Origin of the sequence: Vibrio proteolyticus NBRC 13287 (assembly GCF_000467125.1) — a bacterium.
GTDB classification, from domain to species: domain Bacteria; phylum Pseudomonadota; class Gammaproteobacteria; order Enterobacterales; family Vibrionaceae; genus Vibrio; species Vibrio proteolyticus.
Window position 1 is genome coordinate 1 of sequence record NZ_BATJ01000025.1, and the last position, 55,937, is coordinate 55,937.

General features: G+C 50.9%; 58 protein-coding genes and 2 pseudogenes (1 of these 60 running past the window's edge). 42 read left to right on the forward strand and 18 right to left on the reverse strand.

Annotated elements, in window-relative coordinates:
• Positions 1-466: 466 nt before the first annotated feature.
• From VPR01S_RS19645 to hemC, 4 genes are read right to left on the reverse strand one after another with little or no spacing between them, the layout of a single operon-like run.
• Positions 467-1,648: a heme biosynthesis protein HemY gene (locus VPR01S_RS19645; RefSeq protein WP_021707126.1), complete on the reverse strand. Its 1,182-nt coding sequence runs from the start codon at positions 1,646-1,648 to the stop codon at positions 467-469.
• Positions 1,648-2,874 carry a uroporphyrinogen-III C-methyltransferase gene (locus VPR01S_RS19650; RefSeq protein WP_021707127.1) on the reverse strand — a complete coding sequence of 409 codons (1,227 nt, stop codon included), beginning with the start codon at positions 2,872-2,874 and terminating at the stop codon, positions 1,648-1,650. The genes VPR01S_RS19645 and VPR01S_RS19650 overlap by 1 nt, the downstream gene beginning before the upstream one ends.
• 13 nt (positions 2,875-2,887) lie before the next feature.
• Complete coding sequence (locus tag VPR01S_RS19655; RefSeq protein WP_021707128.1) at positions 2,888-3,619, reverse strand: uroporphyrinogen-III synthase; 732 nt, start codon at positions 3,617-3,619, stop codon at positions 2,888-2,890.
• Between the two features lie 3 nt (positions 3,620-3,622).
• A complete protein-coding gene (hemC, locus tag VPR01S_RS19660; RefSeq protein ID WP_021707129.1) occupies positions 3,623-4,561 on the reverse strand; it encodes a hydroxymethylbilane synthase in 939 nt (312 codons plus the stop codon).
• A 348-nt stretch (positions 4,562-4,909) separates the two neighbouring features.
• Here hemC and VPR01S_RS19665 point away from each other — a divergent pair, with 348 nt between their 5' ends.
• Positions 4,910-7,438, forward strand: a complete 2,529-nt coding sequence (locus VPR01S_RS19665) for a class I adenylate cyclase (RefSeq protein WP_040903184.1) — start codon at positions 4,910-4,912, stop codon at positions 7,436-7,438.
• Positions 7,439-7,482: 44 nt separating this feature from the next.
• On the opposite strand, the gene cyaY is transcribed toward VPR01S_RS19665, so the two are convergent.
• Complete coding sequence (gene cyaY, locus VPR01S_RS19670; RefSeq protein WP_021707131.1) at positions 7,483-7,794, reverse strand: iron donor protein CyaY; 312 nt, start codon at positions 7,792-7,794, stop codon at positions 7,483-7,485.
• Positions 7,795-7,869: 75 nt separating this feature from the next.
• On the opposite strand from cyaY, the gene lptM reads away from it, so the two are divergent.
• From lptM to yigB, 6 genes are read left to right on the forward strand one after another with little or no spacing between them, the layout of a single operon-like run.
• Complete coding sequence (lptM, locus tag VPR01S_RS23255; protein ID WP_040903185.1) at positions 7,870-7,998, forward strand: LPS translocon maturation chaperone LptM; 129 nt, start codon at positions 7,870-7,872, stop codon at positions 7,996-7,998.
• Between the two features lie 34 nt (positions 7,999-8,032).
• Positions 8,033-9,286, forward strand: a complete 1,254-nt coding sequence (lysA, locus tag VPR01S_RS19680) for a diaminopimelate decarboxylase (protein WP_021707133.1) — start codon at positions 8,033-8,035, stop codon at positions 9,284-9,286.
• 10 nt (positions 9,287-9,296) lie between these two features.
• A complete protein-coding gene (gene dapF, locus VPR01S_RS19685; protein WP_021707134.1) occupies positions 9,297-10,127 on the forward strand; it encodes a diaminopimelate epimerase in 831 nt (276 codons plus the stop codon).
• 9 nt (positions 10,128-10,136) lie between these two features.
• Entirely contained in the window at positions 10,137-10,838 is a 702-nt protein-coding gene (locus tag VPR01S_RS19690; RefSeq protein WP_021707135.1) for a DUF484 family protein, read from the forward strand.
• On the forward strand, positions 10,810-11,739 hold the full coding sequence (gene xerC / locus VPR01S_RS19695; protein WP_021707136.1) for a tyrosine recombinase XerC: 930 nt from the start codon (positions 10,810-10,812) through the stop codon (positions 11,737-11,739). The genes VPR01S_RS19690 and xerC overlap by 29 nt, the downstream gene beginning before the upstream one ends.
• On the forward strand, positions 11,739-12,452 hold the full coding sequence (yigB, locus tag VPR01S_RS19700; protein WP_021707137.1) for a 5-amino-6-(5-phospho-D-ribitylamino)uracil phosphatase YigB: 714 nt from the start codon (positions 11,739-11,741) through the stop codon (positions 12,450-12,452). Before xerC ends, yigB begins: the two co-directional genes overlap by 1 nt.
• Here the strand turns inward: yigB and VPR01S_RS19705 are convergent.
• Positions 12,438-13,034 (reverse strand): tRNA-uridine aminocarboxypropyltransferase, encoded by a 597-nt coding sequence (locus VPR01S_RS19705; protein WP_021707138.1) that lies wholly within the window; start codon positions 13,032-13,034, stop codon positions 12,438-12,440. The two genes, yigB and VPR01S_RS19705, sit on opposite strands and share 15 nt — an antisense overlap.
• On the reverse strand, positions 13,034-14,536 hold the full coding sequence (locus VPR01S_RS19710) for a COG3650 family protein (RefSeq protein ID WP_021707139.1): 1,503 nt from the start codon (positions 14,534-14,536) through the stop codon (positions 13,034-13,036). The genes VPR01S_RS19705 and VPR01S_RS19710 overlap by 1 nt, the downstream gene beginning before the upstream one ends.
• A gap of 40 nt (positions 14,537-14,576) precedes the next feature.
• Here VPR01S_RS19710 and VPR01S_RS19715 point away from each other — a divergent pair, with 40 nt between their 5' ends.
• The gene (locus VPR01S_RS19715) at positions 14,577-15,041 is read left to right on the forward strand and encodes an EVE domain-containing protein (protein WP_021707140.1); all 465 of its coding nucleotides are present in this window, start codon (positions 14,577-14,579) and stop codon (positions 15,039-15,041) included.
• 44 nt (positions 15,042-15,085) lie between these two features.
• Here the strand turns inward: VPR01S_RS19715 and VPR01S_RS19720 are convergent, their stop codons facing one another.
• Positions 15,086-15,916, reverse strand: coding sequence for a Cof-type HAD-IIB family hydrolase (locus tag VPR01S_RS19720; RefSeq protein WP_021707141.1), 831 nt, complete (start codon positions 15,914-15,916; stop codon positions 15,086-15,088).
• A gap of 118 nt (positions 15,917-16,034) precedes the next feature.
• Positions 16,035-17,042 carry an alpha/beta fold hydrolase gene (locus tag VPR01S_RS19725; RefSeq protein WP_021707142.1) on the reverse strand — a complete coding sequence of 336 codons (1,008 nt, stop codon included), beginning with the start codon at positions 17,040-17,042 and terminating at the stop codon, positions 16,035-16,037.
• Between the two features lie 75 nt (positions 17,043-17,117).
• Here VPR01S_RS19725 and rhtB point away from each other — a divergent pair, with 75 nt between their 5' ends.
• The 6 genes from rhtB (at position 17,118) to arsJ (ending at position 22,245) form a co-directional block, all read left to right on the forward strand.
• Positions 17,118-17,735: a homoserine/homoserine lactone efflux protein gene (gene rhtB, locus VPR01S_RS19730; protein ID WP_021707143.1), complete on the forward strand. Its 618-nt coding sequence runs from the start codon at positions 17,118-17,120 to the stop codon at positions 17,733-17,735.
• Between the two features lie 15 nt (positions 17,736-17,750).
• Complete coding sequence (locus VPR01S_RS19735) at positions 17,751-18,977, forward strand: EAL and HDOD domain-containing protein (protein WP_021707144.1); 1,227 nt, start codon at positions 17,751-17,753, stop codon at positions 18,975-18,977.
• 98 nt (positions 18,978-19,075) lie between these two features.
• Positions 19,076-19,417 (forward strand): metalloregulator ArsR/SmtB family transcription factor, encoded by a 342-nt coding sequence (locus tag VPR01S_RS19740; protein ID WP_021707145.1) that lies wholly within the window; start codon positions 19,076-19,078, stop codon positions 19,415-19,417.
• Between the two features lie 24 nt (positions 19,418-19,441).
• A complete protein-coding gene (locus tag VPR01S_RS19745; RefSeq protein ID WP_021707146.1) occupies positions 19,442-20,458 on the forward strand; it encodes an ArsJ-associated glyceraldehyde-3-phosphate dehydrogenase in 1,017 nt (338 codons plus the stop codon).
• The gene (locus VPR01S_RS19750) at positions 20,455-20,946 is read left to right on the forward strand and encodes a cyclin-dependent kinase inhibitor 3 family protein (protein ID WP_021707147.1); all 492 of its coding nucleotides are present in this window, start codon (positions 20,455-20,457) and stop codon (positions 20,944-20,946) included. The genes VPR01S_RS19745 and VPR01S_RS19750 overlap by 4 nt, the downstream gene beginning before the upstream one ends.
• 78 nt (positions 20,947-21,024) lie before the next feature.
• The gene (arsJ, locus tag VPR01S_RS19755) at positions 21,025-22,245 is read left to right on the forward strand and encodes an organoarsenical effux MFS transporter ArsJ (protein WP_021707148.1); all 1,221 of its coding nucleotides are present in this window, start codon (positions 21,025-21,027) and stop codon (positions 22,243-22,245) included.
• Between the two features lie 93 nt (positions 22,246-22,338).
• Here the strand turns inward: arsJ and VPR01S_RS19760 are convergent, their stop codons facing one another.
• Positions 22,339-22,716 carry a cystatin domain-containing protein gene (locus tag VPR01S_RS19760; protein WP_021707149.1) on the reverse strand — a complete coding sequence of 126 codons (378 nt, stop codon included), beginning with the start codon at positions 22,714-22,716 and terminating at the stop codon, positions 22,339-22,341.
• Between the two features lie 232 nt (positions 22,717-22,948).
• Between VPR01S_RS19760 and VPR01S_RS19765 the strand changes: the two genes are divergently transcribed.
• Positions 22,949-23,962, forward strand: coding sequence for an acyltransferase (locus VPR01S_RS19765; protein ID WP_021707150.1), 1,014 nt, complete (start codon positions 22,949-22,951; stop codon positions 23,960-23,962).
• Here VPR01S_RS19765 and VPR01S_RS19770 read toward each other — a convergent pair.
• Positions 23,959-24,288, reverse strand: coding sequence for a DUF2500 domain-containing protein (locus VPR01S_RS19770; RefSeq protein WP_021707151.1), 330 nt, complete (start codon positions 24,286-24,288; stop codon positions 23,959-23,961). The genes VPR01S_RS19765 and VPR01S_RS19770 overlap by 4 nt on opposite strands.
• A gap of 282 nt (positions 24,289-24,570) precedes the next feature.
• Between VPR01S_RS19770 and VPR01S_RS19775 the strand changes: the two genes are divergently transcribed.
• The 3 genes from VPR01S_RS19775 (at position 24,571) to VPR01S_RS19785 (ending at position 27,205) form a co-directional block, all read left to right on the forward strand.
• Positions 24,571-24,939, forward strand: coding sequence for a hypothetical protein (locus VPR01S_RS19775; protein ID WP_021707152.1), 369 nt, complete (start codon positions 24,571-24,573; stop codon positions 24,937-24,939).
• An 895-nt stretch (positions 24,940-25,834) separates the two neighbouring features.
• Positions 25,835-26,458, forward strand: coding sequence for a lysoplasmalogenase (locus tag VPR01S_RS19780; RefSeq protein ID WP_021707153.1), 624 nt, complete (start codon positions 25,835-25,837; stop codon positions 26,456-26,458).
• Between the two features lie 162 nt (positions 26,459-26,620).
• Entirely contained in the window at positions 26,621-27,205 is a 585-nt protein-coding gene (locus tag VPR01S_RS19785; protein WP_021707154.1) for a YhgN family NAAT transporter, read from the forward strand.
• A gap of 65 nt (positions 27,206-27,270) precedes the next feature.
• On the opposite strand, the gene VPR01S_RS19790 is transcribed toward VPR01S_RS19785, so the two are convergent.
• Both VPR01S_RS19790 and rsmD read right to left on the reverse strand, forming a co-directional pair.
• Positions 27,271-27,537 (reverse strand): DUF1145 domain-containing protein, encoded by a 267-nt coding sequence (locus tag VPR01S_RS19790; RefSeq protein ID WP_021707155.1) that lies wholly within the window; start codon positions 27,535-27,537, stop codon positions 27,271-27,273.
• Entirely contained in the window at positions 27,534-28,133 is a 600-nt protein-coding gene (rsmD, locus tag VPR01S_RS19795; RefSeq protein WP_021707156.1) for a 16S rRNA (guanine(966)-N(2))-methyltransferase RsmD, read from the reverse strand. Before rsmD ends, VPR01S_RS19790 begins: the two co-directional genes overlap by 4 nt.
• A 216-nt stretch (positions 28,134-28,349) precedes the next feature.
• On the opposite strand from rsmD, the gene ftsY reads away from it, so the two are divergent.
• From ftsY to glpG, 6 genes are all read left to right on the forward strand, one after another.
• Positions 28,350-29,510 carry a signal recognition particle-docking protein FtsY gene (gene ftsY, locus VPR01S_RS19800; RefSeq protein WP_021707157.1) on the forward strand — a complete coding sequence of 387 codons (1,161 nt, stop codon included), beginning with the start codon at positions 28,350-28,352 and terminating at the stop codon, positions 29,508-29,510.
• Positions 29,511-29,574: 64 nt separating this feature from the next.
• On the forward strand, positions 29,575-30,249 hold the full coding sequence (ftsE, locus tag VPR01S_RS19805) for a cell division ATP-binding protein FtsE (protein ID WP_021707158.1): 675 nt from the start codon (positions 29,575-29,577) through the stop codon (positions 30,247-30,249).
• Positions 30,239-31,204, forward strand: coding sequence for a permease-like cell division protein FtsX (gene ftsX, locus VPR01S_RS19810; protein WP_021707159.1), 966 nt, complete (start codon positions 30,239-30,241; stop codon positions 31,202-31,204). Before ftsE ends, ftsX begins: the two co-directional genes overlap by 11 nt.
• Positions 31,205-31,373: 169 nt before the next feature.
• The gene (gene rpoH, locus VPR01S_RS19815; RefSeq protein ID WP_021707160.1) at positions 31,374-32,231 is read left to right on the forward strand and encodes an RNA polymerase sigma factor RpoH; all 858 of its coding nucleotides are present in this window, start codon (positions 31,374-31,376) and stop codon (positions 32,229-32,231) included.
• Between the two features lie 403 nt (positions 32,232-32,634).
• Positions 32,635-32,955 carry a thiosulfate sulfurtransferase GlpE gene (gene glpE, locus VPR01S_RS19820; RefSeq protein WP_021707161.1) on the forward strand — a complete coding sequence of 107 codons (321 nt, stop codon included), beginning with the start codon at positions 32,635-32,637 and terminating at the stop codon, positions 32,953-32,955.
• Between the two features lie 8 nt (positions 32,956-32,963).
• The gene (gene glpG, locus VPR01S_RS19825) at positions 32,964-33,797 is read left to right on the forward strand and encodes a rhomboid family intramembrane serine protease GlpG (protein WP_021707162.1); all 834 of its coding nucleotides are present in this window, start codon (positions 32,964-32,966) and stop codon (positions 33,795-33,797) included.
• Positions 33,798-33,833: 36 nt separating this feature from the next.
• Here the strand turns inward: glpG and VPR01S_RS19830 are convergent, their stop codons facing one another.
• Positions 33,834-34,241 carry a flagellar basal body-associated protein FliL gene (locus VPR01S_RS19830; protein WP_021707163.1) on the reverse strand — a complete coding sequence of 136 codons (408 nt, stop codon included), beginning with the start codon at positions 34,239-34,241 and terminating at the stop codon, positions 33,834-33,836.
• 157 nt (positions 34,242-34,398) lie between these two features.
• Between VPR01S_RS19830 and VPR01S_RS19835 the strand changes: the two genes are divergently transcribed.
• Both VPR01S_RS19835 and ubiA read left to right on the forward strand, forming a co-directional pair.
• Positions 34,399-34,938 (forward strand): chorismate lyase, encoded by a 540-nt coding sequence (locus tag VPR01S_RS19835; RefSeq protein WP_021707164.1) that lies wholly within the window; start codon positions 34,399-34,401, stop codon positions 34,936-34,938.
• On the forward strand, positions 34,939-35,793 hold the full coding sequence (gene ubiA / locus VPR01S_RS19840; protein WP_021707165.1) for a 4-hydroxybenzoate octaprenyltransferase: 855 nt from the start codon (positions 34,939-34,941) through the stop codon (positions 35,791-35,793).
• A 45-nt stretch (positions 35,794-35,838) separates the two neighbouring features.
• Here ubiA and plsB read toward each other — a convergent pair whose 3' ends face one another.
• A complete protein-coding gene (gene plsB, locus VPR01S_RS19845; RefSeq protein ID WP_021707166.1) occupies positions 35,839-38,262 on the reverse strand; it encodes a glycerol-3-phosphate 1-O-acyltransferase PlsB in 2,424 nt (807 codons plus the stop codon).
• A gap of 208 nt (positions 38,263-38,470) precedes the next feature.
• Here plsB and VPR01S_RS19850 point away from each other — a divergent pair, with 208 nt between their 5' ends.
• The 4 genes from VPR01S_RS19850 to dinF all read left to right on the forward strand — a co-directional run bounded on the left by VPR01S_RS19850 (position 38,471) and on the right by dinF (position 41,883).
• Positions 38,471-38,833: a diacylglycerol kinase gene (locus tag VPR01S_RS19850; protein ID WP_040903192.1), complete on the forward strand. Its 363-nt coding sequence runs from the start codon at positions 38,471-38,473 to the stop codon at positions 38,831-38,833.
• A 153-nt stretch (positions 38,834-38,986) separates the two neighbouring features.
• On the forward strand, positions 38,987-39,604 hold the full coding sequence (gene lexA, locus VPR01S_RS19855) for a transcriptional repressor LexA (protein ID WP_021707168.1): 618 nt from the start codon (positions 38,987-38,989) through the stop codon (positions 39,602-39,604).
• Between the two features lie 89 nt (positions 39,605-39,693).
• Positions 39,694-40,506, forward strand: coding sequence for a class I SAM-dependent methyltransferase (locus VPR01S_RS19860; protein ID WP_021707169.1), 813 nt, complete (start codon positions 39,694-39,696; stop codon positions 40,504-40,506).
• Between the two features lie 57 nt (positions 40,507-40,563).
• Entirely contained in the window at positions 40,564-41,883 is a 1,320-nt protein-coding gene (gene dinF / locus VPR01S_RS19865) for an MATE family efflux transporter DinF (protein ID WP_156008762.1), read from the forward strand.
• A 38-nt stretch (positions 41,884-41,921) separates the two neighbouring features.
• On the opposite strand, the gene sthA is transcribed toward dinF, so the two are convergent.
• A complete protein-coding gene (gene sthA, locus VPR01S_RS19870; protein ID WP_021707171.1) occupies positions 41,922-43,322 on the reverse strand; it encodes a Si-specific NAD(P)(+) transhydrogenase in 1,401 nt (466 codons plus the stop codon).
• A 283-nt stretch (positions 43,323-43,605) separates the two neighbouring features.
• On the opposite strand from sthA, the gene fabR reads away from it, so the two are divergent.
• The 4 genes from fabR (at position 43,606) to VPR01S_RS19895 (ending at position 47,897) form a co-directional block, all read left to right on the forward strand.
• Entirely contained in the window at positions 43,606-44,247 is a 642-nt protein-coding gene (gene fabR / locus VPR01S_RS19875) for an HTH-type transcriptional repressor FabR (RefSeq protein WP_021707172.1), read from the forward strand.
• Positions 44,247-44,618, forward strand: coding sequence for a YijD family membrane protein (locus tag VPR01S_RS19880; protein ID WP_021707173.1), 372 nt, complete (start codon positions 44,247-44,249; stop codon positions 44,616-44,618). The genes fabR and VPR01S_RS19880 overlap by 1 nt, the downstream gene beginning before the upstream one ends.
• A 283-nt stretch (positions 44,619-44,901) precedes the next feature.
• A complete protein-coding gene (locus VPR01S_RS19885; protein WP_021707174.1) occupies positions 44,902-46,161 on the forward strand; it encodes a tyrosine-type recombinase/integrase in 1,260 nt (419 codons plus the stop codon).
• Positions 46,162-46,688: 527 nt separating this feature from the next.
• On the forward strand, positions 46,689-47,897 hold the full coding sequence (locus tag VPR01S_RS19895; RefSeq protein ID WP_021707175.1) for an IS256 family transposase: 1,209 nt from the start codon (positions 46,689-46,691) through the stop codon (positions 47,895-47,897).
• Between the two features lie 121 nt (positions 47,898-48,018).
• Here the strand turns inward: VPR01S_RS19895 and VPR01S_RS19900 are convergent, their stop codons facing one another.
• Positions 48,019-48,861 (reverse strand): hypothetical protein, encoded by an 843-nt coding sequence (locus VPR01S_RS19900; RefSeq protein WP_021707176.1) that lies wholly within the window; start codon positions 48,859-48,861, stop codon positions 48,019-48,021.
• 185 nt (positions 48,862-49,046) lie between these two features.
• On the opposite strand from VPR01S_RS19900, the gene VPR01S_RS19905 reads away from it, so the two are divergent.
• From VPR01S_RS19905 to VPR01S_RS22445, 6 genes and pseudogenes are all read left to right on the forward strand, one after another.
• Positions 49,047-49,889, forward strand: coding sequence for a DNA processing protein DprA (locus tag VPR01S_RS19905; protein WP_021707177.1), 843 nt, complete (start codon positions 49,047-49,049; stop codon positions 49,887-49,889).
• A gap of 30 nt (positions 49,890-49,919) precedes the next feature.
• A complete protein-coding gene (locus VPR01S_RS19910; RefSeq protein ID WP_021707178.1) occupies positions 49,920-51,302 on the forward strand; it encodes an HAD family hydrolase in 1,383 nt (460 codons plus the stop codon).
• A gap of 473 nt (positions 51,303-51,775) precedes the next feature.
• A pseudogene (locus VPR01S_RS23260) lies at positions 51,776-51,972 on the forward strand (IS3 family transposase); the annotation flags it as partial.
• A 204-nt stretch (positions 51,973-52,176) separates the two neighbouring features.
• On the forward strand, positions 52,177-52,473 hold the full coding sequence (locus tag VPR01S_RS19915; RefSeq protein ID WP_021707179.1) for a transposase: 297 nt from the start codon (positions 52,177-52,179) through the stop codon (positions 52,471-52,473).
• Positions 52,474-52,484: 11 nt separating this feature from the next.
• A complete protein-coding gene (locus VPR01S_RS19920; RefSeq protein WP_040903191.1) occupies positions 52,485-53,321 on the forward strand; it encodes an IS3 family transposase in 837 nt (278 codons plus the stop codon).
• Between the two features lie 55 nt (positions 53,322-53,376).
• A pseudogene (locus tag VPR01S_RS22445) lies at positions 53,377-53,656 on the forward strand (DDE-type integrase/transposase/recombinase); the annotation flags it as partial.
• A 132-nt stretch (positions 53,657-53,788) separates the two neighbouring features.
• On the opposite strand, the gene VPR01S_RS19925 reads toward VPR01S_RS22445, so the two are convergent.
• Positions 53,789-54,667 (reverse strand): winged helix DNA-binding protein, encoded by an 879-nt coding sequence (locus tag VPR01S_RS19925; RefSeq protein ID WP_021707181.1) that lies wholly within the window; start codon positions 54,665-54,667, stop codon positions 53,789-53,791.
• A gap of 383 nt (positions 54,668-55,050) precedes the next feature.
• Between VPR01S_RS19925 and VPR01S_RS19930 the strand changes: the two genes are divergently transcribed.
• Positions 55,051-55,695 (forward strand): inovirus Gp2 family protein, encoded by a 645-nt coding sequence (locus VPR01S_RS19930; RefSeq protein WP_021707182.1) that lies wholly within the window; start codon positions 55,051-55,053, stop codon positions 55,693-55,695.
• A gap of 60 nt (positions 55,696-55,755) precedes the next feature.
• Positions 55,756-55,937 carry the beginning of a YagK/YfjJ domain-containing protein gene (locus tag VPR01S_RS19935; RefSeq protein WP_021707183.1) on the forward strand. It continues 502 nt past the right edge of the window, so 182 of the gene's 684 nt are visible here — the first part of the coding sequence; its start codon is at positions 55,756-55,758; the stop codon falls past the right edge of the window.

The window sequence follows — 55,937 nt, forward strand, 5'->3', positions numbered from 1 at the left end:
CCCGCTTCCTGTGATGAATGTGACGCCCGAGTCGCTCTCACGCGTTTCGAGCTGGAATCCTTCGAAACCCCCAGTGGTGAAGGTTGAGGTTGGTTGTGTATCGATAATTATTTTTTCTTTGTTAGGCCCCATTCTTGAAAGAGTTCTATTAGCCTAATCTCTGTGTTGTTTCTGTCGGCTCCGAAACCCTAGCCACTGTCATACTGGAGGGCTTGGCTCGAGTGTCCGTGACTCACTCCAAGACGAGTCAGACATAACCAGAATTTACATACGGAAGGTGTTCGGGTTCGATAAGACTTATGTTTGGCGGACCAAGTGTGTGGAGACTGGTGAGCTAGCAAAGCACCTTCTCTAATAGGAAAGAACGCTCGCTGTATACTAGGCCGTGTGAGGAAGCAGCTGTACAGGAGAATGAGTAAAGAAAAAGCCGCGACAGGGTCAGCGGCTTTTTGCGTCAGAGTACCGGTTAAGTGTGTTTCGCTAGCGTCAGTGCTTTGCGGGTGACTTCATGAGCGGCTTTGTTCAGGCTTTGCTTTTCAAGAGCATCAGCCAGATACGCATAATCCGAGACATTAGAGCGATGTGATAACGCGGCTTCCAAATGAGTCTGGGCCTCTTTCCATTTTTGATCTCGCAGATACAACTGTCCGAGCGCACTGTGCGCTTCCGCGTTGGTGGCCTCCCTACGTAAAGCATCTTGCAAGAATACTTCGACTGGGTGGCGATCGGTCAGGTTCATTTCTGGGATCAGGGCATACAGTTCAGGTATCGATTGTTTCTTCAATGCTTCTTTGACCACAGTGAATGCTTCGTAATCGGCTTTGCGTGCGATTAACTGACGGGCAAAACAATGCACTAAGTGGGTATCGTTTTTCAGTTTACGGGACAAACTGTTCCAGTGCTGAATGAGTCCCTCACTGCCTTTTTGCTCGGCGATATCACGCAACAGGCCGCATTGGGCTTTCTGACTCAATTCATCATGCTCTGATTGTGTGATCAGTTTGGCTTTGACCAGGCTAGGCAGAAGCTCAATCAACGGCTGCCATAACTTGAGTTCTAAATAGACTCCCTTTAACAGGTCGATAATCACGCTGTTGGTTGGGTACTGACCTTTGAGCGTCGACAGCGTGTCGAATGCTTCTGCATATTGCTTGGTGCGGATTTGCTGTTTCGCTTTAGTCAGTTCAACCGCCAGTTTTGCGTCTTCTTGTTGCCCGGCCAGTGCCAGATACTCATCCCGCTTTTGGGTATCGCCTTGGCCCAGAGCGGCTTCCGAGGCGACCAGGTAGCACAGCAGCGGCATGTCGTGATGATTGGCCCAGCGCGTCACTTTTTTCTCGGCGGCTTTAAAGTCCCCTTCCAGAAGTTTGATGATGCCCTCATTGGTGTAACGGCGGGAGCGACGCTGCTTACGTACATTAAACCAGTTCCAGGTGACGGAGCTGGCGTACAAGGCTTTCTTGATCGTGTACTCAAGTGCAAAAAGTGCGGCCAGTGCCGTGATGATAAAGATCACCAGTGTGGTCACGCTCATTTCTATGGTTTTGTCGGCGATGGAGATGAGGACGTATCCCTGCTGACCGGAGTATTGAGTGCCGACGAACAGGCCCGCTCCCAAAACAACAAAGAGAAATATTATCCGGAACATTATTTCTCCTCCGTGATCAATGTGGTTACTTCACGACGCAGTCGCTCTGTGATTACACGGTTCAGAATATCTTGAGTTTCCAGCTCGACTGGATACTCGACCTGGATCTCTTGTTTACCCAGCTGTTCCAGCACAGCGTTAAAATCCCGGACGCCTTTATCTTTTTGGTTCAGGTAGTTGCCGGACCACTCCAGGGCAGTGGACAAAGCGGAGGTGTACACTGGCTGTTGTTCCTGATACACCGCGCGGATCGCGGTTTCCAGTTTGGCTTTGATGTTTTCTTTGAGGTAAAAATCCTGCTCAGGCGTCAGCAACGGAACGACATTACCATCGCGGGTACGGAAAGTGATGAAGTTTTCACTGAAGTCTTTCAGCGAGGTCATCAGATTGGTCTGCCAATCATTGATGTCATCCGAAACTGGCTGTTCGTCTGCGTGGGCTTCTTTCGGCAAAAGCGCGTTCGCCAAGGGCAGGCGGTCAACTTTTTGTTGCAGTGCCGTGATGCGCAACACCAGTCCGTCACGATCGACCAGCGGAATCGATTTAAGATCCGTGATGTCGTTGGCCATGGCTTTGCGCAGCGGTACCAGGCTTGGATCGTTGAGCGCCGCAATACGTTGATCGGCACTTTCCATCAAACGAGTTGCGGTCTCCGCATCGTGCTCAAGAAACAGTTTACGACCGGCCAGTTTGACCAAGTAATTGGCTTCCGCCAGCAGCCAGTCATTCGGGCGGCGACCTTTCACATCGGCAATCGCCAGTTGCAGGCTTTCAATGCTTTTTTGTTGCTGGGTCAGTACGGTTTCCGCACGATGGGTGATTTCGGTTGCCTTTTTAACCGTTTGTTGCTCCATGCTGTCCAGATCGGATTGCATTGCTGTTTGGGCTTGAGCTAACTGGGTCTGCAGGGCTGAAATCTGTGCCTGATATGCTGCGTCTTTCTGGCTGGCGTGGTACGCCAGACCACCGCTGAGGGCAATGGAAATCACAATCGCAACAATGCCAAGTTTCACGCCGCGTTTGGCTTGTTTTTCCGCATTAGACGTTGATTTGCCCGGTTCTGATGCGGCGTCAGAGCGGGAGGATTGTGATGCTTGAGCGGGTTTGGCTGGCTGAGCATTGTCCTTATTCTCGGCTTTGCTTTCAGGCGATGTGGTGTCAGCGCCTGAAGTCGGGGATGTTTTCTCTTCAGGGTCAATGTGCTCATTGTTATTTTTGCTTGTCATTGCGTATGTCCTGTTATGTGAGCTGGAGAGCTTTCATTATTTCATTGTTTGATGCGCCACCGACATTGACGACGTGGCGAAAGCCAAGCTGATGTGCTTGTGTGCAGATCCTTGCACTCGGCACCAGCAAGCGTTGTTTCTGCACCCACGGCTGTATCGCCGCGGGAAGTTGCGCAAATAGAAAACGGAGTTGTTCGGCACTGGTCACGACCAGCGTATCTACCTGTTGCGCTTGCCAGTCGGCGACGCTGCGTTTGGCGTCGAAGACCAGGTTGTGTCGCTGGTATGCTTCCAGGTAGTGAACATGGGCCCCTCTGGCGGTGAGGGTATCGTAAATTAACTCACGTCCCCCGTTGCCGCGCAAAATCAGTATTTTCTTATCCTGCACTTGTTGCAACTGCGGCAGTTGCAATAAGTGCTCGCTGTCACTGACGTCCGGGTAGTGTACTTTTTGTTGCGTGGCTTTGCTTAAAACGTGCGCAGTTTTTTGACCAACGGCAAGGTATAGGGTGTCGGTCGGCCAGGGGTATTGGTTTTGAGACAGTGTCAGGCTGGCAAAATGCGCGGCGTGTTGGCTCACCGCAATGAGGATGTCGCTATGAGGAAGACGCGCGCACAACTCACTTAGTTCGCGTCCGGGATCAATGCTGATTAAAGGATGATAAATCGCTGGCTGGCCGACCTGAGCCAGTTGTTGGCAGAGCTGTTGCCCCGCTGGCGCGGGGCGGGTGACCAACACCGTCATGGTTTACTCGTGATCCTCATACAAGCGGGTCAGAATGACTTTCGCTCCTTGATCAAGCAACTGCTGCGCCAGTGTGATGCCGAGTTGTTCCGCCTGCTGGCGATGCCCGCGTATTTCACCGCGTATAATTTGGGAGCCGTCTGGCTCACCCACCAGAGCGCGGAGCCAGAGCTCATCGCCATCGAGCAGCGCATAGCTGCCGATCGGTACCTGACATCCGCCTTCCAGCGTCAGGTTCATGGCCCGTTCGCACTTGACCCGGTCAGCGGTGTCTGGGTGGTTGAGCGGTGCCAGAAGGGTCAGCAGACGCTCGTCATCCAGACGGCATTCGATACCAACGGCGCCCTGGCCGACGGCTGGCAAAGATTGTTCTGGTTCAATAAAGCTCCGAATGCGTGACTCCAATTCGAGACGCTTTAAACCGGCCGCGGCCAAGATGATGGCGTCGTATTCGCCTGCATCGAGTTTACCCAGCCGTGTGCCCACGTTACCACGCAGCTCTTTGATCACTAGATCGGGGCGATACTCTTTTAACTGACATTGACGGCGCAGACTGCAGGTGCCGACAACGGCGCCTTGCGGCAGATCATCGACATTGTGGTAAGTATTGGAGACAAAGGCATCACGTGGGTCTTCACGCTCACAGATGGTGACCAGTCCCAAGCCGGGTGGAAAGTCGACCGGAACGTCTTTCATCGAATGCACGGCCAGATCGGCACGCCCTTCCAGCATCGCGACCTCAAGCTCTTTAACGAACAGGCCTTTACCACCGACTTTGGCCAGTGGTGTATCCAGAATCACGTCACCTTTGGTCACCATGGTGACCAACTCCACCTCCAGGCCCGGGTGAGCGGCTTGCAGGGCGTCTTTAACAAAGTGAGCCTGCCATAAAGCGAGAGGACTTTTTCGCGTGGCGATTCGGATAGGAGTGGACTGTGTCATGGGTATCCTGTTGTTCGGTGTATAATGCTCTAATCCTACCATTCCCTGTGGGAAAGTCTCATCTCTAGATCGCGAGGCGGACAAATTGACATGTAAGCCAGGCTGCATCGGCAAAAGAATGTGATTAAAGTCTCAACTCGGCGACGTGTGATTATCAGATCGATCAGTTGCGTACCACACTATGTCGAAATCCAATATGACAGAGACGTTTCAACGTCAGACGAGCGCAAGAGTTCGTTCATTTCTTTACCAATCGAAATAAAAGTGTTAGATTGATCACGTTTTGTCGGTGCGATAGAATAAAAGTTAAACAGAGCACCTTAAAGAATTGAAACCAAGGACTTGACCTTGAAGGCGTACACCCAGACCCTGATCCAGCGTTTAGACAAACTGAACCAGCAACGCAGTGAGCGTGCGCTGGCTCTTATGGACGTGCAAAGTCAGCGTGTCTTCCACCTGATCCCGGTCCTGTTTCATTTCAATCATCCCATTCTTCCCGGTTACCATCACGATGACGTCCCACGCGGGGTGTTCGGCATGGCGTTCAATGACGTGCAGCAGCAATTCATTGAAGAAACCGAACTGACGATCGGTCAGTCTCTCAACTCCCCAGCGCAACATGACATTCTCGGTCTTTATACCATGGGCAGTACGTCTTCGATCGGACAGAGCACATCGAGTGATCTGGACATCTGGGTGTGCATTTCACCGACGATGGGCAAAGACGCGCGTGAGGTGCTGATCCGTAAATGCCTTCTGATCACGGAGTGGGCTAAAAGTCAGGGGGTGGAAGCCAACTTTTTCCTGATGGATGAGACGCGTTTTCGCACCAATCAGTCGGAAGAGATGACGGGGGATAACTGCGGCTCGTCACAACATTTGCTGTTGCTGGACGAATTCTACCGCAGCGCGGTACGTCTGGCGGGCCAGCGCCTGCTGTGGCAAATTGTGCCGCCGGAAATGGAAGAGTGCTACGACGAATACGTTGCCAACCTGTGTCGCGAAGATCACATCGACTGCAGTGAATGGATCGACTTCGGTAAACTCAACTGCATTCCGGCTGAAGAGTATTTCGGCGCGAACTTGTGGCAGTTGTACAAAAGTATCGACTCGCCCTACAAGTCGGTGTTGAAAGCGATTCTGCTTGAAGCGTATTCGTGGGAGTACCCGCACACTCAGTTATTGTGTATTGATACCAAGCGCCGTTTCTTTGCGCATGAGCCGGATCTCTATGGTATGGATGCGTACTATCTGATGCTGGAAAAAGTGACCCGCTATCTGGAACGTATTCAGGATGAAACCCGGCTGGATCTGGTGCGGCGCTGTTTTTATCTCAAAACCCACGAAAAATTGTCGCGTGAGCCGGGTGCCGGTTCTGTGCCCTGGCGCCGTGCGGCACTGAGTGACATGATCAGTCGTTGGAATTGGGATGCCAACACACTGGTGGAGCTGGATAATCGCCGCAACTGGAAAGTAGAACAGGTCAAAATAATGCATCATCAGTTGCTGGATGCACTGATGCTCAGCTATCGTAACCTGATCCAGTTTGCCCGTCGCAATGACATTACCTCGGCTATCAGTCCTCAGGACATCAGTATTCTGGCGCGTAAGCTGTACGCGGCGTTTGAGGTGCTGCCGGGCAAAGTGACGCTGCTCAATCCCCAGATCTCTCCGGATTTACATGAACCGGATCTGACGTTCATTCAGGTACCGGAAGGACGCACCAATAAATCTGGCTGGTATTTGTACAAGCAACCCCTGGTGCCGCATCGTATTCTTGGTCAGCCGAGTCTGGAGCACAATGAATACCTGAGCAAACTGGTCGCCTGGGCGTTTTTTAACGGCATGATCACCGAATCAACCCGGCTGCATTCTGTGGTGCGTGACTCGCACCTGGACATCGATAAGTTTTATCAGATGGTCAGCGATTTGCGGAATACGTTTTCACTGCGCAAACGTCGACCGAGCATGCAGGCACTGGCCAGTCCGTGTGAAATCAGTCAGTTGACCATGTTCATCAACTTTGAGAACGATCCGACGCAATCCCTGCAGGGTAAAGCGCTTAAGGTGGACATGAAAAACATCGATATCTTCAGCTTTGGCCCACAGCAGAAAAATCTGGTTGGCAGTGTTGACCTGGTGTATCGAAATTCCTGGCATGAAGTGCGCACATTGCATTTTAAAGGTGAGACGGCCATTCTGGACGCGCTGAAAACGGTATTGGGTAAGATGCATCAGGATGCGCTACCGCCGGAGTCGGTCGATGTGTTCTGCTACAGCAAGAACTTGCGTGGCGTGATGCGCAACATGGTCTACCAGTTGCTGGCTGAATGCATCGACTTGCGCCTCAAGCCCGTGGAACCGGAGAAACGTCGCCGTTTTAAAGCCTTGCGTCTTGGTGACAAGATGTACGGGTTGTTCTTCGAACGACGTGGTGTGTCGGTACAGAAGCTGGAGAACTCGGTCGATTTCTACCGCTGTATCTCCACCAATAAGCTCAATGGCTCTCCCTTGCTGGTGCTCGACCGTGAACAGGATTACCAGTTGCCGGAAGTGGTGGATGGTTTTGCCAGTGAAGGTCTGATCCAGTTCTTCTTTGAAGACACCGAGCAGGGGTTCAATATCTTTGTGTTGGACGAAGCCAACCGGATAGAGGTCTACCACCAGTACAGTGGTGAGAAAGATGAGATGATCGCCAGCGTGAACAGCTTTTATACTTCGGTGCGTGATGACGATTGTTTGTCGTCGCAGTTTATTAACTTCAACCTGCCGCAGTATTATCAGATTGTGCACCCTGAGGACGGAGAGAGCTACATCGTGCCATATCGCAACGATGGTTGCGCCTACACCAAGCCATCGCGCGCAGTGAACGCCTGATAAAAAAGAGCCTTTTGGGCTCTTTTTTCGTTGTGGTGGACAGCTTACCAGTCGATGGATTCGCCGGCGTGTTTCTCGCACTCTTGTTTCACCATGGTGATGAATTCCACGCCGGTCTTGGAGCAGATCCACTCTGCGTCTTTGAGTTGAAAGTGAAAACCGCCCGATTTGGACGCCAGCCAAATCTCGTGCATCGGCTCCTGACGGTTGATGATGATCTGGCTGCGATCGTCAAATTCCAGAGTCATGACATTGCCGCTGGTCTCGTAATCGATGTCCGCGCCTGACTCATCAATTGCTTCTTCAATGATTTGCAGCTGGGAATCGACCAGTTGATGAAATTCAGTATCGTTCATCCTTTCTATCCTATTGCTTTTCCTGAGTGTGGTGCGATTATAGGGGGCATTGAATCAATAATCACGATATGCAAAATGAAAAAATCTATTATGGCGTTGTTTCTGTTATCGGTAATGGGACTGGCAGGCTGTGGTCAGACTGGCCCGTTGTACTTCCCGGAAGACGCTCAGCAGAATCAACCAGAGCAAGACCAGGCTCAATAACGTCATTTCAGTCGAATTTATAAGGGATAACACTTTGGATTATTTCAACTATCAGGAAGATGGCCAGCTTTGGGCCGAAGAAGTTGCGCTCGCCACTCTGGCTGAGCAGTACGGCACGCCACTTTATGTCTACTCACGCGCGACGCTGGAGCGTCACTGGAACGCGTTTGATAAATCCGTTGGTGAACATCCACATCTGGTCTGTTATGCCGTTAAGGCCAACTCCAATCTCGGAGTACTCAATGCCCTGGCGCGCCTTGGCTCTGGGTTTGATATTGTTTCCGGTGGAGAGCTAGAACGCGTGGTTGCCGCAGGCGGTGATCCGGCCAAAGTGGTTTTCTCCGGTGTGGGCAAAACCGAAGCGGAGATGAAGCGGGCACTCGAGCTCAACATCAAGTGCTTTAATGTGGAGTCGGAACCGGAGCTGGAGCGTCTGAATAAGGTCGCGGGAGAGCTGGGGGTCAAAGCGCCGATCTCACTGCGTATCAATCCGGACGTGGACGCCAATACTCACCCTTATATTTCGACTGGTCTGCGCGACAACAAATTCGGCATCGCTTTTGATCGAGCGGCGGAAGTGTACCGGTTTGCTCAAAGCCTGAATAACCTTAATATCCAGGGCATCGACTGCCATATCGGCTCTCAACTGACCAATATTGCGCCGTTTATTGATGCGACGGATCGTCTGCTGGCGCTGATCGATCAACTCAAAGCTCAGGGTGTGAATATCAAGCATCTTGATGTGGGCGGTGGTCTGGGGGTGGTGTATCGTGATGAACTGCCGCCACAACCGTCGGAATACGCCAAAGCGTTGCTGGCCCGTTTGAGTAACCATCAGGATTTGGAGCTGATTTTTGAGCCTGGCCGGGCGATCGCCGCCAATGCCGGCGTGTTGCTGACCCGAGTCGAGTTTCTCAAACACACCGAACACAAGAATTTTGCCATTATTGATGCGGCGATGAACGATTTAATGCGTCCTGCCCTGTATCAGGCGTGGCAGGATATTGTGCCGGTCTCCCCGCGCCAGGGGGAAGCGGTGACCTACGACTTGGTTGGCCCGATCTGCGAAACCGGTGATTTCCTCGGCAAAGACCGCTCGCTGGTGCTGGAAGCCGGCGATCTGCTGGCGGTGCGATCTGCCGGGGCTTACGGCTTTGTGATGTCATCCAACTACAATACCCGCACCCGTGCGGCGGAAGTGATGGTCGATGGCGATCAGAGTCATCTGGTTCGTCAGCGTGAGACACTGACCAGCTTGTGGGAACTTGAACACTTGCTTCCGGAGTAATAACACCAATATGCACTTCCATTTTTCCAAAATGCATGGTCTGGGCAACGATTTTATGGTCGTTGACTGCATTACCCAGAACATCTTTTTTTCTCCTGACTTGATCCGTCGTCTGGCGGATCGTCATACCGGTGTCGGCTTCGACCAATTGCTGGTGGTTGAAGCGCCGTACGATCCGGAGACCGACTTTCACTACCGGATTTTTAATGCCGATGGCAGTGAAGTTGAACAGTGCGGCAACGGGGCACGCTGCTTTGCCCGCTTCGTCCGGATGAAAGGTTTAACCAATAAGTTCAGTATCAGTGTCAGCACCAAGAAAGGTAAGATGATCCTCAGTGTGGAAGACGATGACCAGATCACCGTCAACATGGGGGTTCCTGAATTTGAACCGGGCAAGATTCCGTTTCGAGCCAAGCAGACAGAGAAAACCTATATCCTGCGTGTTGAGGACAAAACCTTGTTCTGTGGCACGGTCAGTATGGGGAATCCGCATGTGGTGACCGTGGTCGATGACGTAGACCATGCCGATGTGGAAACACTCGGACCGTTACTGGAATCGCATGATCGCTTCCCTGAGCGGGTCAATGCTGGTTTTATGCAAGTGGTCAACCGCAATGCAGTGCGCCTGCGCGTGTATGAGCGTGGCGCTGGTGAAACGCAAGCGTGCGGCAGTGGTGCCTGCGGCGCGGTGGCCGTGGGTATCGTTCAGGGGTTACTGGATGACAATGTTACCGTGAGTTTACCGGGTGGTGAGCTGCGTATTCGCTGGCAGGGACCAGGTCAACCCTTGTTCATGACCGGTCCGGCGACTCATGTGTTCGATGGTCAACTGACGTGTTAAGGAGAGATTTTGGCTCACATTGAAGCAGATGCTCTGACCGCTGAGGTCGTGGCGGGGTATCTTCGTGATAACCCCGATTTTTTTCTTCATCGCCAAACCTTAGTTGAGAGTCTGGCACTGCCCAGCCAGGAGCAGGGTGCCGTGTCTCTGGTTCATGTTCAGCTGAGCCGTCAGCGTCAGCGAATTGAAGAGCTGGAAGAGGAGATCACCACCCTGATGTCGCTTGCCGCCAGCAATGACCGCACGTTTCATGAATTTATGCAGCTGCAGGAGCAGATTTTGCGTTGCGCCACGCTCAGTGAGGCACTCAAGGCGATCGAGAACAAAGCGCGTGAGCTGAATCTGCGAGCGTACGTGCGCCTGCTCCGTCGTGAAGAAGGGAAATACGCACTGAGTAAAGAGCAATACCAGCGTTTCGCCACCAATCACCTGAACGGCAAGCCCGCGTATCTGGGCCGGATGCGCAAAGCGGATCGTCTGGCGCTGTTTGGTGAGCATGCCGCGGCTCCGGAGATGGGATCCTACGTGGTGTTACCACTGCAAAAAGGCCAGCCTCAGGGAGTGTTGGCATTCTCCAGCGAAGAGGGCGGGCATTTTCAGCCGCACATGGATACGCTGTTTTTGCGTCATTTAGCGCTGGTGCTGGCGCACCTGATCGAGACCTTACCCTGGACAGAGACTCATGAACGAGCAACCGGCTCTTCTGCCTGAGCGGCTGCAGGCACCGCTGACAAGGTTTTACGAATACCTGCGCAGCGAAAAAGGCCTCAGCCTGCATACCCAGCGTAATTACAAGCAGCAACTGGAAACCATGGCGCACCACCTGGTTCAGATGGGGCTGCGCGATTGGCAACAGGTGGATGCGGCCTGGGTACGGCAACTGGCGAGCAAAGGCATGCGCGAAGGAATGAAAGCCAGCAGTCTGGCGACGCGGCTCTCTTCTTTACGCAGTTTTTTTGATTTTCTTATCCTACGTGGTGAGATCAGCGCCAATCCGGCCAAAGGGGTGTCTGCCCCGCGCAAGCAGCGTCCGTTGCCCAAAAACCTCGATGTGGATGAAGTGGGGCAGCTATTGGAAGTGAACGACGATGATCCGTTATCGATCCGTGATCGGGCGATGATGGAGCTGATGTACGGGGCGGGGCTGCGATTGGCCGAAATGGTCAGTGTTAATGTGCGCGACGTCAGTCTCAATTCCGGTGAGCTGCGTGTGGTTGGTAAAGGCGACAAGGAGCGCAAAGTCCCGTTTTCCGGTATGGCGCAGGAATGGGTGGCTAAGTGGCTCAAAGTACGTGCCACGCTGGCGAAAGCGGAAGAGCCGGCGCTGTTTGTTTCTAAACTTGGGGGACGTATTTCGCATCGAAATGTGCAAAAACGCATGGCGGAATGGGGACAGAAACAGTCAGTCAACAGTCACATCAGCCCGCATAAACTGCGCCATTCGTTCGCCACGCACATGCTGGAATCGAGCAATAACCTGCGAGCGGTGCAAGAGTTGCTCGGACACGAAAACATTTCCACCACGCAGATCTATACCCATCTCGATTTTCAACACCTGGCTCAGGCTTACGATCAGGCGCACCCACGCGCCAAAAAGAAAGGGAGCGACTAATGCAGTGTTACCGCCAACTGAATCCGGTCAAAGCGATGACGTTTGATCTTGATGACACTCTGTATGACAACCGGCCGGTGATCCGTCGGGTCGAAGAGCAGATGGTGGTTTGGCTGCACACGCATCATCCGCTCACCGCCAGTGAGTCACATAACTGGTGGACGGCACTCAAAATTCGTCTGGCTCAGCTTGAACCGGCATTGCGGCATGATGTTACGTTATGGCGTTTCCGGCAAATTGAGCAGGGGCTGATCGAACTCGGCTACACTCCGGCGCAGGCTGAACTTGCGGCACAGGCAGCCATTGAGGAAGTCTTGCGTTTGCGCAGTGATTTCGCCGTGCCGCAGGAAACGCACCGGGTATTGGGGCAACTGGCCCAGCGTATGCCGCTGGTGGCGATCACCAACGGCAATGTGGATGCCGAGCGAATTGGGTTAGCGGGCTATTTTCAGCGGGTACTGAAAGCCGGTCCGGATGGTCGTGCTAAACCGTACCCGGATATGTTTGACCAGGCTCGTGAACAGCTCGGTCTGGACGCCGCTGAGATCCTGCATGTCGGCGATCATCCGGTGACCGATGTGGCTGGGGCACTGGATAATGGTTTTATGGCTTGCTGGTTCAATGACCAGCCGGCGAATCTGCGCGAGAACCGCAAAGCGCGTTTGTTGCCACACTTGACGATCAGCCGCCTGGATCAGTTACTCGCGCTGTAGAGCATGGCCGCTTTTGTCGGCCTGATAAGCGTCCATTGAGACCCGCAAAAAAGCCCGCAGAGCGGTGGCACTGGCGTACTCTTCTGCGGCGGTCAATAGTTCACACCCCACTTCCAGCGTACACAGATGGCCCGTCTCCTGATTGCGCCGCAGACGATAAGCGGAATCTTCCGCCGGGCTGAGGTGCACTTGTGGCAAAGTTTGTAGCCACGGGCTTTTACGCAACATTTTGCGCGCTTCTTGCCAGGTTCCATCAAGCACGATGAACAGCGCTGCTTTTCCGAGACGCTGGCCGTTATGCCAGGCCTGTCCGGCGCTGACACTGTGCGTAGCCGGGAACACCAAATAAGGCGTTACGTCACCACAGCTCATGAGCCGCAGCAGATCGGCTGGCGGGGTAACCCGGCTCCAGCGATAACGGTGGCAATGGGGTAAGCTTTTGGCCAGCCAGTGACCGGTATTGGTGGCCCGTTCAAACTCATTGTCGTGGGTCAATAAGGCCAGTCTGACCGCACTGTCAATATGGGGCAGGGCTGGACAAATGCACTGATGGTGCAGGCCGCAGTCAGGACAGGGGGCCATTACAGCGCCAGCCCGTGCAGAGCAGGCGACAAGCCATCGGAGAACAGGGTTGTCTCGCTGATGTTGGCGGCATCGGCTTGCGGCGCGGTGCTGGGGTTGAGCGGGTAGCGCTTACCATTGTAGCGCAGCACATGATCGGCCGCTTGTGCACCGCCACCACCGACGTTCAGGATCAGATCCTGCCAGCCCTGATGTTGCTGTGTGCCGAGTGTGAGCGGCGTGCGCACCAGAGTGACCCGGCTGTTGACGTGCCACTGCTGGGCGCGTTTTTCAAAGACCAGTAAGGTACACCCCCCCGAACCGCACCAGTCGAGCTGAGTTAACAGCTCCGGCTGACCGTCGCCGTTGAGGTCATAGGTCAGCCAGCGGTAGTGCGTGCCTTCGGCCGGGTTGTTGGTTTGTTTGAGGTATTGGCGCACGGCCTGATCGACCTGAGGGTCAAACTTATTGCTCGACGGTATGGACTTTGGGTCAGTGCCGGCCTGACTGCCGGCACGATACAGTTGCAGCCCGCCGTTGGCGATCGGATACACTAGGGTACCGACTTTTTCTTTGTTGGCACTGAGGGTGTCACCGGTGCGGGTGAAAATTCGCTCTGACAGCAGATACTGGCGCTGGTGTCGGGTCATCATTACCTGAACCTGTTCCGGATTGAGCGGCTGCCAGTAACCGGTTTCTACGATACTCGGATCGCCGTTGTGGTAATCGTAACGGGTCGTGGCGGAGTGATCGGTGTTGAGTTCCAGTGTGATGCTGAAGTTACTGGTCTGCGTGGATTGAGCTTGATACTGACCAATCCAGTGCTGGCTGCCATCGGCATTGGCGAGTGTCGCACAGCCTTGATAGGTTTTGTCATTCAGTTCCAGTGTCGAGCGCCAGGCGTAGACACTGTCGCTCATGCCATCGCTGCATGCTGCTCGCTCGAGAGTCAGTTCCCCGCCTTGCAGGCGATACTGGCGGGTACCGCTCTCAATACGGCGCGATTCAATCGCGACTGGTTGATCCGCGCCACCAGGCGTGCGCACTACCAGTTGTTGCCCCTCAAAACTGGCGCTCCAAAACGGCTCGGTGCCAAACGCACGGGTCGGGCGCGGCGACTGATCGCAGCGTTGTGGATTTTCTGCGCTGACTAGGTTGAGGTGATCGACTTGAAACCGGGCAGTGAAATCGGCGTCGGGGCCGGTGCGGGTTGGAAGCAGCAATTGGCCGACCACTTCGGCGTACAGGGGCTGATAAGGGGAGTGGGACAGCGCCTTGGCCTGCTTGAGCTGTTCCGGGGACAATTCCAACCAGTATTGTTGGTTGCTGCCGCACGGCGTCAGTGTGCGTGCTTCACTCCCGATCACAGCCTGACCGCGCAATATGAACGTCTGAGGAACGATGGTGTCTGGTTGATCCAGACTGGCTTTGGTCATCGGTTCACCGACCTGCGTGCTGGTGGTGGAACAGGCCTGCAACGCTAACAGGGCGGCAATCGTGGCTGGGTTTCTCAACGCCTTCATGGTATATCTTCCTCGTGACACAAACTGACTGGACTTGATTATGGCATACTGGCTGTTTAAAACCGAACCAGACACCTTTTCTATCGATACTCTGCGGATACAACATACCTCATGCTGGGAAGGCGTGCGTAATTATCAGGCAAGAAATATGTTGCGCGATCAGGTCAAGGTTGGCGATCTGGTGCTGATCTACCACTCTTCTTGCAAACAGGTGGGGGTGGCGGGCATTGCCCGGGTGACCAAAGCGGCGTATCCGGACCACTTTGCCTTCGATCCTGAAAGTGATTATTACGATCCGAAATCCACACCGGACAATCCCCGTTGGGTGATGGTGGATGTGGAATTCGTGCGAAAAACGCAGCGCGTAATCCCGCTGTCGGTGTTAAAAGCGATGCCGGAGCTGAGTAACATGCCGCTGGTAAAACGCGGTAATCGCTTATCGGTGATGCCGGTTAGTGAGGAGGAGTGGCCGGCGATTCTGCGCAAGGAAACGGTGAATGGATAGATAAAGCAGCCAGAGTGGCTGCTTTTTTGATGCGTAGGAATGGTTCAGTCGAGTAAGTGATCCGCCAGATAGTGGGCGACCGCATCATCGGTATTGGCGCCAATCACCAGGTTGTCCGGTAGCGCCTGCTTGACCTTGATATGAGAAGTGCCCATCACCAGCCCTTTGCCCGCCATCGACAGCATTTCCACGTCGTTCATACCGTCGCCAAACGCAATGCAATTGTCCAGTGTGTGGCCGAGAGATTCCGCCACTACCTGCAGCGCATGGCCTTTGGACACGTTGGCAGCCATCACTTCCAGACACCAGGGGGTGGAAAACGCGACGTTGAGGCGCTCGCCGAACTCGGCGTTTAGCTGATCTTCGTATTGCACCAGATGCTCATGATCCTGTGCCGGGTGGGTAAAGAAGACTTTTGCCACGCCCTCGGTTGGTGCGTGGTCGATATCGAACAGAGAGTAGCTAAAACCGGAATCTTTATGGAAGTTGCGCAGCAGTTCATCTTCCTGGCTCATCAGCCACTCTTCATTGCGGTAGATGTGCACCTGAATGTCCGGATCCTGTTTCACCATGTTAATGATGGCCTGCACCAGTTCAGACGGCACGTTGTCGCTGAACATCAACTGGTCATTCTGATCGTGCACCCGGGCACCGTTGGAGGTGATCATGTAGGCCGGGATACCCGCTTGTTCTCGGATCCCGGCGACGTCGACATGGTGACGGCCGGTCGCGAAGACAAAGGTGTAGCCCTGCTTATGCAACTGTTTGAGTGTGTGTTTGGTGTAGTCACTCAATTGATGGTTTGGCGCCAGTAAGGTTCCGTCCAGGTCCGAGGCCACAATGTGGAATGGAGTCTTTGTGCTAGCCGTGGTCATATCACCCTCATCAAAACGCTAAGCCGCAGTGGCCGCATGCCACTGCGATAGAGAAACCAGTCTACGTCAAATTGAGGAAGAAAAAGAGGGTAAAATCCTCACAGAAGATTTCCTTATTTTATTTTGCTCGCGTGGATCCGTGGCGGTCGAAAAACGCGAGCAGACTGTCGAGTGCCTGATTGCGGCAGCGATCGATTTCAAACAACAGTTCATGACGGCTGCCCTGTATCACCTGCAGCTCGCAGTCCGGATTGGTTTTACGCAGTTTACGGATAAACACGTCCTGAGCTTTGTTACTGACGATCGTATCCCGCTCAGCCTGAAGCAGCAGAAACGGTAAAGTTAACTGGCGGGTCAGCAGAATGCACTGTTTCGCGGCCAGCAGTCCCTGCCAGACCCAACGCGTGGACGGTCCGCCAATTTGCAGCTGTGGCATGCGGTCATACAGCTCGCGGAACCAGCGATAACGCACTTCACTTTGCGTCAGAGGGTTGATCTCAAACGGTTTCGGATAATAAGCCTGATGACCGGGCGCGTAAGTCGGTTGGGCGTAGATGGTGGTCATTGCCATGCTGAGTGGAACCGCTATCGGAGACAAATACCATGGAACACTGACGCCGTACATTGGTGCGCTGACGGCGATCGCATCAAACGAATGTTGCGGATGGGTCTGCAGGTAGCGGGTAGCAATGGCGCCGCCCATCGAATGTGCCAACAGAAACCGTTGTTCGTAATGGGTCAGGTCGAAGTGGGTGAGCAGGCGCTCCATATCGAGAATGTAATCTTCAAAGTCGTTGACGTGTCCCATTTGCGGGTCGCCAAGCATCCGGTCTGACAGCCCTTGACCACGGTGGTCAAAGGAGTAGATGTCGTAGCCTTGCTGAAACAGGTCGTAAAACAGCTCCTGATATTTCCACGCGGCTTCGATGCGACCGTTGACCACCACAATCGCTTTGTTGTGCGAGTCACAGGTCAGACGACACCAGTAGAGTTTTGTTTTATCGAAAGATTTTATAAATCCTTCTTCTCTCCGCTGCCAGAGGTCAGCAATATTGCCATTCATGGCTTGCTCAAAGGTGCACTCTTGAGTATAAGAATGACTATCAATTGGACTCGAAGAATTCATTGTATCCTGTTGGAACCGCGATGAACTGAGTCCCAATTATGTGTGCCTGTAGTCGTTTAGTCGAGGGAAAATACCATGGATCTGCATGTTTGGTTAGCGTATGTCGCAACAGCAATCGTCTTCAGTCTGGCGCCGGGATCCGGTACGGTGAATTCGATCAGTAACGGATTGAGTTATGGGACACGCAAATCCCTGGCGGCGATTGCCGGCCTGCAGGTTGGCCTGGCATGCCACATAGTGTTGGTGGGGGCGGGGATTGGGGCTCTGGTGGCCAAGTCAGCACTGGCGTTCACGGTGATCAAATGGGTGGGAGCGGTGTATCTTATCTGGCTCGGTATCCAGAAGTGGCGCGATCACAGCAGTCTGGCGACAGTCACGGATGGCGCAGCGCTGCCGGCGCGCACCTTGTTGAGAAAAGCAGTGCTGATTAATCTGACCAACCCGAAATCGATAGTGTTTCTGGTGGCGCTGTTCCCGCAGTTCATTGATCCGGCTGGCAACCAGTTGACGCAGTTGATGATCCTCGGTGTCACTACCGTTGTGATCGATTCGTTTGTGATGCTCGGTTACACCAGCCTGGCGTCACAGATGGGGCGTTTTATCCGCTCTGAGCGGGTGATGAGCAAAATTAACAAAGTTTTCGGTTCAATGTTCATGGGATGTGGGGCATTATTGGCGGCCGCTAAAGCGTGATAAGAGCCCGGTGTAATGCGCGAAACGTTTGTTGCCCGACAACCGATTTTTAATGCCAAGCGGCACACCTTAGGGTATGAGCTGCTGTTCCGTGACGGGGAAAACAATGCCTTCCCCGCTCACGTGGAATCGAATCGCGCGACGTACCGGCTGATCGTCGAAAATTTCCTGTCACTCGGCACCAACCCGGGGATTACCCGCTCACGTTGCTTTATCAATTTTCCCTATCAGGCGTTGATCCGCCGCCTGCCTCTGGTGCTGCCTAAAGAACAGGTGGTGATCGAAATTCTGGAAACCTGTCCGCCGGACGACGCGCTGTTTGATGCTGTACGCGAGCTGTACCATAAAGGCTATCTGCTGGCGCTGGACGACTTTGTCTACAGCCCGGACTGGGAGCGCTTCCTGCCGTATGTTCAGATCATTAAGCTCGATATCATGGCCATGGGGCTGGAGCCTGCGTGTGAGTTTGTTCGCCAGCGTCTGGCGCGCGGTTCAAAACGCCGTTTTCTTGCTGAGCGCATCGAAACGGAGGCCGAGTTTGTGGCCGCGCGTGCCGCCGGGTTCTGCTTTTTCCAGGGCTATTTCTTTGCCAAACCGGAAATGATTCGCCAGCGCTATGTTAGCCCTGAGCATCTGCTGGCAATGGAGTTGTTTCGCGAGGTGTGCCGCCCGGACGTGGACTTCGAAGCGGTGGAACGGATTGTCTCTCAGGATGTGGCACTGTCGTACAAGTTGCTGCGTTTCGTCAATACGTTATCGGATCGCCTGGAAGTGGCGATCACCTCATTTCGTCAGGCGCTGGTGTATCTGGGACAGGACCGACTGAAAATTTTCGTGTCGCTGGCGGTGGCGTCGTTCGTTGCCACCCACAAACCCAAAGAAGTGTATAACCTGTCGCTGCAACGTGCGCAGTTCTGTCTGCTGATGTCTTCTCAGCCACAATTCGCCGGGCACCGTGATCAGGCCTTTTTGATTGGTCTGTTCTCGGTACTGGACGCGCTGCTGGATACGTCTTTGGAGGCGCTGGTGGAACAACTGCCTTTGTCTGACGAGATCAAAGCTGCCCTGCTGCAACGCAGCGGTCCTTACGGTACTTTGCTGTCAGTGGAAGAGTGTTTCGAACGTGCAGACTGGTCCGGATTGCGTGAGGCGTGCGTGCGTGAAGGGCTGAATGTCGAAGCCGTGGTGAGTAAACTGTCTGAAGCGCAGCGCTGGAGCCAGGACCTCAACAAGCTGATCTGATCCTCTCAATGAACCTTTTGTGACAATCGACGTGGCCGGATTGACCTGATGGTTTGGCAAGTTAATATATACGCATATCCATATATGAGTATGTATTAATGCTGCCACATCAATTTTTTAAGTTGCTGTCTGACGAAACCCGGGTGCGCTGCCTGCTGTTGATCATGCGTGCACAATGTCTGTCGGTTGGTGAACTGACCGAAGCATTGCAGGAAAGTCAGCCCAAGATTTCCCGCCATCTTGCTCAGCTGCGTGCCAGTGGGTTACTGGTGGATATCCGCCAGGGGCAATGGGTGTTTTACCGGCTGGCTAATGAGCTGCCGGGTTGGATGCGCAAACTGATTGATGATCTGGTGGCGTCTAACTGTCTGCGCAGTGAATATCAACAGGATTTGGATCGGTTACTGGCCGCAGAAAACCGCCCGGTTTGCTGCGTCTGAATTTAGGTGAAAGAGAGAATCAACATGACAATTAAAGTCGGAATTAACGGATTTGGCCGCATTGGCCGCCTGGCTTTGCGTGCCGCGTTTGACTGGCCGGAACTGGAATTTGTCCACATCAATGACGTCGCCGGCGATACGGCTACCCTGGCGCATCTGCTGGAGTTTGACTCTGTGCAGGGACGCTGGCATCACACGGTTGAAGCACAAGGTGGCCAGTTGTTGATCGATGATCAGCGCATCACGACCTCTCAGGAGCGCGAGATCGCTGCGGTAGACTGGTCTGGGTGTGATGTGGTGATTGAAGCCACGGGCGTGCATCGCAAAACGGCGTTCCTTACTCAATATCTTGAGCAGGGCGTGAAACGTGTTGTGGTGTCGGCACCAGTGAAAGAGCCAGGGGTTGCCAACATTGTCGTCGGCGTCAACGAGCACATCTTCGATCCGCAGAAACACCGTATCGTGACCGCAGCGTCTTGCACCACCAACTGTATTGCGCCAGTAGTGAAAGTCATTCACGAAGCGCTGGGTATTGAGCAGTCCTCGTTTACCACTATCCATGATCTGACCAACACCCAGACCATTCTGGATGCGCCGCATAAAGACTTGCGGCGTGCCCGCGCATGTGGGATGAGCCTGATCCCAACCACCACTGGCAGCGCCACGGCGATTGTGGAAATTTTCCCGGAACTGGCGGGCAAAATCAACGGCCATGCGGTCCGCGTGCCACTGGCGAATGCGTCACTGACCGACATCATCTTTGACGTCAAACGCGACACCACGGTCGATGAGGTGAACACCTTGCTGAAACAGGCCAGTGAAGGGGCGCTGAGCGGTATTCTGGGCTTTGAGGAACGTCCGCTGGTGTCGATCGATTACAAAGGCGACCCACGTTCCACGATTGTGGATGCGTTGTCGACCATGGTGGTGGGGACGCGCATGGTGAAAATCTACGCCTGGTATGACAATGAAATGGGCTATGCGACCCGCACCGCTGAATTGGTGCGTAAAGTGGGCCAGGCTCCGGAGGTAACGGCATGACGCATCCAAGTTGGGCGCTGCCGCTGGCCGGCAGTGCATTGGTGCTGACGCCGTGTCCGGGAACCAAAGGTGTTGCGTTGGAGGACTCACTGCAACAGCTGTATGCCCAAGGTGTACGGGCGGTGGTGACGGCCATCAGTGACGATGAGATGGCTCAGCACGGCGTCACGGCGCTGGGTACCCTGACCCGCTCACTGGGCATGGAGTGGTATCATCTGGTGATTGAAGACGATTGCGCGCCGGATGAGGCGTTTGCTCTTGGCTGGTCAGAAGTCAGTCCGGCACTGCACCAGCGTATTGAGCAGGGCGAGAAAATTGCGTTGCACTGTATGGGTGGTTCAGGTCGCACTGGTCTGCTGGCGGCGCATCTTCTGCTGGAAAAGGACTGGTCGCTGGAAGAGATCATCGACCGCGTTCAGGCACTGCGCCCTGGCGCCTTCACCAAGTCGGTACAACTAGACTATGTCCGTTCTTTGGTGCATGCCTAGGGACGTCGGGAGTATTTGGGTTGCCATGATCCAAATGCTGCTGGTGCAATCGGATGCCCTCAATCAAAAGAGACTGCGATGATTTCAAGCCTGAGTAAAAGCGTCCGTCAGTACATGCTGGTGACGTTCAACTACTGGAACTTCACACTGACCGATGGCGCGCTGCGCATGTTGGTGGTGCTGTATTTTCACGAACTGGGTTACGGCACACTGGCGATCGCCTCCTTGTTCCTGTTCTACGAATTTTTTGGTGTTGTGACCAACCTGATCGGCGGCTGGTTGGGCGCGCGGTTGGGATTGAATAAAACCATGAACGTTGGTCTGGCGATGCAAATTGTCGCTTTGTTGATGCTGGCCGTTCCGGCCGTCTGGCTCACGATCCCTTGGGTGATGGCCGCGCAGGCACTGTCTGGTATCGCCAAAGACCTGAATAAGATGAGTGCCAAAAGCGCGATCAAAACTCTGGTGCCGGATGCGCAGCAAGGGGCTTTGTATCAATGGGTTGCACTGCTAACCGGATCGAAAAATGCGCTCAAAGGCGCGGGCTTTTTTATTGGCGGTCTGCTGCTGTCGCTGTTCGGTTTTAAAGTGGCGGTACTGAGCATGGCCTCAGTTCTGCTGGTGGTGCTGTGTGGCAGCCTGATTTGGTTGGAAGGCGATATGGGGAAAGCCAGCAGTAAGCCGAAGTTTCGCCATATTTTTTCTAAATCGGAGAGTGTGAATATCCTCTCGGCGGCACGGATGTTTCTGTTCGGTGCCCGTGATGTCTGGTTTGTGGTTGCGTTACCTGTTTATCTCGGCAGTGTGTTCGGTTGGGATCACCTTGCCGTAGGTGGGTTTCTCGCCTGTTGGGTAATGGCGTATGGGGTCGTACAAGGGCTGGCGCCGCGCTTGACGGGCAAATCATCTGGCCGGGTGCCGGATGGCAGTGCAGCGCTGGGCTGGGCCGGGTTTCTGGCGGGCGTGACTGCACTGATTGCTTACGCTGTACAGATTGGCTGGCAGCCAGAGCTGGTGATTGTGGTTGGTCTGATGTTGTTCGGTGCGATATTTGCGATCAATTCGTCACTGCACTCTTATCTTATCGTCAGCTACGCCAAGGGCGATGGAGTGTCACTCGACGTCGGCTTTTATTATATGGCCAATGCGATGGGCCGCTTGATCGGCACGGTGCTGTCCGGTTGGGTGTTTCAGGTGGCGGGTCTGGCCGCGTGCTTATGGGTATCGTGCGCGTTTTTAATCATGACGACCTTGATCTCCATCCGCCTACCCAAAGCACCTCAGGTGTCTTCGGCGTAGAGAGCGCGAACAAGAAAAAGGCTGGCCCCATGGGGTCAGCCTTTTTTGTTGCTCCAAAAGTAAGGAAAAGAGCAACAATTCGTCGATATAGGGTTACGGGCAGAGCGGACCTGGCTGCGCAGCCTGAGTCATGGAGTATTCGCCTTTCAGTGAACGAAAAACGATGGTGTGCCAGATCTGGCCATCATCCATACGGAAATCAATCGCATAGTTGGTGCCGGCTACCACCTGAGTGCGCACCGTGAGAATCGTGTCGAGTTTCGCTGACGTGTTCATCTGTGTCAGGACCGTCTCAAGCGCCTGACGGGTATCGTCGTCCACTTGGGCCGCGGACCAGCCTCCGGCCAGTTGCTCAGAGCTGCACATCGGGTTGGCATCCGGCAGGGTATCCGCGCTCTCTGTCTGTTGTTGGTTATCGCAGCCGGCCAATGCGGCCAGACAAATCAATGACGTTGTTAGTGCTTTGTTCATAGCAGCCTCTGTAGGTTCTGCGGGCATTGTAGTGCAATCCGGCCTGATCCGCTGTGTCACTATTAAGACTGCCGGCAGGGAATGATGAGTTTGTCTCCACATGTTATAGCACAGCATGGGCTAAGGTGAGTGAGCGCAATCAAAGCGCTGTGAAAACAATTTGTTAATTATCTGACAGTGCAAATTTTGTACTGTGCTATAGTCACCGCGTTATGCATAGTCAGGATGCGGGATGAGAGAAAGAGTACAGTTTTTTGATTTGGCCCGCTGTGTGGCGGCGGTGGCGGTGATTGCTATTCATGTTCTGGCGCCGTACCGCAATGAATTGGGCAGCATTCCTTTTTCTGAATGGGCGACGGCGGTCAGTGTCAACAGCGTCAGTCGCTGGGCTGTGCCCGTCTTTATCCTTATCACCGGCGCTTTGATGCTCAGTGATCAGCGTCCGTTTGAACTCAAATATTATGTCCGGCGTCGGCTCGGTAAAGTGCTGATCCCGTTTGTGGTGTGGTCGCTGTTTTACGCCTATCTGTCCGGCTGGAGCGCGTCCGGGTTCGATGCCGAGACAGCTCAATCCGTGCTGGTCGGCAGCCTCAGCCATGAAACCTACTACCATCTTGGTTTCTTCTATTATTTTATTCCGCTCTACTTTGTCATTCCGTTGCTGCAGGTGGTGGTGCGAAAAAGTGGTGACAGTGGTATCTATGCCTTAACTGGGGTTTGGCTGTTGACCACTATGCTGTTTTTGTTGCGAATTGATGGCCCTTGGAGCTGGCAGATGTGGCTGTTCAGTGGTTATCTGCCACTTGGTTATCTGTTGTATAAAAAATTGCCGCTTACCCCCGTGATGGTCAGCGTGGTGACGGTACTTGGCGTTGGCGCACTGTGGCTGACCGCCGAAGCGGTGATCACGATCAGTGTTGCCAATGGGGAATACACAGTGGGACGTTGGCTGTCTTACAAGACTCTGAATGTGGTGTTGGCCGCCAGCATGGTGTTTATGCTGTGTCGTTATTTTGGTGAACGGCTATCGGGCAATGGCCGTACGATCGTGAGTTTTGTCAGTAAACACAGCTTGGGTATTTATCTGCTGCACCCTATTTTTTTGTGGCCGATGAAAGCGTATGGCTGGTATCAAGGGCACCCCGCTTGGGTTATTCCGTTGTGGATTGTGATCAGTGGAGCGGGCGCTTTGGGATTGAGCTGGCTGTTCTCTCGTTCGGCGAAAACAGCCTGGTTACTGCCTTAGCGTTTCAGGGCAAAGTGCAAAAACGTATCGCCCTGATAAGTGAGAATGCCTTTGTCCCCCGGGTTGAGGGCATGAAAGTAATGCACCCCGACCTGAAACTCCCGCTTCGGCCCTAAGCGGCCTTTTTGAACGTATATCCAGAACTCCTGAGCATCCTCGCCTGGCTGGGCATCGGCGACATCGACGGCTTGCTTATCGAGGATGGTCACCTCGACGGTGTGCTCGGAAGCTCCCTGACCTTGGATGTGCTTGCGGTAAAAACTCAGAAAAACCCAGGCGGCCAGAACCACCAACAGGCCGATAAGAGCGAAAAGAGAGACGGGCATACATGACCTCCAAATATCAGGTGCCCGGCTATTGTAATCGTGTCGGCGCAAAAGTGTGATGTTCTGTCGGAGCAATTCGTGATGCTGACGGAATGTCGGCAGAAAGTTTCGAGTGACTTCACAGCCGGGTGTGTGGCGTGGATCCCAGTGTGCATCCGGAGGTTGAGTGTGGTTGGGTTTCAATGGGTTAAACTATGCAACAACGAGCGAGAATGGTTTTTCTTCGCCGGCAAAACTCATCAATATGGAAGAATAAGACTAAACTAACAGTGGAGGGATGCCATGTCTGATATTGAAAAAGTGGTCATGCGAACCCGAAAGCTAGAAACGCTACTGCGAACCCGTTATCACGCGGAGGGGAAAGGGTTGCATCAGTTGATCACCAGCTGTGAAGAGCGCTTACCGCATGATGTGGTGGGTAAGTTGCGTTACATTGCCACCATACGCAACAAAGCGGCTCATGAACACGACTACCATCTGGAAGACCCACGTGGTTTCTTGGCAGCGTGTGATGACTGTGAAAAAGAGCTGACCCCGCGCAGCGGCCGGTTTATCTGGCGTGTGGCGATCATGCTGATGACGCTAATCACGCTAGCGGCTCTGGGCTTCTATTATATGCATTGGGACATCCTGTCTCAGCATCTCAAATAAATCGAATCTATCAACCAAAAAGGGACGCATGATGCGTCCCTTTTTGTCTTTTTTATTCGGTGCTTAGTACATCATCGGCAGTGTCATTAGACCCACGACAACTGCGATCATTACCAGTCCCTGCTTCTGTGAAGACGTTAACATAACACTGCTCCTTTGATTGATGTTCAAACTATGTATTTAGAATAGATCATGTTTTGCGGCTTTTCAACAAATGATTTTTTCAAGTCGATAAAAATCATTGTTTCATTGCCGTCTAATGGCGGTTTTTACGCATTTAAAGTTGTTATTTTGAGGTGTTTTCTTAATGTTCGATTTGTATTTAAAAACAACGAAAGATTTTTAAGTATTTGTTTTTAATTGGTGGTTTAGCGTCATTTATCACTCTGTGATTATTGTTTTTGTGTTTTTATGGCTTAGCTTGGTTAAGCATCGATTGGCTAACTAAAGTCTGACAATGTCATTGTCTTGTCATGGCTTTTGAGAGTTATTGTCATTTATGGGAGGGGGTTGAAAGTAAAATGATCGTCTAAATCCGGTTTTTATCCAGATTTTAAACTGAGACTGTATTATCGGTTTTTATTGTTGTTTTTTGTTTTATCTATATGAATTTTAATAGTTAAAATGATGTTTCTTCTTTTTTATTCATGGCGTGGCAGGCGGTTTTCTAGTGAGTAAAGTGATCAGGTGTTGGTCTGGGGAGTGTAAAAGTGGTGCTTTTGCACTAAAAGACCGCTTGCTGGATGATTTGGCGTCAGTGCGCAAGAGAGGCTGATTTTAAACGCGGCGATGCGCAGCGTTGGAAGCTCTACTCAGATCCAACTTTTTACCTGCGCTTCTGGACATCTTGCCCAACGTGCCTACACTGGCCGGCGAAACAGAGCGAGGTAGTGACATGTGGAGTTGGCTATCCGTAGCACTGTCTGGTTTTATCAGTGTTTCGGCCAATGAAAGTAATAACAAGGCTCAGGCCGTTGTGTTTAAAACGCTGAGCATGGTGTTCCTGCTGGCGATGATTTGGAACGTCCCCGGGGAAATGAGCGCAGCCATGAGCTGGATTGCCTCCGGGCTGATTGTGTCCGTACTGGCGGATACCTTCTACATACTCAAAAACCATTCTCGGCTGAGTTTTATCGCATTTTTGCTGGCGCAATTGTGTTACAGCAAAGCGTTCTGGCTGCAGATTTCGGGTGACATCGTCTGGTGGTTGCCCGCCTTGCTGGTGGCCAGCGGCATCGTGTTGTTTTTCCTTCTCTTACCTCAGTTGGACCGGCTGATTTTTCCGGTCACCATGATGGGCGTGGTGCTGGTTCAACTGGCGTGGGCGGCGGGCGAAAACTGGTTGATCCAGCAATCGCTTGCCAGCAGCCTGGGCTTTATCGGGGCGATTGTATTGATCGCATCGGCCGGGATGCTTGCGATCCACGACTACCGTAAACCGTTTCGTTATGGCCGTTATCTGATCTCTGGCAGTTACCTGCTGGCGCATTCGCTGATCACCGCATCGGTGGTTCTCTGAGCGCCAACGAGCCTTCGCTTCGATGAGTCTGGTGGTGTGATAATAACGTGCCACAGGATTATGGCGGGCGGGGAAGCGTTCAAGTGTTCAACGAACTGACATCGAAATCAACAAGGAGTGCTGATATACTGCGCAACCTGTTGTTTTGTGAGATTTGTTGATATGGATATTCTTTCCGCCGCGACCATGTTGTTTCTCATTATGGATCCGCTCGGCAATCTGCCCGTTGTGCTGTCGATACTCAAGCACCTGGACCCGAAACGGCGACGTAAGGTCCTGATCCGTGAGTTATGCTTTGCCCTTATCATTCTGCTGTTGTTCCTTTTCGCCGGCAAAAGTATTCTCAGTTTCCTGCACGTGCAACCCGAAACGCTGAGCATCTCCGGCGGGATTATTCTGTTCATTATTGCCATTAAAATGATTTTCCCCAGTGCCGGCAGTATTACCGGCCTCGCGGCGGGAGAAGAACCCTTCATCGTGCCGATGGCCATCCCGATGATTGCCGGGCCGTCAGTGATTGCCGCGCTGTTGCTGCTGTCGACGCAGCATCCGGATAAGCTGTTGCAGTTGTCTGGTGCGGTGCTCCTGGCCTGGGGGGCTACCTTCTTTATTTTGATGTTCTACAGCTTCTTCCACCGGGTGCTCGGTGAACGAGGGCTGAAGGCGGTTGAGCGTTTGATGGGACTGTTGTTGGTCATGATTTCAACCCAGATGTTCCTCGATGGCGTCAAAGGGTATCTTGCGTAGCGCCTATCGTGACAGAGAAAACCAAAACGCCGCTCAGGGAGCGGCGTTTTTTGATTGTTGGCGACTCATGACATGTGCTTGCGGCGAATGTCCAGCAGAGCAAAAATGCCAAACACCAGAATCGACCATTTTTCCCAGCGCGACATGGAGATCTTGTCACCGAAAGCGCCGACAAAGATAAGCATTTGCAGGCCATGCATCAGGAACAGAAAGGCGGTCATGATGTACAAAGCAATCGCCGCTTTGCCCGGAAACGGGGTGACAATGTTCAACAGCAGAACCAGCCACACAAACAGAATCGCCCCTTTGGCGAGATAAATCAGCGCTTTCATTGAGATGTCCTTTCGAATAATCGGTAACTGACCTGACCGGCGGTTTTTTCCCGGTGCAGGTGCCAGTGAGCCGGAATGCCTTCCAACTGCAACTCTTTTTCGGTTTCAATATAAATCACCGCGTCGTCTGCAAGCCAGCCATTTTGTTCCAGCAGCTCAATCGCTTGCGTCAGCAGCCCCTGGCGAAAGGGTGGATCAAGAAACACCACGTGGTATGGGGTGCCCGGCTGGCTCAGGTAGGCCAGTGCATCGCTGTTGATGGCTTCTAGATTGTCGGCCTTGAGCGCGGCGATATTGGTCTGCAACTGACGAAATGCGGTCGGGTTGAGCTCAATCAGCGTAACCTGTTCGGCTTGTCGGGACGCGGCTTCAAAGCCCAGTCCGCCAGAGCCGGCAAACAGATCCAGACAACGCGCTCGCGGCACTTCCTGAGCCAGCCAGTTAAACACTGTTTCCTTGACCCGGTCTGTGGTCGGGCGCAGCCCTTCGGCATCGTGCACCGGTAATTTACGTCCGCGCCATACGCCGCTGATGATGCGCACAACGCCCGCAGAAGGCTGTTTTTGTGATGGGTTTTGCTGGCGACGTCTTACCATAGATTTTTTGACCGCTAATTAAGTGATACTATATCCAGTCGCCCAAGTAAAAACTGGCTTGGATACAGTTTTGAATGTTGAAGATGACAAAGTTTACCAATCAAATCGAATGAATTGGATCGTTTTCATGACTTTGTCGGTTTTCTTTTTTCTGTCGCGGAGATCCTCGGCAGAAAAAGAGTCACAGTGAATTAGAAGAATCTAGGATAGCCCCTGATGACGGAAAAAAAGAAGCGCGGATTACTCTCCTGGCTGGGTTTTGGTGATGAGGACCAGGCCAAGCCCAACGACGAAGCTGCAAAAGAAACTCAACCTGCGGCTGAGGAGTCGGACGCGGAGCAGGAGTCGTCAACGCTTGCAGACGCGCCAGCGTCACAAGAGCATGCTGCAGAACCAGAACCAGAACCAGAACCAGAACCAGAACCGGCCCGGGTTGCGGAGCAGGAAAAGCCGACCGAAAGCTTTTTTGCCCGCCTGAAACGCAGTCTGGCTCGCACCAAAGCCAATATCGGTGCCGGTTTCTTTGGCCTGTTTAAAGGCAAACAAATCGATGACGATCTGTTCGAAGAGCTGGAAGAACAACTGCTGATGGCGGATGTTGGCATGGATACCACGCTGAAAATTATCGAGAATCTGACTGAGAAAGCGTCGCGTCAGGAACTCAAAAGTGGCGAAGCCTTGTATGGCCTGCTGAAAGAAGAGATGGCCGCCATCCTCAGCCAGGTTGAGCAGCCACTAGAGGTAGACAGCAGTAAGACGCCGTACGTGATTTTGATGGTTGGTGTTAACGGGGTGGGGAAAACCACCACCATAGGTAAGCTGGCGAAGCAATTTCAGGCGCAGGGCAAAAAAGTCATGCTGGCAGCTGGTGATACCTTCCGTGCGGCGGCGGTGGAGCAGTTGGAGGTCTGGGGTGAGCGCAACAATGTGCCTGTGATAGCCCAGCACACCGGAGCCGACAGTGCGTCGGTGATCTATGACGCGATCGAAGCGGCCAAAGCACGCGGCGTCGATGTGGTGATCGCGGATACGGCCGGTCGCCTGCAGAACAAAGCCAACTTGATGGAAGAGCTGCGTAAAATCGTGCGGGTGATGAAGAAGATTGATGACTCGGCGCCGCATGAAATTATGCTGACGCTGGATGCGGGAACCGGCCAGAACGCGATCAGTCAGGCGAAATTGTTCAGTGACGTGGCTCCGCTGACCGGGATCACGTTAACCAAGCTGGACGGTACGGCCAAAGGCGGGGTGATCTTTGCGATTGCCGACCAGTTCAGCATACCAATTCGTTACATTGGTGTCGGTGAAGGCATCGATGATTTGCGTCCGTTTGAGACACAAGAGTTTATTGACGCCCTGTTCAGCCGGGAAGAATAACGAAACCCTTTGCAGGCGCTCATTTCGATGGGCGCCTGACGTTTGTAAGTATGAGGATTGACGGGTGATTAAATTTCAACAAGTCAGTAAGGCTTATCGCGGTGGACGCCAGGCGCTTCAGAAAGTCGACTTTCATCTGCGCCGCGGCGAAATGGCGTTTCTAGGTGGTCATTCTGGCGCGGGGAAAAGTACGCTGCTGAAACTGATCTGCGCCATTGAGCGTCCTACCGATGGCAAAATCAGTTTTAACGACCATGACATTACACGGATTCCAAGCAAAGACATTCCGTTTCTACGGCGGAATATCGGCATCGTGTTTCAGGATCACCGTCTGTTGATGGACCGCTCGGTCTTTGACAATGTCGCGTTGCCAATGCGGATTGAGTCGATTTCAGAAAATGAGATCAAACGCCGCGTCTCCGCTGCGCTGGACAAAACCGGTCTGCTCGATAAAGCCCGCTGTCTGCCAAGCCAGTTGTCGGGCGGGGAACAGCAGCGGGTCGGGATCGCCCGGGCGGTGGTCAACCGACCGACCTTACTGCTGGCGGATGAGCCGACCGGCAACCTGGATCCGGAACTGTCGACCCGGGTATTGCACCTGTTTGAAGAATTTAACCGCGCGGGAGTGAGCATTTTGTTGGCCACCCACGATGTCGGGTTGGTCAATCAGCGTCCTCAGTACCGTCATTTTGAGTTAAATCAGGGTTTCTTAAGTGAGGTAGAAGGCTATGGCCAGTAAAGCGCGGCAACAGACCAAGTCGACCCGGGTACAGGTCAAGCCAAAAACGGATGGCTTTTTTGCGATTCACGTCAAACAGGCGCGCGCAGCGTTTAGCGCTTTGTGGCAGCGGCCGCTGGGGAACATTCTGACTCTGGCTGTGATCTCGATGGCATTGGCACTGCCCGCTTGTCTGTATCTGCTGGGGAAAAACGTCGCTGAGGTGGCCAGTACCGTCGCGAGTCCGGCGCAGGTGAGTGCCTACTTACAGGAAGGCACGCCGGAAGCACGTATCATGGTGCTCAAAGACGAGCTGGAAAGCGACGCGGATATCGATCATGTCGAATACATCTCCTCTCAGCAAGGTTTGGCGGATCTCAGTCAGTACTCCGGGTTTGAGAAAGCCATCAGCCTACTGGATGACTACGCCTTACCGGGGGTATTGATTGTCACGCCGAGCGTGGAAGACAAGGCTGCGATTCAAGCCATTGCGCGTAATTTGAGTGCAGAGCAGGATATCTCCGACGTGCGACTGGACGAAGACTGGCTGACTCGCCTGGACGCCATGCGCAATCTGGTGGGTGTGATAGTGATCGTGCTTTCTACACTGATGCTGATATCGGTGTTTCTGATCGTTGGAAATACACTACGCTTTAACGTGCTGGCGAATAAAGATGAGATCCAGACCATGAAACTCATCGGCGCCACCGATCGCTACATCTTGCGTCCATACCTTTACTCCGGCATGTGGTTTGGTCTGCTTGGGGCGCTCTCAGCGTGGATTCTGACGGCGTTGCTGACCATTATCCTCAACAGTCATGTCGAAGCGCTGGCCAAGTTGTATGACAGCCAGTTTCGTCTGATCGGACTGAGTTGGGACGAATCGCTGCTGCTATTGATGTTAGGCACCTTCCTTGGCTGTCTGGCGGCGCGTGTGTCGGCGAAACGTCATTTGAAAGAAATTGAACCTGTGTAAATTGCGCTGGTCATAATATTGAAAAAAGTATACGGTGGCGTATACTTTTGGTCTTGTATCCATGAGAGCTTTGTGCATAATTACTGTGCCCTGCTTGAATCCTGTTCACTTTTGGTTCAGGATTGATGGGTTATAACTTACTCCAGATCAGAGATTGATGAGGAATTGAATGGCAGAACAAGCGTATCCAATGGCTTTAGTGACACAAGACAGCCTCGACAGCTATATTCGCTCGGTGAACAGTTACCCGATGCTGACAGCCGACGAGGAGCGTGAACTGGCTGAGAGATTGCATTACAAAGGTGAGATTGAGGCGGCAAAAAGCCTGATCTTGTCACACCTGAGATTTGTTGTTCATGTTGCTCGTGGCTATTCTGGCTACGGTCTGCCAATGGCGGATCTGGTGCAGGAAGGCAATATCGGCCTGATGAAAGCCGTCAAACGCTTTAACCCGGAAGTCGGGGTGCGTCTGGTGTCCTTTGCCGTACACTGGATTAAAGCGGAGATCCACGAATATGTACTGCGCAACTGGCGTATTGTGAAAATCGCCACAACCAAGGCGCAGCGCAAACTGTTTTTCAACCTGCGTAAATCCAAGAAACGTCTCGGTTGGTTCAACAACGGTGAAATCGAAACGGTCGCTCGCGAACTGGGTGTCGAGCCGTCCGAAGTGCGTGAGATGGAATCACGACTTGCGGCACAGGATGCGACCTTCGAAATGTCGAACGATGATGACGACGGTCATTCCTCTTACACGGCGCCAATGTTGTATCTGGAAGACAAGTCGTCCGACGTGGCGGAAAATCTGGAAGCGGCGAACTGGGAAGCACACACCAATAATCGTCTTAGCCTGGCGCTGGCCAGCCTGGACGACCGCAGTCAGCACATTGTGCGCTCTCGCTGGCTGGATGATCAGAAATCCACTTTGCAGGAACTGGCCGAAGAGTACGGCGTATCGGCGGAGCGCATCCGCCAGTTGGAAAAGAACGCAATGAAAAAGCTCAAACTGGCGGTGGGTGAGTTTTAACCCCGCACGATGTGAGCACTACCAGTTAGCAAAAACCGGGATCGAAAGATCCCGGTTTTTTTGTATCTGAATACATAACAGGATCCAAAAGTGACATCGATGCCTGTGTATAACTCTGTGAGGAATTTATTTGCCAGTTGTCAGCAAGCAGGGTGAATAAAGGCCTGATAGGGTAAATTATGATGGGGATAGTTTCTGTTTTACCCACATCTAAATCAGGATCATCACTATATGTTGTGGATCAATTTCTTTCCAGATACTTTATCAACGTAATTCACAGTGTTATCCACATCTGGTGGTAAAGTGCTCAGAGGTGGATAACCTTATTCCGACTCGGTACTTGTGCTCCACTGAATAGGTTACAATGGCGCCAGTTCAATCTACGAGAAGAAAAGAGAAAGTCATGGACCAGTTTCAACACATTGATGTCACCGCCGCCCAGGCTCTGCTCGAGCAAGGCGAAGCGCATATGGTCGATATCCGCGATCCGCAATCTTTTGCGCTGGCGCACGCCACATCCGCCTTTCACCTGACCAACGATACCATTGTTGACTTCATGAACTCGGTGGAGTTTGATCAGCCGGTGATGGTGATGTGCTATCACGGCATCAGCAGTCAGGGAGCGGCGCAATATTTAGTGAATCAGGGCTTTGAACAGGTATATAGTGTAGACGGTGGCTTTGAAGCCTGGCAGCGCGCTAACCTTCCCATAGACAGTAAGTAGGACACCTCATGATTAAACTGATCACCTTGAATAATCCCCGAATGGCACAAGCTTTTATCGATTACATGGCCTCGCGTCAGATCGATATTCGGATGATGCCGGAAGGGCGTGATCAGTTTGCGTTGTGGCTGAGTGATGTCAGCCATCAGATTGAGGCGGAAGCGGAGCTAAAACAGTTTCTGACCAATCCGGCCGCTCGCAAATACCAGGAAGCGTCTTGGACCATGGCTGAAAGCCGCCAGTCTCAGTTTCATTATCAGTCGCCTGGGATGATGGCGATGCTTAAAGCCAAAGCGGGGCCGCTGACGCTGAGCGTGATGGCCTTGTGTGGGGTTATCTTTGTACTCAGTGTACTCGGAATGGGCAACGCGGTGTTTGCGGCACTGCACTTTCCGGCAACGGCGGATCAGCAGTGGCAGTTATGGCGCTGGATCACGCACGCGGTGTTGCACTTTTCTGCGCTGCACATCATTTTCAACTTATTGTGGTGGTGGCAGTTCGGTGGCGATATTGAGCAGCGCCTCGGCTCGGCTCGGTTGTTGAAAGTGTTCCTGGTGTCGGCAGCGCTGTCGGGGGCCGGACAGTTCTGGGTCGAAGGCGCCAACTTCGGCGGTCTGTCTGGGGTGGTGTATGCGCTGGCTGGCTATATCTGGGTGCTGAGTGAGCGAGCGCCAGCCGCCGGATTACAGATGCCTCGTCCTCTGATCGGTTTCTTGCTGGTGTGGCTGGTGCTGGGGTTTGTTCAGCCGTTTATGGCGATCGCCAACACCGCGCATCTGGTCGGCTTACTGTCAGGAATCTGTCTGGGCCTGATGGATGCGGGACGCTACCGACAGCAATAAAATAGCGGCGTAGAGCCGCTTTTTATGTGTGGAGGCTTACTGGTAAAGGTATTTGGTGAACAGCAAATCGGCAATGATGGTCCGGCCGGTTTCCGGCAGCAGAATGCTATTGAGTTCTTGAACCAGCGTTTTACGCAAGTCTTCTCGCCCGGCCAGTGACTTGATGGTGTCTTCGCTCTGCTTGCCGAGCAGCTCAATCACCGCGTCGCGGATCAGCGGTTGATGCAGTTCGACGATCGGCAGATCCTTCGCACTGGCGACCATGATGTCGATACGCACCTGAATGTAACCAAGCTGTTTACCCTGCGTATAAAAATTGGTGGTCAGATCCGGCTCCAGAGTAAAGTAGGCCAGCTTGGGTTCGGCCTCTTCCTGCGCCACGACCGGTGCGGTCAGCAGGATGCTTAGTGCGATGATAATTTGGCCCAGATAACGTTTGAACATATTTCTCACTTGTGTTTCTTCTAATCACGATACTCGAATCGTCTGAGTCTTGTTACAATAGAGCATCTTTTTGTAATGAAAAATCGAACCTGGTGGGAATATGACCAGGCATCGGAGCTTTATTGTACGACGATAAAGCGACTTATTGAATAGCGGTATGAATCAATTAATTTCGTCCTATCTGACGGCCTTACGTCAGGTACAGTGGCAATCACCTGATGAATTTGTTTTCCCCTCTGAGCTGGCCCGGCGCTGGTTGTCGGAGCAGGGCTCGCTGTCTCGCCTGTTGGAAACATACTGTCAGCAGCTCAGCGTTGAGCTGCTGCACAACCGGGTGGTGAAAGCACAGCGCCTCGATTCGCAGGAGATCGATCTGCTCGCGGATGAAGATTGTCTGCTGCGCAAAGTGATCTTAAACGGCGATCAGACGCCTTGGGTGTTGGGGCGAACCTTGATCCCACAATCTTCGCTCCTCGACCAGCAACATGATCTGAGTCGTCAGGGGGAGATCCCACTTGGTCTGACGGTGTTCAGTACCGGGAGCGCGCAACGCGATGCGCTGCAAATGGGCTGGGCCCGTACCGCGCACGGCGAGTTTCTGGCTCGTCGTTCACGACTGTGGATGAACCACAAACCAATGTTGGTGGCAGAGCTGTTTCTGCCCACTTGCCCGATTTACTCTAAGGAGAGCGTCTGAATGACCTTAGCGAAAGCCCACGCGTACTGGCGACTGATGCGTATGGACCGGCCAATAGGTTCGCTGCTGTTGATGTGGCCAACCATGTGGGCGCTGATCCTGGCGGCGCAGGGGATGCCCGATGCGCGCATCTTAGTGGTGTTTGTACTGGGGGTTTTTTTGATGCGTTCGGCCGGTTGTGTGATCAATGATTTTGCTGACCGGAAGGTTGATGGTCATGTGAAGCGTACTCGTCAACGGCCGTTGCCGGCTGGCCTGGTCAGCTCGAAAGAAGCGATTGGTCTATTTGTGTTGCTGGCCGTGGCGTCGTTTGCGCTGGTACTGAGCATGAATACGCTGACCATTCAGCTGTCGTTTGTCGGTCTTTTTCTGGCGTTCATTTACCCGTTCATGAAACGCTACACCCACCTGCCGCAGCTGTTTCTTGGTCTGGCGTTCAGTTGGTCGATTCCGATGGCCTGGGCGGCGCAGGCTAATGACCTGCCGTGGATGGTGTGGTTTGTTTTTGCGATCAACGCATTATGGACAGTCGCGTACGACACCCAGTACGCCATGGTGGATCGTGATGATGACCTGAAAATTGGCATTAAATCGACCGCGATTCTGTTTGGCCGTCTGGACAAAATGATCATTGGTCTGTTGCAACTGGCCACACTGGCGATGTTGATCGTACTGGGGGGCTGGTATCAGCTGGGCGCCAGCTATTACTGGAGCCTATTGGTGGCCGGTGCTCTGTTTGTATTTCAGCAACACTTGATTCGCCGCCGCGAGCGTGACCCGTGTTTTCAGGCGTTTCTCAACAACAACTACGTCGGCATGGCGGTGACGGTGGGCCTGTTGGTGGCCTTCTGGTAAATCTCTAGCAAGAATAAAAAAGGCACCTGACGGTGCCTTTTCTGTTTATCCGAGCTGATAAATGCTCTCTTTGATGGTCAGCTTCACTTCCGGATAGAGCATTGAGTAAAGCAGTTGCGACAGGGCTTTGGTTTTCTGGGTGTCGCATTCACAGTCATTGTTCAGGTAAGCCTGCTGTTTGAGGGTACTGAACAGAGTCGAGAAGACCCCTTTATCGAAAAACTCCGGCGCATTGATGCCATGCAGACGACCCAGCCGCTGGGCGATGTCCTGACTTTTCTGCTCCAGATCGGCTTTGCCCAGTTCTGGATTGGCAACCAGCAGATTGAGGGTGATCGCATAACGTTGCAGCGTTTCCAGGATCGTACGTCCCAGCATCATCAGGATCTGAATGTTGGCCTGATCTATCGACACCAGATCTTCTTCGACACTCAGCAGGTTCTGGCGGGACAGTTCGTTGATGTAGGCATCCACCATGTCGGCCAGTCGGTCTTGTCCAATGCTCAGGAACAGCTCCTGTTTCAGGAAGGGGTACAGCGCGGCCACGTTAGCGTGGATCTGGCGACGGCTCAGTTTCTGGTGGCGGATCATCATCTGAGCGATCAACGACGGCAGCGCCAGCAGATGGATAATGTTGTTGCGGTAGTAAGTCATCAGAATTGACTGACTGCGGTCGAGTGAGATGATGTCACCCATCGCATCGGACTCGGTCACAAATTTATCCAGTGATTCGGCGTGTGCAACCAGGGCCTTGGCATCCTGTTCTGGCACGGTGTACGTCTCGGAGTAAGGCACGTTGCGCAGCAGCGCCAGATAACTTTCGATCTGGGTTTCCAGGCTGTCGCGCGACAGCGCCCGCTGACGTGAAGCGAGCAGCGCGGTGGCACACAGAGTCAGCGCATTGGTGGCCGCTGCATCGTTAATGTGCGTCATCATCTTACTGGCCAACTGATTCACCACCGGGGTCAACCATTGTGGCTTGCTGCCTCCCATCGGATCGATGTCCTGTGTCCATTCCGGCGCGTGCTCATTCAGGTACTGATTGAGCGGGATCGGTTCACCGAAGTTGACATATCCCTGGCCGAAATTGCGCAGTTTACGCAAGGTTTTCAGCACCAGGCCGGCGTTCTCTTTCTCTTTGCGTTTCCCGCGCAGCTCTTTGGCGTAGGTGCTGACTTCCATTACGTGCTCGTAACCAATGTACACCGGGACCAGAGTCACCGGACGGTTGAGCCCACGCAGCATGGCCTGAATGGTCATCGCCAGCATACCGGTTTTGGCCGGCAGCAGACGACCTGTCCGCGAGCGGCCACCTTCACTGAAGTACTCAACCGAATACCCTTTGGCAAACAGTTCGGCCAGGTATTCACGGAAAATGGTGGAGTAAAGCTTGTTGCCTTTGAAGCTACGGCGGATAAAAAACGCCCCGCCACGGCGGAAAATCGGTCCGGCCGGGAAGAAATTAAGGTTAATGCCTGCGGCGATATGGGGAGGAACCATGCCTTCGTGATACAACACGTACGACAGCAACAGATAGTCCATATGACTGCGGTGGCAAGGCACATAAACGATCTCATGTCCGTCCTGAGCCAGACGGCGCACCGTCGACGCGTTGTTGATGTTCAGCCCTTGATAGATGCGATTCCACAACCAGCTCAGGATGCGATCGCCATTTTTGATCAGCGAATAGGAGAAATCGGCGGCGATCTCGTCCATGATGTCCTGCGCTTCTTTACGGGCTTTGTCTATCGAGATGTTTTTCGCTTTGGCTTCGTCTGCGATGGCTTTTTCTATCGCCGCGGATTTCATCAGGCGGCGGAACAGCGCCTGACGGTTGGGCAGATCCGGTCCGGATGCCGCCAGCTTTTGACGCGAGAAATGGATGCGTGCCACGCGAGCCAGTTTGTGGGCGATGGAAGCATCGGTGCCGTGTGCGTCGGCCATGTAGCGAATCGACACCACCGGGCTGAAACGCACCATACAGTCGCGGCCAGAGAGCAACACCGCTTTGGCTTTCTGTGGGCCGTTCAGGGCCTGCAGATAAGGGCGACTGCTCTCTTCTTTACCCGGTTTGCGTCCCCACAACACGGTAGCGGGAATGATTTGCACATCCAGTTCAGAGTCCAGCTGATGCTGTTCAAGCAGATCGGAAAATAGCGCGATCGACTCACTGGGGGCATCGTAGTCGTTTTTCATCAGCGTCGGACGGGATGAGGTGAATACGTAGCGGGTGAAGCTCTTACCGTTGATGGTCAGCGGTTGCAGTGGATCCGGCAGGCCGAGATCAATCGCGTGTTTTTGCAGTGTCAGCAGGTCAACCGCCGAGCGAAAAGGTAGTGCATAAACAATAGGCTTGGTAATATCAATGCCGTGATCTTCGATAGGATTCGAAGGGATCGCCGTTCCCTTGACTAAAACTGACATCGGCAGTTTCAGCAGAGAACGAGAAATAGCGTGTCCGGAAGACATAAAGGTCCTTAGCCTCAATAGATCAACTGTGCATAAGCGCATATCCAGTACATCATGAGTATGAATCACGATTGGAAAGACGCCCAAGCATTCATTTTTTGAGCCGCAAGGATACCAGAACTGGTCGAACCTTTTAATGGATATTGACTACGAAAACGTCAAAATTGCGCCAAATCATTCAGCCGAATTATTTTTGAGAGAACAAACAGTGACCCAGAAAGCCCCGCAAGGTTTCAAACGTCTGGTTAATGCAACCAAGTATTCCTATCAAGGTATTAAAGCCGCGTTTAAAAATGAAGCGGCATTTCGTGAAGAAGTGCTGCTCAGTGTGATCATGATACCTACGGCGCTGCTGCTGGATGTGACCGGAGTGGAACGCGTTCTGCTGATCGGAACCGTGTTGCTGGTGATGGTAGTGGAACTGTTGAACAGCGCGGTGGAGGCGGTGGTGGATCGCATTGGGCCGGAGCACCATGAACTGGCCGGTCGCGCCAAAGACATGGGTTCCGCAGCCGTGCTGATAACGATGTTGATCACCGGTTACACCTGGTTGCAGATAATCTTCTTTTAAGCCTTGATGCAGCGAGAATTACAGGTAGGATCATTCGACGGCAGCATAATACGCTGCCGTTATTGAAAAGAGCGAAAAAACAACCAATTGGCTTTTCATTTCACCAATTACTGGATATACTCACAGTTAACTGTATAAACAGACAGGTGACTTATGAAGCCGTTAACGCCCCGCCAACAACAAGTATTCGATCTGATTAAGAGCAAGATCGATGAAACCGGAATGCCGCCGACCCGTGCTGAAATTGCACGTGAACTGGGGTTCCGTTCCGCGAACGCTGCTGAAGAGCACCTTAAAGCGTTGGCGCGTAAAAATGCGATAGAAATTATTCCTGGAGCCTCGCGTGGTATCCGCATCCTGCTTGAAGCGGCGAACGACGACCAAGGTCTGCCGTTAATTGGCCAGGTGGCCGCGGGCTCTCCGATCCTGGCGCAGGAGCACGTGGAAGCTCACTACCAGGTTGACCCGGCCATGTTTAAGCCTCAGGCAGACTTTCTGCTGCGCGTTCACGGCGAAAGTATGAAAGACATCGGGATTATGGACGGCGACCTGCTCGCGGTACACAAAACGCAGGACGTGCGAGATGGTCAGGTGGTCGTGGCGCGTGTGGATGATGACGTGACGGTTAAGCGTCTTGAACGTAAAGGGTCGACCGTACTGCTGCATGCTGAGAACCAGGAATTTGAGCCGATTAAAGTTGATCTGACCGCCCAACACCTGTCGATCGAAGGCCTCGCGGTCGGTATCATCCGCAATACTGATTGGATGTGATCTACATTGTTGATATTCGTTCTCAATAACTTGTCAGATTAAATGATATTCATTATCATCTTTCTTAGTGCATGATGAGGAAGATGATAATGCCCCCTTCAAGTAAAGCATCGCAACATCGTTATCAGATCCCCGTTAATCTGGTCCAGCCGTTGTGGCTTCGTAGCCGCGAGAGTCTGGTCGATAACGGTTTGGTCTACGATCCGATCGCTGCCACGGCGTGTCAGCGGTGTCAGCTCGCCCCGGAATGTCTGTCGGGTGATATCAATCAGAAACAACTCTTGCACGTAACCCTGACGCACTTGTGTGATCTGCAGGTTCAGCGTTTTTTGGAACGTCATCCTGATGGCTGGATCGTGAATGTAGGGGCCGGTCTGGATACCCGGTTTTATCGCGTCGACAACGGTCGTTGTCACTGGATAGAACTTGATGTGACCGAACACCTGTTGTGGCGGCAGAAGCTGTTTCACGCCAGTGAACGTTATCTGCATCGCAATGGCAGCGTGCTGGATCTGAGCTGGTTGGAAACCTTGCCAGTCCCAGAGCAGGCGCCGGTACTGATCGTGTGCGAACATGCGCTGTTGGATGGCAATGAACCTGTGGTGGCAAAATTCATCCAGGCGCTCGGTTGCCATTTTGACACCGCCACCGCCTGCCTGGTTCTGGCTGGTGATCTGGCATCGAAATCACTGGGGCAGAAAATGGGATCGGGCCAGTACGCACACGGTTATCAGGACGCGGCGGCGGCGGTGATGAATTGTCTGCCGTGGGCGAAATGGGTCAAAACTTTCTCACCGCTGGATGGGCAGTGTGGTCGCTGGAAGCTGTGGCAGCGCTGGTTGCGTCGTTTTCCGTCATTGAAACAACGATTAACGCCTGTGGTGGTTCAGCTTCGTTGGTGATCCGGTTACACTTTGTGATCCTCTTGTGAGACGAGTGTAAGCGTGCAGATTTTTCAGATGTTATCCAACCGGGCGATGCACAAAAAGGTGCTGTTGCTCGCCATTCCGATGGTGTTGTCCAATATTACCGTCCCGCTGCTGGGTCTGGTCGATGCGGCGGTGATTGGTCACCTCGAACACGCCTGGTATTTAGGCGGCGTGGCGCTTGGCAGTACCATGATCAGTGTCACCTTCTGGCTGCTGGGCTTTTTGCGCATGTCCACCACCGGCCTCACAGCCCAGTCCTATGGGGCTGATGATAAACACAAACTGGCCCTGGTGCTGATCCAGGGACTCCTGATGGCGCTGGCGTTCGCGCTGCTGTTTTTGCTGCTGCACACTCAGCTGTCTGAGTGGGTGTTTGTCTTTAGTGACGCCAGTCGAGAGGTCAAGCATTACGGTCAGCAGTATTTCGCTATTCGGGCCTGGAGTGCGCCGGCGGCACTGGCCAACTTTGTGCTGCTGGGTTGGTTGCTCGGCACGCAAAATGCTCGCGCGCCGATGTGGATGGTGATCATCGCCAACGCCACCAACATTGCACTGGACGTGCTGTTTGTGATTGGCCTGGGCTGGAAAGTGGAAGGCGCGGCGCTGGCGTCGGTGCTGGCGGATTACTCAGGCATGCTGTTTGGCCTATGGTGTGTCTGGCGTACCTGGCACACGCGTCAGCTACCTTCCCCACGAGGGCTGGTGGGGCAGTCTATGCAGGGGATCGGCCGGTTTGTGCGCTTGAACCGCGACATCTTTTTACGTTCTTTGTGTTTGCAGGCGACTTTCAGTTTTATGACCTTTCAGGGCGCCAGCTTTGGGGATGAAGTGGTGGCCGCCAATGCCGTACTCATGAGTTTCCTGATGATGATCTCGTATGGCATGGATGGCTTTGCTTATGCGATGGAAGCTCTGGTGGGGAAAGCGGTCGGCGCACGCGATCGCGGTGAGCTGAATGAATCGCTGGTCGGCACCAGCTTCTGGAGCCTGATCATTTGCTTGCTTCTGACGTTGTTGTTTGGTTTGGCGGGATCACAAATGATCGGTTTGATCACCGACATCGCTTCGGTTCATCAGCAGGCGCTGATCTATTTGCCCTGGCTGGTCGCCATGCCAATGGTGGCCATGTGGTGCTTTTTGCTGGATGGGGTCTTTATCGGTGCGACCAAAGGGCGTGAGATGCGCAACAGTATGTTTGTCGCGACTTGTGTTTTTTTCGTGGTGTTCTACGTCTGGTCGGGGTGGGGCAACCACGCGTTGTGGTTCGCCATGTTGAGTTTTATGGCGGTGCGGGGCATTACGTTGGCGCTGCTGCTGAGGCAGCAATGGCGCCGAGACGTGTTTCTGTAAAGCCAAAAAAACCGCAGCCAGGGCTGCGGTTTTTTTGATTAGAACAATCGGTTCAGGCCGTTGAGAGCTGCCACTCGGTAGGCTTCAGCCATGGTTGGGTAGTTGAACGTCGTGTTGACGAAATATTCGATGGTATTCGCTTCGCCTTTCTGCTCCATAATCGCCTGACCGATGTGGATAATTTCCGCTGCACGTTCACCAAAGCAGTGAATGCCGAGGATCTCTTTGGTCTCGCGGTGGAAGAGGATTTTCAGGCTGCCCACATCCTTGCCGGAAATTTGCGCCCGCGCCAGGTGTTTGAAGGAGGACCGGCCAACTTCGTAGGGGATTTTTGCTGCCGTCAGCTCTTGCTCGGTTTTACCCACGGAGCTGATTTCCGGGATGGTGTAGATCCCGGTCGGAATGTCCTCAATCAGGTGCCCTTGAGCCTGACCCTGTGTGATTGCCTGAGCCACGAAGCGGCCCTGATCGTAAGCGGCACTGGCCAGGCTCGGGTAACCAATCACATCACCGACCGCGTAAACATGCTCTACTGGCGTCTGATAGTTGCTGTTGACCTTGAGCTGGCCGCGCGAGTCGGCTTCCAGACCGATTGCGTCCAGATTCAGTTTGTCGGTGTTACCCGTGCGCCCGTTGGCGTACAGCAGGCAGTCGGCTTTCATCTTTTTGCCCGACTGAAGATGGACGATGACGCCGTCTTCGGTGCCTTCGATGCGTGAGTACGTTTCATCGTTGCGGATCACTACGCCGTTATTCCAGAAGTGGTACGACAGAGCGTCGGACACTTCATTGTCCAGAAACGACAGCAAACGGTCACGGGTGTTGATCAGGTCGGTTTTGACCCCCAGGCCACGGAAGATCGAAGCGTATTCACAGCCGATCACCCCGGCACCGTAAATGATGATATGGCGCGGATCGTGTTTGAGGCTTAGGATAGAGTCACTGTCGTAAACCCGTTCATGATTGAAGTCGACATTGTCTGGCCGGTACGGGCGTGAGCCAGTGGCAATCACAAATTTATCTGCCGTGTAGTGTTCAATCGTAGCGTCGGACTTGGTTACGGCCACAGTGTGGGCATCAATGAACTGCGCGGTACCGAACAACAGTGTGCACTGGTTACGATCGTAAAAGCCCTGGCGCAAACGCGTTTGTTTGTCGATGACGGTTTTCGCATGGCCTAAGATACTGGAGAAGGTCGAATGAAGGCTGGTGTTGTTATTGCAAAACAGAGGGTTGTTGTTGAACTCGATGATGCGGCTGACCGCGTGGCGAAGCGCTTTGGACGGGATGGTCCCCCAGTGGGTACAACCGCCACCAACACTGCTCTCTTTTTCAATAATGGCAACGTTGAGCCCCGCTTTGGTTAATCCCATTGCTGCCCCTTCACCGCCGGGGCCACTGCCAATTACGATTACATCAAAGTGGTTGGTCTGTGCCATAGTTTAATCCTTGTTATAGTGTCGTAACATTGCTGTAGCGAGATTTTAACTGATTCCGTGGTTTGGTAAATGAGAGCCACATCATAGAGTCGAAGGGATCACGCCGTGGCAATGAAAATACATGTATCGCATGCGACAGCTCTCCAAATGGCCGTCAGTCAATTGAAACAGAGCGTTAACAGAGTGTACCTTGCTCGCGCGATGGCGGCTATCATGGGGTTATGCATCTCGGTGTTTCGCGTTATATTAACCCTCTCACCGAGAAACCGAGAAGTACGAAAATATGAAGTCCATGGGAATCCGAGCTCAGCAGAAAGAAAAAACGCGTCGTTCACTGATCGATGCGGCATTCAGCCAGCTCAGTGCCGAGCGCAGCTTTTCCAATCTGAGTCTGCGGGAAGTGGCCCGGGAGGCGGGTATCGCCCCAACCTCTTTTTATCGCCATTTCAAGGATATGGATGAGCTTGGTCTGACTATGGTCGACGAAGGCGGGTTGCTTTTGCGTCAGTTGATGCGACAAGCACGTCAACGGATTGTCAAAGAAGGCAGTGTGATACGGACTTCGGTGGAAACCTTTATGGAGTTTATCGAGAGCAGCCCGAACGTGTTTCGCTTATTGTTGCGTGAGCGGTCCGGCACCTCGTTTGAATTCCGCGCGGCGGTGGCCCGAGAGATTCAGCATTTCGTTGCTGAGCTCACGGAGTACCTTATCAGCACCGGTATGAGCAGGGACGAAGCGTTCACACAAGCTGAAGCGTCCGTCACTATGGTGTTCAGTTCCGGAGCTGAAGCATTGGATTTGGACAGACGTTCACGCGAAGAACTGGCTGAACGTCTGATCATGCAATTGCGAATGATTGCCAAAGGGGCATTCTGGTATCGCAAAGAACGTGAACGTAACCGATTAAAAGGCGGGATAGATTAATGTCGAATGAAAATAACCCAGTAAATCGTGGTTCAGAGCGCAAGACGCTGATTCTGGCTCTGGTCGCGGGTATGTGTGGCGATGCGTTGTTGTCCTGGCTGACAATGAGCGATGTTGCTTTTTCTATTTTTCCGGTGATTGCCTTGGTGCTGTCGGTTCAGGCTCTGTATCAGGAGTACCTGCGTAACCCGGTATCTGAAGATATTCCGTTGGTCGGGCTGGCGTGTTTCTTTGTTGGCGCCTTTGGTCACTCGGCGTTTGTCAAAGCACAGTATCCAGATGCCGGTTCCAACTTCTTCTCGATTGTCGTGGTGCTGTTGTTGATGTTGTGGATCGGCAACAAAATGGGCTTTATTGGCCGCAAAGATTAAGCGCCTCCTCATCCAAACCAAAAAACGAGCCGAAATGGCTCGTTTTTTTATGTGCGACTATTTCCGCTCTAGCAGTACACCCGCTTCCATGTGGTGGGTAAATAGAGCCTTTAGTCCGCCAAAGTCTACAGAGTTATATTCTTTAATTGTAAGGCTATGATTTATAGTATTTTTGTGAGCTTATTGTCCGTTGAAGTCCAAAACCGTACAATAGAAACTCGATGTTTCCCGTACCCCACGCCGTACCCAGAGCCGTACCCAAAAATGCAGAGGTTTTCCAACGATGACGAAACGAATCAGTACCAATGCCACGTTGCAAGCATTGAAGCCACAGGATAAGGAATACTCGATCCCCGATAAGAAGGTCGAAGGATTGAACATTCGAGTTCGTCCAACAGGCACAATGACTTGGACCTTTCGTTTTCAAATAGGTAAGAAACACGAAAAAATCTCTATGGGTCGATACATTAAGATCAAACCAGAGCGTGGGATGACATTGGATCAGGCGCGAAAGGAAGCTGGCCGTTATCGAAGTTGGTTGGAGAATGGTAAGAACCCAAAGGTTGAATTGGATATAGAGAAACGAGCGCAAGATGAAGCGAAGACCTTTGATGATGCGTTTATTAGCTTCGATGAGAAACGGCTTTCAAAACAGCTACGGGGTGACCAGTCGAGGACCATTTACAATCGAGATATCAAGCCAATTCTCGGTAACATCAAATTGGCAGATTTAAGCATATATGACCTCAATAAGGTTTTTGATGCGAAGGTTGATAAAGACGGTAAGCGTATGGCGGGGGCTATTGGGGTTTGCCATAAAATCATTAATCAAGTGATTAACCATGCCCTAGCACTAAATATGCTTGATACTCATCCTGCACCACAACTGAAAGCAAAAGACGTTGGTGGCGGCTTTAAAGTCACAAAACGTAATTTAAGCTTTTCAGAGTTAAAGATTTTGTTAACGAGTATGCCGTCATGGCGTACAGATTCCTCGAATATCCGTTTAATGCAGTTCTTACTTGGTTGTGGACAGCGTATAAGTGCCGTACTTGAAATGCGTTGGAGTGAGTTAGATTTTGATGAGGGAATTTGGCTATTACCAGCCAGCTCAGAAGAGCGACACACTAAAAGCCAAGATGCACGTAAAGTGCCTTTAAGTGGCTACTTGCTTGCACTTCTAAAAGAGCAGCGTGAAAGTGTGCCAAGTAAGTGGAAGTTGGTATGGCCTCAGCTAACAGTCGATAAAGTGCAAGAGCCTGCGGCAGTACGGGCATTGATAAAACGTAATTTACCTACCGATTTTGAGCGATTTTCACCTCATGACTTGCGCCGTACCTTTATCAGCCGTTGCAGTGAAATGGGTTTAGATATCGTAGCGATTGAAAAGACAGTCGGCCACCAGTTACCAAGCATGCTTAGAGTCTATAATCACCATGATTATCTTGATGAGCAGTTGAAAGTTTTAGATACATGGGGCAATAAATTGTACTCTTTGATGGAAGCGAATGTACACCCATTACCCTCAGCTCTGATGGCTTAACTTACTTAGCATAGAGTAAGTGTTGTGTTTCAGTAATAGTGCGTGCCCTTTTAATTCGTTGGCATGGATAACCGTTTGTGTGGATTTGTTCTGTAGATTAGCAGTAGTGGTTACTATTGCTATCAGTAGGAGGATCCTAATCCCTCATGTGCGGGTAGTGTTATTCCTTGTCTTGGCTAGTTGAGTTCTGTCCAGTGTCGTCACAGTGGCTTCGTAACTCATTCCGAGTTATCAATGCATCACGCACTGTGCGTGATGCAACTTACTCAATGAACTCATTAATTTGTCCATTGTTTGTTGAATCGCCAAGTACAATAAAAGGCTTTCAAGGTCTTCTATCAGATAGCACTCATGTGAGAGGTCAATCATACTAGCTATCAATATGAACCTTTGATAGAGGAACTTCGGAGCGGTCATATGAACATGCTCAAAATTATTCATAAAGAGAAATGCTCATGGTCAACGAGAGTGTCCTGAATTCTGTGTAACTGTCTAGACTTAAGCCTTAAAGGCTAAGGATGGACAATATGGATAAGAAAGCACTCGAAGCTTTTGCTCGTGAAGCAGCAAAGTCAATTAAGACAGAATCTGATCTTGATGACTTCCGAAAAATGTTAACCAAGGTGACCGTTGAAACGGCGTTAAACGCTGAACTCGATGAGCACCTTGGATATCAAAAACACCAATCTAGAACCAGCTCCAACTCCCGCAATGGTTACTCGGGTAAGTCAATCATCACCGATGATGGAGAGGTCGATATCGACGTCCCTCGCGACCGTGAAGCCAGCTTTGAACCTCAACTCGTCCGCAAGCACCAAACTCGATTCCAATCCATGGACGACAAGATATTGAGCCTATACGCGAAAGGCATGACCACACGTGAAATCGTCGCAACGTTCAAGGAAATGTATGATGCTGATGTCTCACCAACGCTGATATCGAAAGTAACCGACTCGGTGCTTGAGCAAGTGATTGAATGGCAGTCGCGACCTCTCGACGAAATTTACCCTATCGTTTATCTCTATTGCATCGTGGTTAAGGTGCGTCAAGACAAGCAAGTCATCAACAAAGCGGTCTATCTTGCGTTAGGCGTCAACATGGAAGGCCAAAAAGAACTGCTCGGTATGTGGCTCTCTGAAACAGAAGGTGCCAAGTTCTGGCTTAACGTGCTGACTGAACTTCAAAACCGTGGGGTAAAAGACATCCTTATCGCTTGCGTTGACGGACTAAAAGGCTTTCCTGACGCCATCAACACTGCGTTCCCAGAGACGCAAATACAGCTCTGTATCGTCCACATGGTGCGAAACTCGGTCAAGTACGTCCCTTGGAAAGACTATAAAGCGGTGACGACTGACCTGAAGAAAATCTACCAATCAGCCACAGAAGATGAGGCTCTGTTGGCTCTAGCGCAGTTCTCTGACCGATGGGATAGTAAGTATCCTCAAATCAGTCGCTCTTGGACGGCGCATTGGGACAACCTCAACACCCTGTTTAACTACCCAGAGGATATTCGCCGAGCCATTTACACGACTAACGCCATTGAATCCCTCAACAGCGTTATTAGAAAAGCGATTAAGAAGCGCAAGCTCTTCCCAGCGGATGAATCAGCTAGAAAGGTGATCTACCTGGCTATCCGAGATGCTTCCAAGAAATGGACGATGCCGATCAGAAACTGGCGACAAGCTCTAAACCGCTTTATGATTATGTTCGAAGACCGACTCACTCAATACATGTAACCCCGACAGTTACACAGAATTATTTACAGGGTCTGGTCAACCTAACTGAAATCCATGGCAGGATACTGGTTTTCACTCCAACGCTAGAGGCTCCTGAAGTTAATCTTCAGGCCAATATGTTTTAGTCCTCTGCTACAGAAATATAGATTCTGTCAGCATTCCATAATTCTATTATCTTTCTAGTCTTCTGAGCATTCCAGAAGCATTTCCCGAATAGGATCAATCCAGCACCTTCCAGATCTCGTTTCTCTGCGATATTGAATTGTTTAAGAATCGAATTCTTGTGGCGTTTGATAGGAATACCAACATCGTCACAATCAGCGGGGTTCAACCATTCTATCTCTGTATCTGAGTGAGAAAGCGTTCCCCAATACATTTTTGGTTTTGCTTCTTTTGGTGAGTCAGCCGCTTCAGCATCAGAGAATTTAACAAATAGATTCTTTGCTTTGTATTTGTATCCTTCATCTATCTCAATCAACGATTCTGATTCTGCTAGATTGCTTCCACGCAATAAACTATTTAAAGCCTTTTCAAACCCAAGAACTTTCTTTCGGACTTGGGTCGGGCTTTGTGAGTGCGACTTAGTAGTGCCTGATGAGACAGGTTTATCTTTCTTAAGGCGAGATGTATCATTAGAGTCGGATACCTTTGATTCTTTAGCAAAGAAATCGAAAACGACCTCATGTTGTTCTGAAAGAATTTGATTAACTTCTACAGCATGCCTTACTTCTCGTTCTTTTTGGGGAGATGAGCGACCTTCGTTACATCCTTCAGCATGGTAACGTGAGCCAAAACAAGCCGCTTTACCATCTACGCTTCTCTTACGATAGTAGGCTTGTCCACCACATTCAGGGCATTCGAGATGCTGCCTATACTTTTCGATCTCTGAGTCAGAAAGGTTCTGAAAAACGAGAATTGAATACGTTTTTCTAGTATTTGCGTAGGTGCATATGGCATCAATCATTTCGATAACCTCAGAGTTAGTGTAACCTATTGCTTTTTCTCTTATTCGCAGAATTGATGCAATCGATTTGTACCATGAATGATACAAAAACTTGAACTAAATCAATCGACAGACAAAAAGAGGTCATATTCAGTTGCGCTCAGTGCTTCCAGTAGCATAGATTCACAAGTGATTGGAGTATTATCGTGATTAATTTGAACAAAGATCAAAATCTTGCTTGGTGTCATGCCGCATTGATTCTTACAAAAAAAGTGTCGGCAGGTAGTGTCACATCCAACAAAAAATTGAGGGAAATGCTGACGAATATAGGGTCTTTAGAAGACATCTATAATCAGCACTTCGGGATGATTCCGATAGAGGAAAAAATCGAATCTCAATTGGATAAGGCATACAGCAAAATCGATTTTGATTTTAAAGTCATTACGATTAATGATCCCGAATATCCAGAGAAGTTGAAGTCTGTCGAGGGTGCAACACCAGTACTTTACTGCCGTGGTGATACGAGCCTATTACATTTGGATAAAACCATTTCGTTTGTAGGCACTCGTGAACTATATAACCCAGAACATGTACGCCATGGTGATGCGGTAATAGCAAGAATGCTTAGCGCTGGCTATCAGGCAATTGTCAGTGGCCTTGCTGCTGGCTCTGATACATTAGGGCACCAAGCGGCAATCAAGCATGGCGGTAGAACAATTGCCGTTCTAGGTACGCCTTTAGACCAATACTTTCCTAAAGATAATAAGGAACTCCAAGACGAAATTGCCAAGAATCATCTTTTGGTTTCTGAGTATCCGATAGGAATTCGCAGTTTTGGTTCTTTCTTTGCAAACAGGAATAGAACCACCGTAGGGCTATCGACCGAAGGTGTTGTTGTTGCTCGTGCTGGTGACAGAAGTGGAACTCAATACGCAATAAGGCATTGCGTAGAACAAGGGAAACAACTGTATGCACTAGAAAACAACATCTATGAGCCTGAGTATCAATGGGTTCACAAATACAAAGATAATCTAAAAGTGATCAGGTAATAGGTTCATTGTTTTTGCAGAGGTCTGCACATGAAACTATTGATTTTTGATCTGGACTTTACACTGGTTAATACTACCACTTGCCAAGATTACTTAAAAACTCGAGCCGGAAGAGAAGCCATTGTAGAAAAGCTGGATTCTGGCGAAGTCGTCACTGAACTTTATTTCGCTGATACGGTTGAGTACGTCAATTCACTTGTTGAGCGCTTCAATTCTGGTGAGTCTGATACTCTACCTATTATCCTTTCTGATTCCCCTCATTTGTACTGTGAGAAAGTCCTAGAGAAGCAGGGCTTTAAGATTCAACCTGATTTCATTTACGGTAATGCGCACAAGCCTTGTACTGATTGGGAAACATTGATCGAAGATGTCAAACGATATGAGTTGGTTGAAGAGAACGTTGTATCAGATTTCCTTGTTGTAGGCGATAGCCCACGAGATATCTTTTTTGGTCATGAAAGTGAAAGCCCTTCAGTATGGGCAAAATGGGGCTATAATGCTGACGATCATATGTTTCCTTTCCATACATGTAAGCCTACTAGAACAGCCACCACACTAGACGAACTAAAGGGTTATGTTGAGGAATTCATTGAAGGTGGAGAAGAGGCTTTTGATTATGAAAAGCCAAACTTTCAAGACGATTGGGATATTCAAACGATTGATCTTGAGAACTACCAAGTTCATGAAGTAGAAGCCATTGGCCACGCTCGTGAGTACGTACCGGAATTCCATGAGTTCGATAATCCTAACTATACCGCTAACTTCTTTGAAGTTAACTGGATGCTGAAGCCAGCAAAGGATGTTCCTGAAAGTGACTTGTGGAAGAAAGTTCCACAACGTTTCTATAAGCAAGGCGGAGGTTTTGCTGAAGCGAAGCATTTGATTCAGAAGGCTGGTGGCTACAAGTTTTTCTTTAAACGTTGGCTGGAAGAACAGGGTGTCACAGGTAAAGTATTGTTAGTGCCAGTACCTAGCAGTGTTCCCGCAGAGTGCAATAAAACTCACACTGTGAAGTTAATAGCAACATGGTGGGAGCAATGGCTTAACAAAGAAAAAGATATCAACTTTAAATTGATTCATGAAAATCTTCTGATTGAACGATTCCAACCGAAAATGCCTACCCATGCTCAGAAAGGTAAGCGTTGTATTGAAGACCAATTAAAGACTATGGGATTGTTTAGAGGCGTATTAGGACATTTACCTGATGATATCTCAGCGGTAGTGTTCTTGGATGATGTAACGACTTCTGGACAGAGTATTAATGCTATGGCAACAATCTTCAGAGAGTTGGAAGTAGTACCTGAGCATATACCATTATATGGTTACGTCTGGTTCAAGACGCATCATCCAGAACCAGACTTCGATTTTGACAAGTTGATTGAACTTGCTGATAACGTAGCGGCAGACAATTAGTAACCGTAGTTGCATCTAAAGTGCTCCATTTGCTGTGAATTACAGTCGCTAGGAGTGGCACAATGTTGATCAAAACATTCAATCTATAATGCTATAAATAATTGAATATTATGATTATTATTTATCGGCATTAGACTGCGTGTATCGAGAGTGCGAATCTAAAAAAGGAGGTCGATATGATCTCCTTTTTCATTTTTATCAGAGTTACCTCTAACTCATAAATTTCCAAAATCGGTTTGAGGCATACTATTGATCCGCACCATCAGTTTTGGATACAAAATTAAGTGATTAAAGGTACTAGTGACCAAGAATATACATATTATCCAATCTCCTGAATCTATAGCTGAGCCTCTAGGAGTGCTGAGGTTCCTACTTTTATATGAATCTCAGTTCTATGGTTGGTGTAAGGCCGCAAAGCCAGGTAGTTAACTAAGCTGAAGTGCTAGGTATCGTAAAAAGCTATCTGTTTTGTGGAGGAACCTAAAGTAAATTGCTATGAATTTATGCTCGAATACCTACTGCGTTTCAGTCTTGTCTGTATAGCTAAATTATTCGGGGCTTATAAAGTGGACGTTATTCCTGGATTAAGCATCGCCACAAGGTTACTCAGAAAGAATTGACTGAGAATGGTGATAATTTTGATGTAAAAAATATTGTTGCCAGTATGAAGGGCTTTGTTGCGTAAAAGAATTATTCACTATTCTTTACCTCTCTCTATCAAACCTTAGGCAGCTCACCCCTTATCTGACTGTTTGGGAAATCGGTAGGTAGAGATGATTGCTCTGTTTAGTGGTACTAAAACAGAGCTGTAACGGTAGACTTAAATTGGAGACCTGTTTAGAGGCATGATTTCATACAACTAAAGAGGTTAAAAATGCCAAGAAAAATTACGCCTGAATTCAAACGTGAGTGTGCTGAGCTAGTTATCACTCATGGTAACAGTCACAAAGATGCTGCCGCAGCAATGAACGTTGGTTTGTCGTCGATTCAACGTTGGGTTACACAATATCGACAAGAGTTATCAGGAGTTACATCTAAGGTCACGGCCTTGACGCCAGAACAGCTCAGGATTCAAGAGTTAGAGAAGCAACTCAAACAACTTCAAAGTGACAATGAACTGTTAAAAAAAGCTTCGGCCTTCTTCGCCATCGAAATGAACAAAAACAAATAGTTGCGGTAAAACTGAAGAAGATAGGCTACTCAGTACAACAGATTTGCCGTTGTTTAACACTCGCTGCCAGTTCATTTTATTATCGCTTAAAGCCCAAAGCTATCAACGCTGAAATGGTGCGATTAAAAGCCGCAATGCAGCAAATTCATAACGACATGGATGCGACCTATGGTAAGCGGCGGATGGTATCTGAATTACAGGATATGGGGTTCTCAGTTGGCCTTGAAAAGGTTCGCCGTTGGATGAAGAAGCTTAACTTAGTGGCAAAACGACCAAAGCAACATCGATATCCATCTGGCGGCGTAGCATCAGTTATTGCCCCTAATAAACTAAATCGCCAATTTAACCCTGAGCAGCTCAATACGTATTGGTCGGGTGATATCACCTATATTCGAACGCAACAAGGTTGGTTATATCTCGCCATCATCATGGATTTATGCTCTCGTCGTGTAATTAGTTGGGCGTTCTCTGATAAACCAAATAGCGAGTTGACTACTCGAGCATTGCGACTAGCGGTACAAAAACGCAGAGCTTGTCGTAACGTGGTTTTTCACTCCGACCAAGGGTGTCAGTATACGAGTGCTGCTTATCAGAGCTCACTAAAAGAGTTTGGTGTTGAATCTAGTATGAGCCGTGCTGGAAACTGTTTGGATAACGCAGTAACAGAGCGATTTTTTAGAAGTCTCAAGTCAGAACGAGTTAACTACCGTCGTTATGAGACAAGAAGCCAAGCTATTGCAGATATAATCAACTACATTGAGCCATTTTATAATCAGAAAAGAAAACACCACAAGTTGGGCAACATCTCCCCAGTAGAATATGAGATGAATTTACTAAAAAGTGCCTAAAACAGTCTCCAAATCTAGTTGACCATTACAAGCACATTCACTATTACGCAACAAGGCCAGTATGAAGCGTCAAAATTTGACGCTGAAAGCAGCTTGTGAATTTAAGTGTACTCCGGACAGCAAGCATCAAATGCCTCTTGCGCCAAACCTATTGGCTCAGAATTTTGATGCATCGGATCCGAATTAAAGTGGGCGGAGACATCACCTATGTCCCTAAAAGCTAGAGTGGGCTTTACTTGGCAGTAATTATTGGTCTTTACTCAAGGCAAGTCTTCGACTGGTCTATAGGTACTAGAATGACGGCGACACTGATCTGTGATGAGCCATCAATGGCTTTATAACTATTTATAATCTAAAGCAAAGTATGATCAGGAAAGGAAATAGCTGGGAGCCTCAATGCTTGTGTTGAGAGTTTCCAGAGTCTATGACTCTTTGATGAACAGTCCTTTTATAGCTCTAGATGACTTTCACTCTAAAACTTTAAAGATTTGCTGTAAAACGGCTGGTGGTATTGGTTCCTCGCTATTCACGATAAAGCTCTTTAATTCCAGTCGTAGATTGCTCAAACTTTGCAAAAATTGGAAATAGCGCTTCTCAGGAGGCTCTTGCGATTGATGCTCAGAACTCTGTTTTTGCTTTTGCTCTGACTTTTCCTCGAGCTTTTTAGGGGGCAAAAATTGTGACGAAAAAGCCTCTGTTACCTGTATAAAAGTGCCAAGACTTAACTTCCCTCGTTTGGCTTTTTCTGTGTGTCGTACCACATAACCGAGTTGCTCAAGTCGTTTTAAAGTATCTGATACTCGTCGAACACTCATTCCCAATATGATCGCAATATTGCTTTGGCTTATCCCTAAACCGTGGGTATTGCGATCAATATTTTTGGCTAAAAACGAGCAAACCAGAATCGATGCTTCCGCAGCATCATAATGCAGTTCGAGTTCGCTTTTCCAAAAGGTGTTGATGATGTTTGTTCGATTAATATCTCTCTCGGAATAGTGGCTCGTCGGCATATAGCTTTTTGAAATTGAAGAATACGGTAGCAGAATAATCCGCTTTTGTTTTTTTAGAAATGGGTGCTCTTTGAATAGGCGAGTCTCATTGAGTTGCTTCATGGTTTGAGCTTCTTCTAGCTCTTTCATGAGATTGACTTTCTTTCTGTCATCTGGCCGAAGAAGTATCGGAACCAGTTTTTCTTCTCCTTCATGGTAAAGGTAACAGTTCCCTTTAACATCGTAAGAGTTAATAAAATTGATGATTTCCATGTTAGCGTTCGGATCGAGTGTTGGTGTTTCCTTCATGGTTGTAGTTTCTACTGATGTGCCTTCATCTATGTCGATTGATTGCATGACTTTCACTCTGATTTATGGCTGGCATGGTGTAATCCGATGATATTTATATATATTTTAATTTATTATTTTCACTTTTTATGTGAGTGAAGTCCTGAAGTAAAAATGCATGAGCCGTGATTATTGATAAAAATGAAGGTGATCTGGGTAGATTTAGCTGATGTGAAGACTCAGTAATCGCTTAAAAACAGAGGGGAGTGAATCGAGGGAGATCGGTAATTAATAATATATACCTACCCATCTACTAACCTAATGTCACACCTCAACCAACTACCTCATCACTCGACATCTTGGTAGGGGAACCCATCCCTTACCCAAAGAGAGACTTAGAAAATAACGTCACTCTCAGTACCTATGTCAGAAGCAAAACATAGGTCACCATCATGTCTAAAAACCTAACCATCACACACGAACCTACTTTCAACGGAAACAAGATATACATCGACAAGGAGGGGTTGGTCGTTGAATACCTAGAAGGGATAGACTCAGTCCTTGAGAAAGCTCTAGAGCAATATGCGAGACTTTTTATCGTTCGAGTGGACCTCAACTTACCAACAGACTTTAGAGGGGATGATTCAGCAGTGATGACTCGTTTCTTTCGATCTCTTAAGTCTCAGGTAGCGGCATATCGAAGACGTAGTGCTCGGTTAAATGGCAAACCCTATCGTGAAACCACCATTCGTTATGTGTGGGCTAAAGAGTGTGATACCTCAACGAGCAGTCATTACCACGTTGCGCTTATCTTTGACCGGAACGTCTTTCGTTCTCTAGGGGACTTTGGTGAATATCAGCAAAGTTTGGCTAACCGTATCCGTAATGCTTGGAAGCGCTCTGTGGATGCCATCTACTCAGGAAAAGAGAAACCCGCTATCCATTTCTCCAAACAAGGACAGTATCACTTGCTACGTAACTCTGAGGAGTTTGAGGAGGTGTTTCAGTCCGTCTTTTATCGACTAAGCTACCTAGCGAAGAGAAGAACGAAGCACTTTGGCAAACGTATGAACAACTTCGACCATAGTCGTAAATAGCTTAAAAATTACGGTAGTCGCAGTTCCTGTGGGATTAACAACAAACCACAGGAACTCATTATGCCAAATCAATTCAAGATGGCTTTTCAAAGAGCTCACACGTCTAACCACCTCACCATCACCCACGACCGAACGTTTAATGGGAAGCCGCTCTACTACCACAAGGATGGTCTTGTCCTTGAGTACTTGGAGGGTATCGACCGAGTGCTGACTGAAGCGCTCGGCCAATACCCTAAGCTTTG

Coding starts and splice junctions, on each gene's coding strand:
- VPR01S_RS19645 (WP_021707126.1), bottom strand. CDS start 1,648: ATGTTCCGGATAATATTTCTCTTTGTTGTTTTGGGAGCGGGCCTGTTC.
- VPR01S_RS19650 (WP_021707127.1), bottom strand. CDS start 2,874: ATGACAAGCAAAAATAACAATGAGCACATTGACCCTGAAGAGAAAACA.
- VPR01S_RS19655 (WP_021707128.1), bottom strand. CDS start 3,619: ATGACGGTGTTGGTCACCCGCCCCGCGCCAGCGGGGCAACAGCTCTGC.
- hemC (WP_021707129.1), bottom strand. CDS start 4,561: ATGACACAGTCCACTCCTATCCGAATCGCCACGCGAAAAAGTCCTCTC.
- cyaY (WP_021707131.1), bottom strand. CDS start 7,794: ATGAACGATACTGAATTTCATCAACTGGTCGATTCCCAGCTGCAAATC.
- lptM (WP_040903185.1), top strand. CDS start 7,870: ATGAAAAAATCTATTATGGCGTTGTTTCTGTTATCGGTAATGGGACTG.
- dapF (WP_021707134.1), top strand. CDS start 9,297: ATGCACTTCCATTTTTCCAAAATGCATGGTCTGGGCAACGATTTTATG.
- xerC (WP_021707136.1), top strand. CDS start 10,810: ATGAACGAGCAACCGGCTCTTCTGCCTGAGCGGCTGCAGGCACCGCTG.
- yigB (WP_021707137.1), top strand. CDS start 11,739: ATGCAGTGTTACCGCCAACTGAATCCGGTCAAAGCGATGACGTTTGAT.
- VPR01S_RS19705 (WP_021707138.1), bottom strand. CDS start 13,034: ATGGCCCCCTGTCCTGACTGCGGCCTGCACCATCAGTGCATTTGTCCA.
- VPR01S_RS19710 (WP_021707139.1), bottom strand. CDS start 14,536: ATGAAGGCGTTGAGAAACCCAGCCACGATTGCCGCCCTGTTAGCGTTG.
- VPR01S_RS19715 (WP_021707140.1), top strand. CDS start 14,577: ATGGCATACTGGCTGTTTAAAACCGAACCAGACACCTTTTCTATCGAT.
- VPR01S_RS19720 (WP_021707141.1), bottom strand. CDS start 15,916: ATGACCACGGCTAGCACAAAGACTCCATTCCACATTGTGGCCTCGGAC.
- VPR01S_RS19725 (WP_021707142.1), bottom strand. CDS start 17,042: ATGAATTCTTCGAGTCCAATTGATAGTCATTCTTATACTCAAGAGTGC.
- rhtB (WP_021707143.1), top strand. CDS start 17,118: ATGGATCTGCATGTTTGGTTAGCGTATGTCGCAACAGCAATCGTCTTC.
- VPR01S_RS19735 (WP_021707144.1), top strand. CDS start 17,751: ATGCGCGAAACGTTTGTTGCCCGACAACCGATTTTTAATGCCAAGCGG.
- VPR01S_RS19740 (WP_021707145.1), top strand. CDS start 19,076: ATGCTGCCACATCAATTTTTTAAGTTGCTGTCTGACGAAACCCGGGTG.
- VPR01S_RS19745 (WP_021707146.1), top strand. CDS start 19,442: ATGACAATTAAAGTCGGAATTAACGGATTTGGCCGCATTGGCCGCCTG.
- VPR01S_RS19750 (WP_021707147.1), top strand. CDS start 20,455: ATGACGCATCCAAGTTGGGCGCTGCCGCTGGCCGGCAGTGCATTGGTG.
- arsJ (WP_021707148.1), top strand. CDS start 21,025: ATGATTTCAAGCCTGAGTAAAAGCGTCCGTCAGTACATGCTGGTGACG.
- VPR01S_RS19760 (WP_021707149.1), bottom strand. CDS start 22,716: ATGAACAAAGCACTAACAACGTCATTGATTTGTCTGGCCGCATTGGCC.
- VPR01S_RS19765 (WP_021707150.1), top strand. CDS start 22,949: ATGAGAGAAAGAGTACAGTTTTTTGATTTGGCCCGCTGTGTGGCGGCG.
- VPR01S_RS19770 (WP_021707151.1), bottom strand. CDS start 24,288: ATGCCCGTCTCTCTTTTCGCTCTTATCGGCCTGTTGGTGGTTCTGGCC.
- VPR01S_RS19775 (WP_021707152.1), top strand. CDS start 24,571: ATGTCTGATATTGAAAAAGTGGTCATGCGAACCCGAAAGCTAGAAACG.
- VPR01S_RS19780 (WP_021707153.1), top strand. CDS start 25,835: ATGTGGAGTTGGCTATCCGTAGCACTGTCTGGTTTTATCAGTGTTTCG.
- VPR01S_RS19785 (WP_021707154.1), top strand. CDS start 26,621: ATGGATATTCTTTCCGCCGCGACCATGTTGTTTCTCATTATGGATCCG.
- VPR01S_RS19790 (WP_021707155.1), bottom strand. CDS start 27,537: ATGAAAGCGCTGATTTATCTCGCCAAAGGGGCGATTCTGTTTGTGTGG.
- rsmD (WP_021707156.1), bottom strand. CDS start 28,133: ATGGTAAGACGTCGCCAGCAAAACCCATCACAAAAACAGCCTTCTGCG.
- ftsY (WP_021707157.1), top strand. CDS start 28,350: ATGACGGAAAAAAAGAAGCGCGGATTACTCTCCTGGCTGGGTTTTGGT.
- ftsX (WP_021707159.1), top strand. CDS start 30,239: ATGGCCAGTAAAGCGCGGCAACAGACCAAGTCGACCCGGGTACAGGTC.
- rpoH (WP_021707160.1), top strand. CDS start 31,374: ATGGCAGAACAAGCGTATCCAATGGCTTTAGTGACACAAGACAGCCTC.
- glpE (WP_021707161.1), top strand. CDS start 32,635: ATGGACCAGTTTCAACACATTGATGTCACCGCCGCCCAGGCTCTGCTC.
- glpG (WP_021707162.1), top strand. CDS start 32,964: ATGATTAAACTGATCACCTTGAATAATCCCCGAATGGCACAAGCTTTT.
- VPR01S_RS19830 (WP_021707163.1), bottom strand. CDS start 34,241: ATGTTCAAACGTTATCTGGGCCAAATTATCATCGCACTAAGCATCCTG.
- VPR01S_RS19835 (WP_021707164.1), top strand. CDS start 34,399: ATGAATCAATTAATTTCGTCCTATCTGACGGCCTTACGTCAGGTACAG.
- ubiA (WP_021707165.1), top strand. CDS start 34,939: ATGACCTTAGCGAAAGCCCACGCGTACTGGCGACTGATGCGTATGGAC.
- plsB (WP_021707166.1), bottom strand. CDS start 38,262: ATGTCTTCCGGACACGCTATTTCTCGTTCTCTGCTGAAACTGCCGATG.
- lexA (WP_021707168.1), top strand. CDS start 38,987: ATGAAGCCGTTAACGCCCCGCCAACAACAAGTATTCGATCTGATTAAG.
- VPR01S_RS19860 (WP_021707169.1), top strand. CDS start 39,694: ATGCCCCCTTCAAGTAAAGCATCGCAACATCGTTATCAGATCCCCGTT.
- dinF (WP_156008762.1), top strand. CDS start 40,564: ATGTTATCCAACCGGGCGATGCACAAAAAGGTGCTGTTGCTCGCCATT.
- sthA (WP_021707171.1), bottom strand. CDS start 43,322: ATGGCACAGACCAACCACTTTGATGTAATCGTAATTGGCAGTGGCCCC.
- fabR (WP_021707172.1), top strand. CDS start 43,606: ATGAAGTCCATGGGAATCCGAGCTCAGCAGAAAGAAAAAACGCGTCGT.
- VPR01S_RS19880 (WP_021707173.1), top strand. CDS start 44,247: ATGTCGAATGAAAATAACCCAGTAAATCGTGGTTCAGAGCGCAAGACG.
- VPR01S_RS19885 (WP_021707174.1), top strand. CDS start 44,902: ATGACGAAACGAATCAGTACCAATGCCACGTTGCAAGCATTGAAGCCA.
- VPR01S_RS19895 (WP_021707175.1), top strand. CDS start 46,689: ATGGATAAGAAAGCACTCGAAGCTTTTGCTCGTGAAGCAGCAAAGTCA.
- VPR01S_RS19900 (WP_021707176.1), bottom strand. CDS start 48,861: ATGATTGATGCCATATGCACCTACGCAAATACTAGAAAAACGTATTCA.
- VPR01S_RS19910 (WP_021707178.1), top strand. CDS start 49,920: ATGAAACTATTGATTTTTGATCTGGACTTTACACTGGTTAATACTACC.
- VPR01S_RS19915 (WP_021707179.1), top strand. CDS start 52,177: ATGCCAAGAAAAATTACGCCTGAATTCAAACGTGAGTGTGCTGAGCTA.
- VPR01S_RS19925 (WP_021707181.1), bottom strand. CDS start 54,667: ATGCAATCAATCGACATAGATGAAGGCACATCAGTAGAAACTACAACC.
- VPR01S_RS19930 (WP_021707182.1), top strand. CDS start 55,051: ATGTCTAAAAACCTAACCATCACACACGAACCTACTTTCAACGGAAAC.